The 57,671-nt window shown below is 50.4% G+C and carries 41 protein-coding genes (1 of these 41 running past the window's edge); 17 read left to right on the top strand and 24 right to left on the bottom strand.

Features of this window, described 5'->3' with window-relative positions:
* From AJE_RS04470 to AJE_RS04455, 5 genes are all read right to left on the bottom strand, one after another.
* Positions 1-2,537, bottom strand: partial view of an EAL domain-containing protein gene (locus AJE_RS04470; RefSeq protein WP_237709303.1) — the 5' portion only. 1,174 nt of this gene lie to the left of the window's left edge; 2,537 of the gene's 3,711 nt are visible here — the first part of the coding sequence; it begins with the start codon at positions 2,535-2,537; the stop codon falls past the left edge of the window.
* A gap of 45 nt (positions 2,538-2,582) precedes the next feature.
* Complete coding sequence (locus tag AJE_RS18735; RefSeq protein ID WP_237709302.1) at positions 2,583-3,347, bottom strand: two-component regulator propeller domain-containing protein; 765 nt, start codon at positions 3,345-3,347, stop codon at positions 2,583-2,585.
* 120 nt (positions 3,348-3,467) lie between these two features.
* Positions 3,468-4,412 (bottom strand): cobalamin biosynthesis protein, encoded by a 945-nt coding sequence (locus AJE_RS04465; RefSeq protein WP_008949857.1) that lies wholly within the window; start codon positions 4,410-4,412, stop codon positions 3,468-3,470.
* 6 nt (positions 4,413-4,418) lie between these two features.
* Positions 4,419-5,129 (bottom strand): 5'-methylthioadenosine/S-adenosylhomocysteine nucleosidase, encoded by a 711-nt coding sequence (gene mtnN, locus AJE_RS04460; RefSeq protein ID WP_008949856.1) that lies wholly within the window; start codon positions 5,127-5,129, stop codon positions 4,419-4,421.
* 117 nt (positions 5,130-5,246) lie between these two features.
* The gene (locus tag AJE_RS04455) at positions 5,247-6,119 is read right to left on the bottom strand and encodes a pirin family protein (RefSeq protein ID WP_008949855.1); all 873 of its coding nucleotides are present in this window, start codon (positions 6,117-6,119) and stop codon (positions 5,247-5,249) included.
* A gap of 197 nt (positions 6,120-6,316) precedes the next feature.
* Here AJE_RS04455 and AJE_RS04450 point away from each other — a divergent pair, with 197 nt between their 5' ends.
* The 3 genes from AJE_RS04450 to AJE_RS04440 all read left to right on the top strand — a co-directional run bounded on the left by AJE_RS04450 (position 6,317) and on the right by AJE_RS04440 (position 8,987).
* Complete coding sequence (locus AJE_RS04450) at positions 6,317-6,853, top strand: membrane protein (RefSeq protein WP_008949854.1); 537 nt, start codon at positions 6,317-6,319, stop codon at positions 6,851-6,853.
* A 147-nt stretch (positions 6,854-7,000) separates the two neighbouring features.
* Positions 7,001-7,345, top strand: a complete 345-nt coding sequence (locus tag AJE_RS04445; RefSeq protein ID WP_008949853.1) for a HopJ type III effector protein — start codon at positions 7,001-7,003, stop codon at positions 7,343-7,345.
* An 85-nt stretch (positions 7,346-7,430) separates the two neighbouring features.
* Positions 7,431-8,987 (top strand): methyl-accepting chemotaxis protein, encoded by a 1,557-nt coding sequence (locus AJE_RS04440; protein WP_008949852.1) that lies wholly within the window; start codon positions 7,431-7,433, stop codon positions 8,985-8,987.
* 51 nt (positions 8,988-9,038) lie between these two features.
* Here AJE_RS04440 and AJE_RS04435 read toward each other — a convergent pair whose 3' ends face one another.
* Together AJE_RS04435 and AJE_RS04430 are read right to left on the bottom strand one after the other, a co-directional pair.
* Entirely contained in the window at positions 9,039-9,233 is a 195-nt protein-coding gene (locus AJE_RS04435; protein ID WP_008949851.1) for a hypothetical protein, read from the bottom strand.
* 215 nt (positions 9,234-9,448) lie between these two features.
* A complete protein-coding gene (locus AJE_RS04430) occupies positions 9,449-10,099 on the bottom strand; it encodes a DUF2726 domain-containing protein (RefSeq protein WP_237709301.1) in 651 nt (216 codons plus the stop codon).
* Positions 10,100-10,301: 202 nt separating this feature from the next.
* On the opposite strand from AJE_RS04430, the gene aceB reads away from it, so the two are divergent.
* Complete coding sequence (aceB, locus tag AJE_RS04425; protein WP_008949849.1) at positions 10,302-11,906, top strand: malate synthase A; 1,605 nt, start codon at positions 10,302-10,304, stop codon at positions 11,904-11,906.
* A gap of 70 nt (positions 11,907-11,976) precedes the next feature.
* On the opposite strand, the gene AJE_RS04420 is transcribed toward aceB, so the two are convergent.
* Complete coding sequence (locus tag AJE_RS04420) at positions 11,977-12,915, bottom strand: LysR family transcriptional regulator (RefSeq protein ID WP_008608671.1); 939 nt, start codon at positions 12,913-12,915, stop codon at positions 11,977-11,979.
* 194 nt (positions 12,916-13,109) lie between these two features.
* On the opposite strand from AJE_RS04420, the gene AJE_RS04415 reads away from it, so the two are divergent.
* Positions 13,110-14,702 (top strand): isocitrate lyase, encoded by a 1,593-nt coding sequence (locus AJE_RS04415; RefSeq protein ID WP_008949848.1) that lies wholly within the window; start codon positions 13,110-13,112, stop codon positions 14,700-14,702.
* 95 nt (positions 14,703-14,797) lie between these two features.
* Here the strand turns inward: AJE_RS04415 and AJE_RS04410 are convergent, their stop codons facing one another.
* Complete coding sequence (locus AJE_RS04410; protein WP_008949847.1) at positions 14,798-15,040, bottom strand: hypothetical protein; 243 nt, start codon at positions 15,038-15,040, stop codon at positions 14,798-14,800.
* Positions 15,041-15,201: 161 nt separating this feature from the next.
* Between AJE_RS04410 and AJE_RS04405 the strand changes: the two genes are divergently transcribed.
* Positions 15,202-16,128, top strand: coding sequence for an ABC transporter substrate-binding protein (locus tag AJE_RS04405; protein ID WP_008949846.1), 927 nt, complete (start codon positions 15,202-15,204; stop codon positions 16,126-16,128).
* Positions 16,129-16,135: 7 nt separating this feature from the next.
* Positions 16,136-18,559 carry a putative bifunctional diguanylate cyclase/phosphodiesterase gene (locus tag AJE_RS04400; RefSeq protein WP_008949845.1) on the top strand — a complete coding sequence of 808 codons (2,424 nt, stop codon included), beginning with the start codon at positions 16,136-16,138 and terminating at the stop codon, positions 18,557-18,559.
* A 2-nt stretch (positions 18,560-18,561) separates the two neighbouring features.
* Here the strand turns inward: AJE_RS04400 and AJE_RS04395 are convergent, their stop codons facing one another.
* Entirely contained in the window at positions 18,562-19,248 is a 687-nt protein-coding gene (locus AJE_RS04395; protein WP_008949844.1) for a tRNA-uridine aminocarboxypropyltransferase, read from the bottom strand.
* Between AJE_RS04395 and AJE_RS04390 the strand changes: the two genes are divergently transcribed.
* Positions 19,243-20,238, top strand: a complete 996-nt coding sequence (locus AJE_RS04390; protein ID WP_008949843.1) for a pseudouridine synthase — start codon at positions 19,243-19,245, stop codon at positions 20,236-20,238. The two genes, AJE_RS04395 and AJE_RS04390, sit on opposite strands and share 6 nt — an antisense overlap.
* A gap of 7 nt (positions 20,239-20,245) precedes the next feature.
* On the opposite strand, the gene AJE_RS04385 is transcribed toward AJE_RS04390, so the two are convergent.
* The 3 genes from AJE_RS04385 to AJE_RS04375 all read right to left on the bottom strand — a co-directional run bounded on the left by AJE_RS04385 (position 20,246) and on the right by AJE_RS04375 (position 23,995).
* Positions 20,246-20,698: a YaiI/YqxD family protein gene (locus tag AJE_RS04385; RefSeq protein WP_008608666.1), complete on the bottom strand. Its 453-nt coding sequence runs from the start codon at positions 20,696-20,698 to the stop codon at positions 20,246-20,248.
* 4 nt (positions 20,699-20,702) lie between these two features.
* On the bottom strand, positions 20,703-22,433 hold the full coding sequence (aceK, locus tag AJE_RS04380) for a bifunctional isocitrate dehydrogenase kinase/phosphatase (RefSeq protein ID WP_008949842.1): 1,731 nt from the start codon (positions 22,431-22,433) through the stop codon (positions 20,703-20,705).
* A gap of 116 nt (positions 22,434-22,549) precedes the next feature.
* Complete coding sequence (locus tag AJE_RS04375) at positions 22,550-23,995, bottom strand: YfcC family protein (RefSeq protein WP_008949841.1); 1,446 nt, start codon at positions 23,993-23,995, stop codon at positions 22,550-22,552.
* 313 nt (positions 23,996-24,308) lie between these two features.
* Here AJE_RS04375 and AJE_RS04370 point away from each other — a divergent pair, with 313 nt between their 5' ends.
* On the top strand, positions 24,309-26,327 hold the full coding sequence (locus AJE_RS04370; protein ID WP_008949840.1) for a fused MFS/spermidine synthase: 2,019 nt from the start codon (positions 24,309-24,311) through the stop codon (positions 26,325-26,327).
* Between the two features lie 80 nt (positions 26,328-26,407).
* Here AJE_RS04370 and AJE_RS04365 read toward each other — a convergent pair whose 3' ends face one another.
* The 6 genes from AJE_RS04365 to gltB form a co-directional block, all read right to left on the bottom strand.
* Entirely contained in the window at positions 26,408-28,360 is a 1,953-nt protein-coding gene (locus tag AJE_RS04365) for a cyanophycinase (protein WP_008949839.1), read from the bottom strand.
* Positions 28,361-29,566, bottom strand: a complete 1,206-nt coding sequence (gene iadA / locus AJE_RS04360) for a beta-aspartyl-peptidase (protein WP_008949838.1) — start codon at positions 29,564-29,566, stop codon at positions 28,361-28,363.
* Between the two features lie 10 nt (positions 29,567-29,576).
* Positions 29,577-31,061, bottom strand: coding sequence for a putative basic amino acid antiporter YfcC (gene yfcC / locus AJE_RS04355; RefSeq protein WP_008949837.1), 1,485 nt, complete (start codon positions 31,059-31,061; stop codon positions 29,577-29,579).
* 50 nt (positions 31,062-31,111) lie between these two features.
* The gene (locus AJE_RS04350) at positions 31,112-34,081 is read right to left on the bottom strand and encodes a TonB-dependent receptor domain-containing protein (RefSeq protein ID WP_008949836.1); all 2,970 of its coding nucleotides are present in this window, start codon (positions 34,079-34,081) and stop codon (positions 31,112-31,114) included.
* 754 nt (positions 34,082-34,835) lie between these two features.
* On the bottom strand, positions 34,836-36,248 hold the full coding sequence (locus AJE_RS04345; RefSeq protein WP_008608660.1) for an FAD-dependent oxidoreductase: 1,413 nt from the start codon (positions 36,246-36,248) through the stop codon (positions 34,836-34,838).
* Positions 36,249-36,258: 10 nt separating this feature from the next.
* Positions 36,259-40,722: a glutamate synthase large subunit gene (gltB, locus tag AJE_RS04340; protein ID WP_008949835.1), complete on the bottom strand. Its 4,464-nt coding sequence runs from the start codon at positions 40,720-40,722 to the stop codon at positions 36,259-36,261.
* Positions 40,723-41,290: 568 nt separating this feature from the next.
* Between gltB and AJE_RS04335 the strand changes: the two genes are divergently transcribed.
* The gene (locus AJE_RS04335; protein ID WP_008949834.1) at positions 41,291-43,591 is read left to right on the top strand and encodes an ATP-binding protein; all 2,301 of its coding nucleotides are present in this window, start codon (positions 41,291-41,293) and stop codon (positions 43,589-43,591) included.
* Here AJE_RS04335 and arcA read toward each other — a convergent pair whose 3' ends face one another.
* The 4 genes from arcA to trmB all read right to left on the bottom strand — a co-directional run bounded on the left by arcA (position 43,592) and on the right by trmB (position 48,341).
* The gene (arcA, locus tag AJE_RS04330; protein WP_008949833.1) at positions 43,592-44,299 is read right to left on the bottom strand and encodes a two-component system response regulator ArcA; all 708 of its coding nucleotides are present in this window, start codon (positions 44,297-44,299) and stop codon (positions 43,592-43,594) included.
* Positions 44,300-44,472: 173 nt separating this feature from the next.
* Positions 44,473-46,101 carry a HAMP domain-containing histidine kinase gene (locus AJE_RS04325; RefSeq protein WP_008949832.1) on the bottom strand — a complete coding sequence of 543 codons (1,629 nt, stop codon included), beginning with the start codon at positions 46,099-46,101 and terminating at the stop codon, positions 44,473-44,475.
* A gap of 498 nt (positions 46,102-46,599) precedes the next feature.
* Complete coding sequence (locus AJE_RS04320) at positions 46,600-47,607, bottom strand: class I SAM-dependent methyltransferase (protein WP_008949831.1); 1,008 nt, start codon at positions 47,605-47,607, stop codon at positions 46,600-46,602.
* The gene (gene trmB / locus AJE_RS04315; RefSeq protein ID WP_008949830.1) at positions 47,607-48,341 is read right to left on the bottom strand and encodes a tRNA (guanosine(46)-N7)-methyltransferase TrmB; all 735 of its coding nucleotides are present in this window, start codon (positions 48,339-48,341) and stop codon (positions 47,607-47,609) included. Before trmB ends, AJE_RS04320 begins: the two co-directional genes overlap by 1 nt.
* A 161-nt stretch (positions 48,342-48,502) precedes the next feature.
* Here trmB and mutY point away from each other — a divergent pair, with 161 nt between their 5' ends.
* From mutY to rlmM, 6 genes are read left to right on the top strand one after another with little or no spacing between them, the layout of a single operon-like run.
* Positions 48,503-49,573: an A/G-specific adenine glycosylase gene (mutY, locus tag AJE_RS04310; RefSeq protein WP_008949829.1), complete on the top strand. Its 1,071-nt coding sequence runs from the start codon at positions 48,503-48,505 to the stop codon at positions 49,571-49,573.
* Entirely contained in the window at positions 49,570-49,842 is a 273-nt protein-coding gene (locus tag AJE_RS04305) for an oxidative damage protection protein (RefSeq protein WP_008949828.1), read from the top strand. Before mutY ends, AJE_RS04305 begins: the two co-directional genes overlap by 4 nt.
* 29 nt (positions 49,843-49,871) lie before the next feature.
* On the top strand, positions 49,872-50,810 hold the full coding sequence (locus tag AJE_RS04300; protein WP_008608642.1) for a transcriptional regulator GcvA: 939 nt from the start codon (positions 49,872-49,874) through the stop codon (positions 50,808-50,810).
* A gap of 50 nt (positions 50,811-50,860) precedes the next feature.
* On the top strand, positions 50,861-51,484 hold the full coding sequence (locus AJE_RS04295) for an alpha/beta family hydrolase (protein ID WP_008949827.1): 624 nt from the start codon (positions 50,861-50,863) through the stop codon (positions 51,482-51,484).
* Positions 51,456-51,842, top strand: a complete 387-nt coding sequence (locus AJE_RS04290; protein ID WP_008949826.1) for a DUF423 domain-containing protein — start codon at positions 51,456-51,458, stop codon at positions 51,840-51,842. Before AJE_RS04295 ends, AJE_RS04290 begins: the two co-directional genes overlap by 29 nt.
* Before the next feature lies 1 nt (position 51,843).
* Positions 51,844-52,920: a 23S rRNA (cytidine(2498)-2'-O)-methyltransferase RlmM gene (gene rlmM / locus AJE_RS04285; RefSeq protein ID WP_008949825.1), complete on the top strand. Its 1,077-nt coding sequence runs from the start codon at positions 51,844-51,846 to the stop codon at positions 52,918-52,920.
* 4 nt (positions 52,921-52,924) lie between these two features.
* On the opposite strand, the gene AJE_RS04280 is transcribed toward rlmM, so the two are convergent.
* The gene (locus AJE_RS04280; RefSeq protein ID WP_008949824.1) at positions 52,925-54,109 is read right to left on the bottom strand and encodes an endonuclease/exonuclease/phosphatase family protein; all 1,185 of its coding nucleotides are present in this window, start codon (positions 54,107-54,109) and stop codon (positions 52,925-52,927) included.
* Positions 54,110-54,483: 374 nt separating this feature from the next.
* Here AJE_RS04280 and AJE_RS04275 point away from each other — a divergent pair, with 374 nt between their 5' ends.
* On the top strand, positions 54,484-57,624 hold the full coding sequence (locus tag AJE_RS04275) for a TonB-dependent receptor (RefSeq protein WP_008949823.1): 3,141 nt from the start codon (positions 54,484-54,486) through the stop codon (positions 57,622-57,624).
* The last annotated feature ends 47 nt before the right edge of the window (positions 57,625-57,671 follow it).

Below are 57,671 nucleotides of genomic sequence, written 5' to 3'. Positions count from 1 at the left end.
GAATCATTGATGTGTTTGAACTTATCTAAATCAAGAAAACAAAGTGCCAAGGATCGTTTTTCACGTTTAGCTTTTTCTATCCCGTGCAGAATCCGATCCATCAGAAGGGCACGATTAGGTAAGCCTGTCAGCGCATCGTAGTTAGCCAAATAACGGAGTTCATCTTCTGCCTCCTTTTGAGCGGTGATGTCAGTAAAAACCAGCACATAAAAGCTCACATCCTGTTCACCAACCGCACTAATATTAATTAAGGTTGGACGCTCTCGGCCATCAGGTGTAATGACCTGCTCTTCACCTTGCCAATGGTCGCCTTTTTGCATCGTCTTTAGCAGCTGAGTATAAAAACGTCTTCTGACCAAGCTGATGCCCAGATGATGAACTCTGGGGCTATCCAGGTAGGGTTCAATACCACCAAAAGCCAGACAGAAAGATTGGTTAGCTGCTAATACACGTTGCCTGGTATCCAGAATAACTACCCAGTCCCGGGTTTGTTGGAAGGCTTCACCAAACAATCTGGCTTTTTCCTCATTCGCCTTAGTTTCCGTGATATTGCTATAGGTACCGAGTAAACGTAATGGTTTAGCATCGCTATCTAATTCAGTTACCCGCCCCCGATCACGGAACCAAAGCCACTGGCCATCCTGATGACGCATGCGGTAGGTGACGTCCAGCATCAATTCAGGTTGCTCGATAACTCTTTGCCAATGCTTTTCAAAAGTGGCCAAGTCATCCGGATGGATCAAGGAGCAATGTTGCTGCAAAGTGATGCGGTGCATGAGCTCTGAAGTACCGAGCATCCTTGGTAAGCGACTAGATTCAACCAGATTGGTGGCGGCTTGCCATTCGAAAGCGCCACTATTCACTGAGGATAACGCTTGGTTTAAGCGCTGTTCACTGGCAATCACCTGTTGGTGTGCTTTACTCAATATCTTTTTCTGCTGCCGACGTCTGCGCCAGAACATGACAATAATTACCAGTGTTAGTCCGGTGTAGATTATTAATGCTGGGGCGGATCGCCAGACCGGAGGAAGAATCGTAAGATAAAGCTGGGCTGGCTCACTTTGTTGACCTGTTAATGGCGAGATCGCCATAACATTAAATTGATAACGACCCGGCGCCAGGGATGGAAACAATACCTGGCTATCATACTGTTCAGGGTAACTATCTTGCCGTTGTCCGCTAAGCCAGTAACGATAGCGTAGCTTGTGATTATTGTGGAAATTCATGGCACTAAAGTTTATTCGCAAGCCTGTATCTTCAGCTGACAGCACGAAAGATCTATTGTTAAGGTAGCCATGCAAATTCTTTCTCGCTCCGGACAGAACCGCAAAATCGGTGATCACAACATTTAAATTCTGTGTTGTTTGTTGTAGCAGGCGGGGATCAACCAGAGCGATACCTTTTTTACCGCCGAATGCCAGGCGGCCGTCTGCAAGCTTTGTCGCTGCCCGTGCATTAAAGTGCTGCATAGCCAAGCCGTCGGCAGCACTAAAGTATTCAACTTGCAGTTGGGCCGAGGTTTTCACTCTGGCTAGGCCCTCGCGGGAGGAAAACCAAAGATCGCCAAATTCATCATGCGTTAACGCTAGTACCTCATCACTGCGTAACTTGTTTTCTACTGATAAATGATAAACATGCTCCAGTGTTTGTGAGTCAAAGGCATAAAGGCCTGCTCCTTTTATCCCTATCCATAATAAGCCGGCGCTATCCTGGTGCATGACTGTGGCATAGCGATTGAGTTGAGGTTGGTAAGAGGGATGTTGATAAATTAACTCCAGATTCTCGGTCGAGGGCGTGTATCGCCAAAGTTGATCGGAGGTACTTAAAAATAAACTATGTCCGGCATCTGTTGAGCCTAGAAAATCGCCAAAATAGTCCATCGGCAGAGTGTCACTGAGCTGACTAAGTTCTTGCAACTGATTGGAATCAGGCCAGTAACGGTAAATTTTTTTATGTTGCACAAACAACAAAGATTGTTGAAACTCAAACAGTGAATGAGCACCGCGTCCCAAGATGTCTTGTTGTTCCGCAGAAATAGGTAGCAGGGTATTATTAGCGGTAGAAAATCCCTGGATACCCTCGGCAGTCTCTAACCACAGTTGATCAGCTATTGCTACCAGATGCCCAATACGTCCCTGATGCTGACTTCGGGAAGGTTCTGGATTGACCAAAAACGCCTTGACCTCTCCTGATTCTGGCTTGATCCTGTTTAAGCCATTTTGAGTTCCAAGCCATAGATATTGCTGTTGTTGTAGTAAACTGGTGACATTGTCGTGACTTAACGGGTAGTCAGTTTGGCTCGACCAGCTACTAAAGGCTGCGGTTTGCGGATGCCAGTAGTAGGCACCGTCGTGCCGGGTTGCTAGCCAAAAGCCACCGTTAGTGTCCAGAGTAAGGTCAATAATAGTATTGTCAGCAACGATTTGATTACTTTGGCTAAAGCACAGCACTAGCTCGGGTTGTTGCTGCGCTTCTGATGAATAGAGGAACAGCCCTAAATCGGTTGCAATGTAAAGTTGCTGCTGATATTGCCGCAAATGCCAGATATTACGGTCTGCAAAAACGAGCTCAGGTGTATAGGGTTACCCTTGTTCTACAAATAAGTGTAGTGCTTTGGTAGCAATAGCATAGAGTCCGTTAACTGTACCGATATAGAGCTTATCAGCGGTGAGCAATAAATTCTTGGTGTGCAGTTGCTCCGTAGTGGGGGTAGTAATGTCGGCAGGCAAATGTGGCAAATACTGATATTTTCCGCTTAACAGATCAAGGTGAATTAAACCATTGAAGGCTGCAATATAGAGCTGTTGCTGATCCAATAATAAATGACGAATCCAACCTGCTGCGTAACCCAGCTGCTCCAGGTCAAAAATCTTTTCTAACTGTTTGTCACTGATTCGCAGTTGGTAAATGGCCTGATTAACCACAAAAAGCAAATGGTCTGTATCGCGTTCAATTAACGTTAGAATTGTAGATTCGACGGGATGCCCTGGCTCGCGCGGAGCTGAGATGAAAAGTTCGAAATGCCCTTGCTCAGCATTATAAAGATAGAGCCCGGTATGATCTGCACTCAGCCAGAGCCTGCCGTTCGAATCCTCCAATATATCGTTAAAAGCAATTTCCGATAATCGGTGGCTGTTGGCATGCAACTCAGTAACCTGATTGCCATCAAATCGGTTGATACCGCCCGATGTTGCAATCCATAAAAAGCCATGTTGATCTAGAAGTAGATCTCGCACTTCAGTGTGTGAGAGCCCTTGCTCTGGAGTTAGGGGCAATAACACCGTTTTAGCATGCAGTGTGAACTGGCTAAAAAACAGTAAGAGTAAGACGAGAAGCAACTTTAACAATGCACTATCCTATGACTGGTAGCTTAGCTTTTATCGTTAGTGCTACACCTTGTTATAAGGTATTGCAACATATACTGCCCAGGCGTGTTTTGTCCAGTCCGCTGTTGGGCTGATTTGTTATCAGGATGAGATGAAAGTGAGCAGTAAAACTAACCCGGCTAGCAGGAAAAGCTGGGTATAAAGCTGATAGTCGAGTAGTTGTAGCAAGCGGTGGATATCTGCTGCAGTTGGCTCGTAGTTCTGTTGCAAGCGGTCTCGGCGTACTGTCTTGTTGCCGTAATGTGCCGGACCACCCAAGCTGACTCTGAGGGTATGGCTTAGTTGTTGCAATAATTGGCGTTTGCTATAGCTAAAGGGTTTACCATCTGCTCTTAATGTTGCAGCAGACGCCTGACGTCGCCCCTGTAGCCAGAATAAAGCTGTGCCAAGCAAATAAGCCGGAGCGTTAAAAAACGCCGCCAAGCGCTCTGCCGCCTTACCAAAATGTTGGTTAGATTCGAGCTTGGTTGACCATTGTTGGCTCGCAACCTGGCTTAGCCGGCAAACTAATACCCCTGGTGCGCCCGCCAGCAGATACCAGATGATTATCGCGGTGAATTGCTGCTGAAAACGCAGAGCTAACGATTCCAACAAGGCTTTTGCCAGCCCCATGGCGGACAACGCCTGAGTATCGCGCAGCAACAATAGCTGCATCTGACTGCGAGCCAAACTAACTTGTTGCTTGTGCAGATTGCGACTGATTTTTTGTGCCAGGCTGCGACTGGCAGGCCAACTAAAACTACACAGTATAACAATCGCATCCAGTAGCAGCGGCCAGGAAGACATCAGATAGAGTCCGTACCAGCAGCATAATGGCAGTGCCAGTACCAGCAGTAACGCCAGTAAACCGGACAGCCTCTGTTGACTGGCTGGGCGACTGAAATCCGGATGAACCTTCAGCGCCAGCTTACGACAAAAAGCAGCAAAGAAACTCAGCGGATGGTACGCCAAAGGCCAGGGTAGTATTAAACCCGTTACTAATGAAGCCAGTAGCAAGGCTGCAGCATACACCAGGTAGTCTGCCATCGCGGCTTACAGGGTTAAATCGCCAAGGGTAGTCAATAACTGTTGTACCATTGCGGAGCTGTTGCGCGATGCCACTTCCAGATAGGCCTCAAAGGATTCTGGCGACTCTTTACCTGCAATGTCGCTGAGACTACGGATCACCACAAAGGGCGTTTGTAGCATATAGCAGCTTTGCGCAACGGCCGCGCCTTCCATCTCTACGGCCAGCATGGCCGGAAATAGACTGCGGGTGTTAGCAATTCGCTCCGGATCGCACATAAAGCTGTCGCCCGTGGCGATTAAGCCCTTCTTGGTTTTACAAAAGCCAAGAGCAGCGATACTTTGCTCGGCTGCTCTTACCAAAGCCGGATGAGCGAGAAAAGCGGGCGGCATTTGTGGTACCTGGCCCATTTCATAACCAAAGGCTGTGACGTCAACGTCGTGGTGTCTAACTTCAGTACTGATTACCACGTCACCTACATTCAGCTCTGGGTCGAAACCGCCGGCAGAGCCGGTATTGATGATGCAGTCTGGTTTAAATTGACAAATCATCAGGGTCGTTGCCACGGCTGCGGCCACTTTGCCGATACCTGATTGCACCAGCACAACCTGTTTCCCAGCCAGCTCGCCCAACAGGAAGGTATAACCGCCCAGCTTTTCAGTACGACCATTGCTGATTTGTTGTTTCAAAAGAGCAACTTCGGGTTCCATTGCTCCGATAATACCGATTAATTGCATCAGTAAATCCAGTTAGATTGAAAAGCAGCATTGTATACCCAAACCGGGCGCCGATGCGAGCTGAAGCGATATGGCAGTAATAAAAAACGGGGCCTTTCGACCCCGGCACTGAGTGTCTTATTGATGCAGCTGGATCTTTTCTGCGGCTTTGCCCGACGTTAAACGCCCGGCCTGATAATCGCGGATTGCCTGTTCGATTTCGTCAACCGAATTCATCACAAAGGGGCCATATTGCACTACCGGCTCGCCGATGGGTTTAGCAGCGAGCAAGAGCACCCGGCTGGCGGTAATAGCTGTTAACTCGACTGTACCACTGGTTTCCAATATAGCGGCGTGATGTTCTTTTACCTTGCTGCCCGCTACGCTAATCTCTCCTGCGAAGGGATAAAGTAGCGCATTATGTCCGTCGGGTACCGGAATGCTCAGGCTTTTACCTGCTGCTACAGTTAAGTCAAAATACAGTGGCGCAGTGCTTAATCCCTGAATCGGTCCGGCCCATTGTTGCGTTGCCTGTTGTAATACGCCGGCTATGACTTTAGCACTGATCCCAGGAGCAAGCTCTGCGACGGGGATCTGTTCTGGTGCGATATCCACATATGCGGCTTCCTTCATTTTCTCGGCGGCAGGCAGGTTGAGCCAGAGCTGAAAACCGCGCATTAGGCCCGATTCCTGCTGTGGCATTTCTGAGTGAATAATGCCACGGCCTGCGGTCATCCACTGGACGCCACCACTTTTCAGGTGGCCCTTATTACCCAGATGATCCTCGTGTAGCATGTGACCGTCCAGCATATAGGTCACCGTTTCAAATCCGCGATGTGGATGGGCTGGAAAACCGGCAATATAATCATTTGCTTGCTCAGAGCCGAAGCAATCCAGCATGAGAAATGGATCCAGACGTAATGGCTGGCTTTGACCCAGACTACGTTTAATTTTCACTCCGGCACCATCAGATACCGTCACCGCGGCAATAAGTTGTTTAATTTTACGCATGGCATACTCCGGTTTGGGTTAGTTGTACTATTAAAACCGATATTGATTCGAATGATAAGCGCAAAACTTGGCCGGATAAGTTCAATTTTATCGAATATTATGGCGTGCTGGAATGATTCAGAGTTGGTTCAGCCGTGAGTTCTAAACTTGTTCTGTTAGTTGCAGCAGTTAAGCTGTTTTGAGCAAGGAGTAGGACCATGAAAAAAATACTAAGCGCAGTCAGTGCTGTACTGCTTACAACAAGTTTATCGGTGACCGCGGATCCTCGCTGGAATTATCTTGGTGTCGGTTATACTGATGCGGCCGGAGATGGTCCTTATGTCGAAGGCTCCGTAAAAATTGCACCAGCTTTGGTACTAAAGGCAGATTACAGTCGGCAATCTGTTGGTCGTTTCGATTTTAATGTGATTGATGTCGGAGTCCGGTATTTAACAGGTTTTAAACTCGACTTTTCACCACAGAGTCAGACCTACCTGTTAGCAGGCCTCGACTCTTACTCTGGCGATGCTGATGAGACAGGCGTTTACTTCGGTGCGGGAGTAAAGCATGCACTTAGCCCGCAAGCTCAACTCTTTACGGAAGCAAGCTACCATACCATTGCTGATAATTATGGTAGTCTGGCAGGCGGTATTGCTTTCTATGTCAGCCCGGATTGGGCGTTGCGCAGCAGTCTGGCGTTAAATAGCGGTAATGCTAAGAATGAATTCCGCTTCGGTGTTTCTTACCAGTTTTAAACCTTGGTAACTTAAAACTGACGTCAACCAACCCCAGGCGTCAGTTTTTGTTACATTTTTATTCAGCAACAGTTGAGTCAGGGCATTGCAGTTACTTGTTCAGGCTTTTAAGATACACCTTCTGCTACCAAGGTTGGGAGTGTGTAAATGCTGGATGATTTTTTTATACAGTTAAGTACTGAACCGGATAGTCTGAGCTTTGCGCAAACTATCGCTGTGATTGATCAGCACTACGATTTTACGCCTGTGGCGTTTCAAAATGGTGAACTGCAGAACCAGGCTGGTGAAAACACCGGCTCATGTAAAATTCTGGCCTTTGCACAATTACATCAATTGTCGGAAGCGCAAACGCTGCAATTATTCGGTGAGTACTACCGGCAGGTAATGGATACGCCAACCGGCACAGATCATCAAAACATCCGTAACTTCCAGTGTAGTGGTTGGGATGGAGTGCGTTTCACCGCACCAGCTCTGTATCTGAAACAAACTTAAACTTTTTAGATATTTGACTTTAACTGGCTAAGATAAACCTGCTTGCTATGCTTAATATTAGGATGTTAAGCAAGCAGGAGCACTAATGCGTATCAATCAACCCGTCACCCAGCACGAACGTACCTTTAGCCCCGATGTTAAACTGATCTCGACCACCGATTTACGTGGCATGATACAGCACTGTAATGATGACTTTGTCAAAATCAGTGGTTTTACCCGCGAAGAACTGATTGGCCAACCGCATAATATAGTGCGGCATCCGGATATGCCGCCGCTGGCCTATAAAATTATGTGGGAGCATTTAAAAGCCGGCAGGCCCTGGATGGGGCTGGTGAAAAACCGCAGTAAAAATGGCGATTATTATTGGGTCGATGCCTATGTTACGCCGGTGACTGAGCAGGGTAAGGTGGTGGGGTATGAGTCGGTTCGCTCCTGTCCCAGCCGGCAAAATGTCGCAAGAGCTGACAAGCTTTACCGGGCGATTAATGCCGGAAAATATACGACCCGGCATTGGCATTTTAATGCCGAAAAAGCCTATCTGTTGCTAACGCTGGTCGCGGTCGGCCTGGGCTACTGGCTGATGCCGGGTGTCGGTCTCCCGGTATTGTTGCTGGCCTTGTTGGTAGGCCATTTCGTGGTAGCGTACTACAGTCGCAAAAGCGCGTTACATAGTCTGGAGACCCTGTTACACAACGCCTTTAAGCATGAATTAGCGGTGTTAACCTTTACTGATGATGAGCCGGATCTGGGTGCGCTGAAAGTTAGCATTATGAGTTCGGAAGCGCATTTGGGGGCGGTGTTAACCCGGATTGAAGACGCGGCTAAATCGGTTGCCGGGCAAGCGGAGCTGGGGCAACAACAAGCCGATGCCAGTCGGCAGAAAATCCGTTTACAACAGCAGGAAACGGATCAGACTGCTGCGGCGATGCATCAGATGACCACCACCATCAATGAAGTGTCCGGTCACGTGCAGGAAACGGCGGGCCGGGCTGAGCATGCTAATGAGTTGGCAGCACTGGGACGGGATGCCGCCCGCACCACACGCAAAGTGATTGAGGATTTACGGCAGACGGTGGCTGAGATTGCCAGCTCGGTGGCAGAGGTATCAGAGCAAACCCAAAAAATTGCCTCGGTGGCGCAAATGATTGAGCAAATTGCCGAGCAGACCAATTTGTTAGCACTTAATGCGGCTATCGAGGCGGCACGCGCCGGGGAGCAAGGACGGGGTTTTGCAGTTGTGGCCGATGAAGTGCGTAATCTGGCACAGCGAACCCAGCACTCAACCAAAGAAATTCATAGCATTATCAATGAGCTTGGTAGTAGAGCGACCAATGCGGTACGGGTGGCGGCTGCGGGTACGGAAGGCGCCGAAAGTGGCTTACAGCAAGTCAGGCAAACGGCCGAAATGCTAAATGGTATCTCAGAAGCGGTTAATGCGATTACCCAGATGGCGCTGCAGATGGCGACAGCGGTCGAGCAACAGGCACATGTTGCAGAAAGTGTTAATCAGCAGGTGGTAAATATTGCCGATCTTTCCACGCAAAGCCTGCAACAGGCTGATGCATCAGCCGCAACGACAGTGCAAATGCAGCATATTGCGCGCGAGTTACACGAATTAGTGGTGCGCTTTAAACGCCGGTAAAAAGGGCGGCGACAGTAAACTGAGCTTACTGTCGCCGTGACCTGTCGGTGACTATACCGAGATATTGATATTTTGACCCAGATTCCCCACCGGCTGTGCCGCTGAAGTTTGCTCTACAGTTTGCATTGCACTTTGTACCAACATATTGGCCATTTGTGCTTGCTGGTCCTGTTGTTTCTTGGCCATAACAGCACCCAATACTTCGAAAGCCTGGGCAGACGCCAGAGCGCCAACGGATTGACTCATATTTCCTCCTGTTAGCAACACGTCATCGGTTTATCGGCCGGACAGACGAGAACTTTAGAGAAAATAATCTTTTTTCAGGCATTCGGCAGCTCGACAAAGCTCAAAAACACTGGTGTGGATTATTACACTACTAACTGCTTTAAAAAGGGTGAATGCCGCCTGTTGCAGCAGGCGGCATTCGATCTTAGCGCGGAGTGACTCATTTCTCCTGTGCGTTAAGAAGCTTGGATCAGCGCAGTAGACTGCGCTTTAATTTGTGAGTGTGAAAGCGCCGGTACTGCCCTCAAGGCAGGCGCTGCCAAGGTTGCGGTAGTGGGCTTTAAGGAGCGGATTGGTCGGGTTGGCCCTTTTTTCACTAAACCTTTTAAGGTCGGTTCAACCTTAGGCGCCGGCTTGCCTAATTTTTGCGCCAGCGCAGCCTGTAATTCGGTCACAGTATAACCGGATTTAATGGCAATACGCAGATAAGGAATACCGGCCGCTTCCAGAGCGCCACTGACAAACCAGTCAGGTACTGCCTTGTGACCATCGCGGTGCTGCACATTAACCAGATCGACCACAGCGATAACTTTCATCGATTCTGGCTCACACAAGATAAAATCCAGATACTTGGCATTTAATTTTAACAGGGTACTGCGCCGTGTTTTGTCAGTAGCACTGTCCCGTACCTCCAGCACATCGGCCAGCTTCACCCGGTTCAGTATTTTGTAATCAGCGGCCGCAGCTTTTTCCAGCAAGCTCAGAAAGGAGCGCTCAACCGGACTGAACAAGCTTGACTTTGCCTGCACCTGAAATGGATTACTATTGTCAATAAAACGGCTGGCGACCAGGGCGACCATAACTACCAGCAAGACTAATAACAGCATGACAAATTCCATGCATCCTCCGACGAAAAATTGACAAGACCTCTAAGGTAGTGATGTTAAAGCATAAGCCGTGCCAAGATTATAGTTGCTGCCACGATTTTGATATTTTCTGTAAGAATGCTTGTCATAGTCGCCATTAATGGCTTTTATGAGGAAATCCGGCTTATAGTAACTTCAACTGAAACAGTACAGAGGCAGCAACATGACAACAGCGATTACCCGTGGCGGCTTAACCATTAAAGCGCCGATCAGCGATGCCTATCAGCAAATCCTGACTGAGCCGGCCTGTCAATTTGTCAGCGAGCTGGTACAGCTATTCCGGCCCCGGTTAAAAGCCCTGTTAGCGGCGCGGGCAGAGCGGCAGGCGCAATTTGATGCCGGCGCCTTACCTGATTTTCTGCCTGAAACCCAAGCCATCCGCGACGGCGACTGGCAGGTTGCGCCTCTACCAGCCGATTTGCTGGATCGCCGGGTGGAAATTACCGGTCCGGTCGATCGCAAGATGATTATCAACGCCCTGAATGCCGATGTAAAAGTCTTTATGGCGGATTTTGAGGACTCTCAAACGCCGAGCTGGGATGGTGTGATTGAAGGTCAGATCAACCTGCGCGATGCTAACCTTGGCACTATCAGCTATACCGATCCACAAAGCGGTAAACACTATGCGTTAAAAGACAAGCCGGCGTTATTAATTGCTAGGGTCCGCGGTTTGCACTTATGGGAAAAGCATATTGAGCTGGATGGTGAGCAAATTCCGGGCAGCATTTTGGATTTTGCGCTGTATTTTTACCATAACTATCAGACCCGCCTGGCGAAAGGTACTGGCGTGTACTATTACCTGCCGAAATTACAAAGCCATCTGGAAGCGAAATGGTGGGATGATATCTTCCATTTTACCGAGCGTAAGTTCGCTGTGGCGACTGGTACCATCCGCGCCACTATCCTAATCGAAACCTTGCCAGCCGTATTCGAGATGGACGAGATCCTGTATATGATGAAAGACCATATCGCCGCACTGAACTGTGGGCGCTGGGATTACATTTTTAGCTATATCAAGACCTTAAATAACCATCCGGATCGGGTATTACCAGATCGGCAGGTCGTGACCATGAATAAGCCGTTTTTAAGTGCTTACTCGCGACTGCTGATCAAAACCTGTCATAAGCGCGGTGCGCTGGCGATGGGCGGTATGGCGGCTTTCATTCCGGCTAAGGATCCGGCGGCTAATGCCGCGATTTTAGAGCGGGTGACAGCCGATAAAACGCTGGAAGCCAGTAATGGCCATGACGGTACCTGGGTTGCTCATCCGGGGCTGGCTGCTACCGCCAATGCGGTCTTTGACCAGGTGTTAACTGGCGGTAAAACCAATCAACTGCATGTGCTGCGCGAGCAGGATGCGCCGGTCACCGCCGCCGATCTGCTGGCGCCTTGTGATGGTGAACGCACTGAGCAGGGGATGCGCACCAATATCCGGGTGGCGCTGCAATATCTTGCCGCCTGGATCAGCGGCAAGGGTTGTGTGCCGATCTATGGTTTGATGGAAGACGCTGCCACGGCGGAGATTTCCAGAACCTCGATCTGGCAGTGGATCAAACATGGTAAGCAGCTGAGTAATGGTCAGCTGGTCACCAAAGCATTTTTTGCTACCTTACTGGAGCAAGAAGCCGAAGTAGTGTTCGCCGAGGTCGGCGCCGAGGTCTGGCATAGCCAGAATTTTGAGCGCGCCAAAGCCTTATTGCTGGACATTACCACAGCAGATGAACTGGTGGACTTCCTGACCCTGCCAGCTTATCAACTGCTGGATTGATATAACAAGACCTGAAAAAACCTGATGTGCAAGGCGCCCCTGTGGCGCCTTTTTCAATTTGATGTCAGCTTCAGTTCAGTTCATCTGCCGTCTCGGTGATCAGGCGGCGAAACCAGATATGGCTGGCATCCTGATGCAGCAGAGGACTCCAGATCATTTTCAGCTCAATTGACGGAATGGCAAAAGGTGGGTCCATAATCGCCATCGTCGGGTCCTTTTCGTATAAACGGGCGGCGCGGCTGGGCAGCGTCGCAATCAGGTCAATACCTACCGCCAGATGCATCGCCACATGGTAGTTACGGGTAAAGACGGTGATATTGCGTTGTTTGCCCAGTTTGGCCAGGGCTTCGTCTACCCAGCCGAGCTTTTGCACATCTTTCGGATCCATACCGACGCCGACACCAAAGCCGGTTTTACTGACCCAGATATGCTGCGCTTTCAGATAGCTATCCAGATTAAAGTGCGAGAGCACCGGGTTTTGCCGGTTTAGCAGGCAGGAAAAACTATCGCGCCAGACGGTTTTCTGATGAAACGACTGCGGTAATTGATCAAAGCGGTTAATCGCCATATCGACCTTGCCATTTTCCACATCATGAAAGGTCACATCGGACGGGGTCATAATATCCAGACTGGTATAGGGCGCCTGTACCCGCAATTTTTTTAACAGCGCTGGGATCAGCGTCGAGGCCGCATAATCGCTGGCCATGATCCGGAACACGCGCCGACTTTGTGACGGCTCAAAATCTTTGTTCGGTTGTAAGGTTTCTTCCAGGGTTAGCAAAACACCGCGTACCACAGGGGCTAATTCGCGCGCCCGCTCGGTGGGCACCATCCCCTCAGAGGTGCGCACCAGGATCGGATCGTTGAGTAAATCCCGCAGTCGTTTTAAGCCATTACTCATCGCCGGCTGGGTGATATTCAGCTGGTTGGCGGCACGGGTCACATTCTTCTCCCGTAGCAGCACATCCAGGTAAACCAGCAGGTTGAGGTCCATTTTGTTGATATTCATATCTGAAATGCTCAGCTGTCAGTACATTATTGCGCTGAATCATAGCATTGCTGCAAAGCGAACCCAATAGCCGTTTTTGCCATTCACTAAAAAAATGATGGGCATCATGAAAATCAGCTTTATGAATCTTTGTTTTGTTAACTATATTGAAAGCACACCACAGCGGTTACAGTTAAAACCAAGAGGAAACTACCATGACAGCTTATCAAGATCAGATCGCCGCATTAGAGCAAGTTGTTGGCAGCAACCAGGGCTGGAATGCTATCAGTCCTGAGTATGCGGCACGGATGCGTTTACAAAACCGTTTTAATACCGGTTTAGATATTGCGAAATATACCGCTAAGGTGATGCGCGCCGATATGGCCGCTTATGACGCCGACAGCAGCCAGTACACGCAGTCATTAGGTTGCTGGCATGGTTTTATCGGCCAGCAAAAGCTGATTGCGATTAAAAAGCACTTTGGTACCACCAAGCGAAAATACCTGTATCTGTCTGGCTGGATGATTGCCGCACTGCGCTCTGAGTTTGGCCCACTGCCGGACCAATCCATGCATGAGAAAACCTCAGTGCCGGCACTAATTGCTGAGTTATACACCTTTTTAAAACAAGCCGATGCTCGTGAGCTGGGCGGTCTGTTCCGCGAACTGGATGCAGCCCGTGCTGCCGGAGACAGCGCCAAAGCCGCAGCGGTACAGAGCAAGATTGATAACTTTGAAACCCACGTGGTGCCGATTATTGCCGATATTGATGCCGGCTTTGGTAATGAAGAAGCCACCTACTTACTGGCGAAGAAAATGATTGAAGCCGGTGCCTGTGCGATTCAGATTGAAAACCAGGTCTCGGATGAGAAGCAGTGTGGTCACCAGGATGGCAAGGTCACAGTACCGCATGCGGATTTCCTGGCGAAAATTAATGCCGTGCGTTACGCCTTCCTGGAGCTGGGCGTCGATGATGGCGTTATTGTTGCCCGTACTGACTCTCTAGGTGCGGGTTTAACCAAGCAAATCGCGGTAACCAAAGCGCCGGGCGATTTAGGCGATAAATATAACAGCTTCCTGGATGGCGATTATATTAGCAGTGCTGATGATATTGCCAATGGTGACGTGGTAGTAAAAGCCAATGGTAAGCTGTTAAAGCCGAAGCGTTTGGCCAGTGGTTTGTTTCAGTTCAAACCGGGCAGTGGTGTCGACCGGGTGGTATTGGATTGTATTACCTCATTACAAAACGGTGCTGACTTACTGTGGATTGAGACCGAGAAGCCACATATCGGTCAGATCAAAGAGATGGTTGACCGGATCCGTGAGGTGGTGCCAGGTGCCAAGTTGGTTTATAACAACAGCCCATCCTTTAACTGGACACTGAATTTCCGCCAGCAAGTATTTGATGCCTGGAAAGCGGCGGGTAAAGATGTGTCTGCGTACGATCGTGCCGCCTTAATGAGCGCCGAGTATGATACGACAGAGCTGGCGTTGGAAGCCGATAAGCGGATTCAGACCTTCCAGGCTGATGCGGCGCGTGAGGCGGGGATTTTCCACCACCTGATCACCCTGCCGACTTATCATACCGCTGCCCTGTCTACTGACAATCTGGCCAAGGAATACTTTGGCGCTGCCGGTATGCTGGGTTATGTGGCTGGCGTACAGCGCAAGGAAATCCGGCAGGGCATCGCCTGTGTTAAGCATCAGAACATGTCGGGTTCAGATATCGGCGATGATCACAAAGAGTATTTCTCTGGTGAGGCCGCATTGAAAGCTGGTGGTGCCCATAACACCATGAATCAGTTCTAAGTTTTCGCAACGTGGTCAGGTAACTGACATTGGGCAGCTTCGGCTGCCCTTTTTTACTGTTATGAATAATGTCTGTGAGTTTGTAGATTTTGGTTTTAGGGTTTGCTGGATTTTTTGACGTCGTCTTCCCATTTCATTAGCAACATGGTCAGATAAATTTTGGTCGGTAGCGACAGAATCAGACCAAAGGCACAGCAGCCGGCGACGATGATAATACCTTTAATACCCATTTTGGCCGGTAAATCGGCAAAAGCCCATAAATAATGGCCAAATATAAAAATGGCAAAGCCGCTAAACATGACAACTTTAAGTACGCGGATCAGTTGTTGATCAGTCATTTAGTGCTTCCCTAAATCAACTTTCTCGCGTAAGAATAGACTGCTTAAGTAACAGCTGAATTGATCGAGCGCAGTAAAGTCATTAATGTCGTTTGGCGCCCAATTAGTGCTGTGGTATAATGCGAGATATCCGGGCTCAGGCGTTTGAGTGGGAAAGAACCATGCGGTCTTTATTTTTAAGTGCAATCCTCTTATTAACAGGCTGTCAGCCAGTACAGCCTCCGGTAAACTTAGCAGGTAACACCTGGCTGGGTTATCAGCCGCTTTATTTGGCTCTGGCCGAGCGTGATTGTGCTGATTGTATTCTTGAGCTTGGTGATAACCAGCAGTTGCAGGTAACTATGCTGCCCTCTACAACCCAGGTACTGCGCTTGCTAAGCACTGGTCAGCTCGATGCTGCTATGCTAACCCTTGATGAAGCGCTAACCTTTCAAAGTGAGACTGACATTGATATCTGTATCGCCAGCATCCTTAGTTATTCTAATGGTGTTGACGCGGTATTGACGCTGCCGGATTTCAACCCCGGTAATCCCTTTCAAATTGGTTATGAAGAAACGGCATTAGGTGGCTATATGCTGAGGCGTTCTGTCGAGTTGGCTGGCTGGTCTGCCGGACAATTTTCTGCCAGATCACTGGTGCCACGTCGACATGTCCAGGCGCTGCTGGAGCGTGAAGTCGATGTGGTGATTACCTATGAACCTTACGTTAGCCAGCTGCTGAAGGCGGGAGCAGTAGTCCTGTTAGATAGCCGGCAGTTACCTGGCGAAGTTATCGATGTTCTGGTGGTGCGCCGCCAGATATGGCAGCAGCGGCAACAACTATTCGCCTTATTACGGGAAGATATCTGGCCTAAGGGGCTGGCCAGGTTACAGCAACCTGACACTGCTGCTCTGGCTTTACTAAGCCGAAACACCCAGTTATCGCCGGAAGAGTTGCAACAGGCTCTGGCTGGTATGGCCTTTCCGACTGGTGAGCAGGATCCGAAGCAGTTAGCTGAGCGGTTAACACCAGTGATCGACAGAATGAACCAGTACTTGTTACACACTGCACATATCCACAAAGCAGCCAATCTCGGTCTGTGCAGGTAGTTACAGCATGATCGCTCAGCTTCTTAAAACTAATCGCTACAGTATCCGGGTCCGGATCACTGTTATTCTGATGGCGTTTTTCCTGTTGCTGGTTTTGATTGCCGCCGTTGCGCTGGTTAAAGAGCAGCAACGCCAGGCGTTGCAGAGTAGCGAGCAGGAGCTGCGTAGTATCGGGAGCTTAAGCCAGGCCTCTTTTAATCGTGCTCTGCGAATGGAGCTACCTGAAGTACTGGAAGAGTTAAAAACGGAGCTGCAGGCACATCGTCGCGTTTTGCGGGTGCTAAGAGTAAGCGAACAAGGTCAGGTTCTGGATGCTTATAATCCAGACTATATCGGGCAAGCTGCTGCTACGGTGGTTACTGAGTTTTCGGCAAGTCTGTTTACTCAGACTGCAGCCAGCGGACTACTCGCTTATCAATACCTACCGCGCGCGCAGCGCTACGTACTCTACTTGCCACTTACTGCGCCAGGCTCGTCATACAGCCAGCCGCAGCGGCAGATGCTAGTGCTGGAGTATCAGCATCACAGTGGTTGGTTAGAAGCACTCTATCATCACTGGCGCGCGCTCCTTATTGAGTTAGCGTTACTAGCATTAACCAGTGTGTTGTTATGGCGTTATTTACAACAGACACTGGCCAGACCGGTTGAGCAGTTAGTCAGAGCATTAAATGAGGTCTCTGCGGATAAACCCTTAAAGCTACCACCCGGTGAGCGGCGTTCGGAAATTGGCCAGCTGACGTTAGCGTTGGAGAGCATGGCCAAGCAGCGCATGGCGGATGAAGCAGAACTACGAAAATTATCGGCTGCGGTAGAACAGAGTAAAGATGGGATCCTGATCACTAACCCGCAGGCAGAAATTGTCTATGTCAATTCGTCCTTACTTGAATTGACCGGCTATAGCCGCAGCGAATTGATTGGCCAAAATCCACGCCTGTTAAGCGCCGGCAAAACTGCGAACACTGTTTATCAGCAGATGTGGCAGCATTTGCAGTCAGGCCAGGCCTGGTCAGGGGAGTTTATTAACCGGCGTAAAGACGGAAGTGAGTATACTGAACTGCAAACCATCACGCCGCTTAAAGATCGCTACGAACGGCTAACGCATTATCTGAGTGTCAAGCGCGATATTTCCGAGCAAAAGGCCGCACAGCAACGGCTGCACTTTCTGGCCTTTTACGATGTGTTAACTCACCTGCCAAACCGGATGTCGTTGCTGGAGCATCTGCGCCAGCAAGTCGTAGGCAGCAGCTTACTTTCTTTGAATATTGACCGGATGAAGTTTATCAATGATGCCCGTGGTTTTGAGTACGGTAATAAGGTGTTACTTACCTTCGCCCGGCACTTACAGCAGCAAGCATCGCTGTTTCTAAGCCATTTAGGTGCGGATAACTTTTGCCTGGTGCTACCGGCAGCTGATTATCCCGGACTGACACAGGTTGAAGACCTTGCCCAAAGGCTGTTATTACAGCTACAACAGCCACTGCAGGTAGCCGAGGAGCAATTGGTCTTGTCGGTAAGTATTGGTATTAGTCAGGCAACGGAACTGTTGTTACCAGAGCAATTAATTCAGCAAGCTGATACCGCCTTGCATGTTGCAAAAAATCAGGGTGGTAATCGCTACGCCTGTTACCGGCCCACTGACAGCCAGAGTGCGTTACAGGCGTTTCAGATTGAGAAGGCCTTGCGTCAGGCACTGGATCAGAATGAATTACAGTTGTTTTTGCAAAGCCAGTGCGATCAGCATGGTGTGCTGGCCGGCGCTGAAGCTTTGGTTCGCTGGCAGCATCCGGAGCAAGGGCTGATCTCGCCGGCATTATTTATTCCGGTGGCTGAACGCTCCGATCTGATTATTGCATTGGACAACTGGGTACTGGCCAGAGCCGGTGAATTGTTAGCCAACTGGCGCAGCCGTGGCCTGAATTATACCCTGTCGGTCAATATCAGTCCGCGGCATGTGCGGCATGCCAGCTTTGTCGAGGATGTGAAAGCGGTGCTGGCGCGTTATCAGTTTGCACCAGCAGCACTGGTGCTGGAGGTTACCGAAGGTATTCTGGTCGATGATTTGCAAGCCAGTATTGATAAGATGCTGCAACTGACGGCCCTGGGGATTAGCTTTGCGATTGATGATTTTGGTACCGGCTATTCGTCGCTGTCCTATATTCGCAATTTACCGGTACAAGAGCTGAAAATTGATCAGAGCTTTATCAAAGGTATTCCGGATCAAGCCAATGATATCGCTATGGTGGAGACTATTATCGCTGTAGCACGGCAACTTAATCTCAGAGTGGTTGCCGAAGGGGTGGAGACTGCAGCACAGGCGCTGTTTTGTCAGCAGCAAGGGCTCTGGTCGCAGGGTTACCATATTGATAAACCCCTGCCTGTGTCAAAGTGGCAGGCCCGTTGGCTGGACCGGGTGACAGCGACTGACAGTTAGCCTTAATCGGGCAGCTGTAAATGCGGCTTACCCTTTAGATAGGCATTGCGAAATACCTGAAAGTATTCCGCTAACTGCTCTGCCGCCGGTTGATCGGCAGCCAGTCGTAGCACTTCAATCGCCACTTCAGCGGTACAAAGTTGATGCAAATGTGCTGCTTCCCGCAGCAGATAATCACTTTGTTGCGTCGGCTGGATCCCGAGCACCGGCAATTTAGCCAGATAAGGGCTTTTAAACATTTTCTTCGCTTCGCGCCAGGTGCCATCCAGCATCACAAACAGCGGCATGCGCCCGGCGCTGGCCTGCTGTAGCGCTGCCGCATCGGCCAGGCAACGTTCTGCTTCGGCATATTGGGTCGGAAAAACCACGATGGGCGCATAGCGTGGGTCGGTCAGCAGCGCCAGTAACGCCGGATCCGGCCTGGTGCGATCCCAGACAAAGGCATGGCTATCGGCGGCAATATCGCAGATCAGGCGCCCGGTATTACTCGGCTTATAGCATTCGCCGGTATACATAATAAAGCAAAACGCCGATTTTGCCTGTGGCGCTGGCGTGGCTGCACAGATACAGTCAGCTTGGGGTAGCAAGCAGTGCTCGCAGCGGCGCACCTTGCTACCGCGGGCATTAAAAACGCGGGTGGCTTTTTGCAATTCGCGCTGTCGTAGCGCCAGAATAGCATTGCGATGCATTGGCAGGTGTTCCGGGCGTTGGCTGTCTGGGCGCGTATTCTAGCGGCTTTTATGCTAAGCTGCCGCCACTTTTTGCTGCTTTGTTGGCTTAAACCAGACGTCGTGATGTTAATTACTGCCAAACAGCCTTCTGAAATTACCTTGCCGGCGCATAATCAGGGCTGGCCGACGGTACTGGCATTTTTGTGTGCTCATTTTCCGCGCATTCCGGCTGAGCTTTGGCAGCAGCGGATCCGCGACGGCAAGGTCTATTGGTATCAGGGTGAGGCGATTACCGAGCAAACGCCTTTTTTACCCAGTCGCCGGCTCTGTTATTTTCGCGAAGTCGCGGCAGAGCCGAAAATTCCGTTTTTGCATCAGATCCTGTATCAGGACGAGCACCTGCTGGTTGCGGATAAACCGCATTTTTTACCGGTTACACCGGGCGGAGACTTTGTTAACGAATGCCTGTTGCAGCGGCTGAAAGAGGATACCGGGATCAGCGATTTAGCGCCGCTGCACCGGCTGGATCGGGATACTGCCGGCTTAGTGTTGTTTAGCTGTAATAGCATAAGCCGGCCACACTATTACCAGCTATTTCAGCAGGGGCAACTGGTAAAGCGCTATCAGGCCCGGGCCCGCTTAAGCACAAACTTACAGCCGCCGTTAAGCTGGCAGTTGAGTAACCGGATTGAAAAAGCCCAGCCGCGGTTTATTAATCAGATTGTACCGGGTGAGGCCAATGCGCAGTCTATTGTCGAGCTGGTCGGCGTTGATGGGGATATCGGCCAGTTTCAGCTGCAGCCGCTGACGGGGAAAACCCATCAGCTCAGGCTGCATATGCTGAGTCTGGGCATGCCGATCTTAAATGATGCTTACTATCCTGAGCTATTACCGAAAAATACCAGTGATTTTAGCCGACCCCTGCAGCTATTAGCACAGCAGCTAAGTTATATCGATCCGCTTAGTCAACGCCGGCAGCATTTTGTCTCGCAGCAGGCACTATTTTAAGGTCAGTTTAGCCTAGTTGTTGTAATAGCCGGTCTAACTGATTAGCAAAGGCCTGACGATCGGCCTGGCTAAAGGCTGCCGGGCCGCCACTTTGCACCCCACTGGCGCGTAGCGTCTCCATAAAATCCCGCATTGTCAGTTTCTGCCGGATGGTATCGCGATCATAGCGCTCACCGCGCGGATTAATCGCTTCCGCACCCTTGGCCAGCACCTCAGCCGCCAGCGGGATATCACCGGTAATCACCAGATCGCCTTGGTGACAACGGCGCACAATCTCATTATCGGCTTCATCAAAACCCTTGCTGACCGTCAGGCTGCTGATAAAGGGCGAGGGTGGGGTACGTAGTGGCTGATTTGCCACCAGCACCAGCGGCAGTTGCTTACGCTCTGCGGCGCGGTACAGGATCTCTTTAATGACGGCCGGGCAGGCATCGGCATCGACCCAGATAGTAAAAGGCATAAGGTTATTCCGGATAAAGGTGACAAAAGCGCATGGCTTGCGGATAAGGGAAAATATCTTCCACCTGGCCCTGGCGGATCCGGTACTGCTTTTGTCGCCAGTAGCCGGCATCCAACAGCTCCGGATGTTTACTAAATAACATATCGCGGATCTCGGCGCCCGGTGTGACAAAGGTCGCCATTTGCTCCGGAAACACATCACCGGGTGCGGCCCAGCAATTTGCCTCTGCTTCCAGCGCCGCTTCAAAACTATCGACCTTGGGCAGGCTGCGGAAATTCACATCCAGCAGATATTGCACCTCGTCATAATCATAGAACACCACCCTTTTATGCCGGGTGACACCAAAGTTTTTCAGTAGCATATCGCCGGGGAAAATATTGGCGGCAATCATTTCTTTAATGGCGGTGCCGTAGTCATCCATAATGCTGGCTTTATCGGCAGTCGAGGCCTGCTCCAGATAGAGATTGAGTGGTGTCATCCGCCGTTCAATATACAGATGTTTAATCACCACCAGCTCGTCCTCAATTTGCAGTGAACCGGCGATACTGTCCTGTAGCTCCTGCAATAACTCAGGCGTAAAGCGTGCCTTGGGTAAGGCAACATCGGAATATTCCAGCGTATCGGCCATCCGGCCGACCCGATCGTGCTGTTTCACCAGTTGATAGCGGGCTTTTACCGTGGCACGGTCAAATTGTTTGGTTTCGCTAAAGGTATCGCGAATCACTTTAAACACATAAGGAAAAGAGGGCAGGGTAAACACCATCATCACCATGCCCCGGATCCCCGGTGCAGCAACAAAGCGATCCCGCGAGCGCTCAAGATGGGTCAGTAGTTCGCGATAAAACTCGGTTTTACCTTGTTTATGCAGACCTATTGCAGCATACAGTTCTGCCAGCGTTTTATGCGGTAGCAATTCGCGTAAAAAATGCACCAATGCCGAGGGCACCGGGCATTGCACCATAAAGTAGGCGCGTGAGAAGCCGAAGATAATACTCATTTGCTCCGGATCGGTAAGCAGCGTATCCAGATACAGACCTTTACCTTCGGCGTGCAGCAACGGAATAATAAAAGGTTGCTGGCCCTGCGGCGTCACCACCCGGCCAACCAGATAGGCGGCTTTATTGCGAAAAAACGGGGTGTGCAGAATATCTAACCGCAGCAGATGCACCGGGAAAGCGCCATGACTGGACTGACTGATAAAGCTGCGTAGCACACAGCGGATATCATGTTCCAGATCGATAAAGGGCGTACTAAAACCAAAGGCGGCAATAACATTGCGGATCGACTGCTTTAAGCCATCCTGTGCCGGGAAATAACTTTGGTACACCGAGGCAATAGGTGCCGGCAGATGTTGCTTATCCAAGGTTGATTCGACAAAGATATTCTGGTTATGAAAATATTTACGGGCAAATAACCGGCAAAATACCGAGTTATAAAAGGTTTCTGCCAGTTCTGCCTGCGGGTGGAATAGCAAATATTCCAGATAGTGTTGCTTAACCTGCTGCCACAGGGGTTCATTTAAACACTCGGCGGGTAATTGCTGGCGCAGCAGGCTGATGGTTTCATTGACCCGCAAATCATAAAACTGGATCCGCTCTGAGCTATCCTGCTGATAGGCCTGCCAGTCGGCTTGCTCAAAGCGCTGCCGGGCACGGGCCGTGACCTGCTGAAACAGACGAAAGTGTTTGCGAAAGCCCTTTAAAATAATCTCGGCAATTTGCCGTGCTTGATGCATAAGCCCTGCTGTGCTGCAAAAAAATCTAAGGCTACTTTACTGAGAAAGCTAAGTCACTGGCAAACGCTAAAAGCAAAAAGGGCTCGTATTGAGCCCTTTTTGTGCTGGTATCGCGGCTAGTTAACCTGTTCAGTGTGTTGCTGCACCTTGGATTGCAATGGCAGATCGGCGGGTTGTACATCAGCACCAAAGTTAAATACCACTGCCAATACCAGTACCACCGAGGAGGCCAGCATCAGTTTGACCATCAGCGGTAAACAGAAGCGGAACCAGTGACCGTAAGGGATACCGGCAATACCGATAATGCCCATTAGAATCGCATTGGTTGGGATAATCATATTAGAGAAACCATCGCCAAACTGATACGCCAATACGGCAACCTGGCGCGGAATTTCCAGCAGATCACTCAGTGGTACCATCAGTGGCATAGTGACGTAAGCCTGGCCACTGCCGGACGGGATAAAGAAGTTCAGCAAGGTCTGGATAAACAGCATACCCACTGCCGCCACTTCAGCGCCGACAAAAGACAACGGCATTGACATACCATGCACCAGCGAATGCAGGATCTGGCCATCTTCCAAAATCAGTGAAATCCCGCGCGCGACACCGATTAATACTGCGGTGGTGGTGAGCTCCATCGCGCCCTCGATAAATTTTTTCGCGGCAGTATCGGTACTGATATTGCCAACCACTACCACAAATAAGCCCCAGGCGATAAAGGCGGCACCCAGCTCATACAGATACCAGCCATTCATCCGGATATTGTAGGCTACCACACCGATAGTCAGCACAAAGCTGCCCAGGATCAGGCGATGCCGCCAGTTTAAGTTCGGATAATCGACCGCATGCTTATCACCCAGGGGGCAGGGCAAATCTTTTACCATCGATTGGCTCGGGTCTTGCGCGACCTTTTTGGCATAACTCCAGACATGGTGAAAACCAATTAACACAAAGGGCAGAAAAATTGCTGCCCGCAGCTCCCAACCGGATAAAATCGGAATATCGGCGATTTGTTGGGCAATCACCAGCGTAAATGGATTGACCGCAGAAATGCCGTAGCCAATACCATAACCGGCCACCGTCATACCGACTGCCGTCATCGCATCCAGCCGCATGGCTTTGCACAGCGCCACCAGAATTAATACGAAGGGAATATATTCACCGGCGGTACCAATAAAACTGGATGCCATCGCAAAGCAGAAGATCACCATAAAGATCAGCATCTGTGGCCGGGAGCCAAAACGCTCCAGTAAGCGGCCAATCAGCGCATCCACGGTACCGGTTGCGCGGGCCACTGCCAGCACGCCGCCTAAAATCATCACAAAGAAAATCACATCCTGGGCGGAGGCAAAAGCCCGTGGAATGGCCGTTAATAATTGCCAGGGTGTCAGATAGCTGCGCTCGTCAACCAGACTAAAGGTGCCCGGCACTACCACAGCCCGGCCGTTGGCCATGGTCTCGGTAGCAAAGAAACCCTGGGGAACAATCCAGGTGGCGATCATCGCAATCACCATCATGCTAAACAGTAGCGTGAGAGTGTGCGGAACTTTAAACTTTCCCATAAATAAACCTTAGCAGTGCGCCGGGGCGCGATAGAGGGTGTTGTTATAGTAATATTGGGCTGAAAGCCAGGTCGTCAGGGCTTAACAGGTTAGCGATACCGCCACTGCTACCGGCCAGCGCGCTGCAAGTCTAACCTATGACGCGCGGTTCGACAAATCAGACAAGGCTGCGGCTCCAGAGCAAAAAAATTCAATCCGCAAACCTCAACATGCCCAGGCGTAATTTACCGTAACTAGCATACAGCGCGGCGGATAACCCTTGCTGGCAGAGCGCGCTTTGGGTAGGCTGACGCCTTTTAAGCGGAGTAGGCCCTTGTTATTTGCTCTGACCGTGCTGCTCAGCGCCAGTCTGGTGTTTTTGGTTCAACCTATGCTGGCGCGGCTGCTACTACCGTATTTTGGTGGCGGCGCTCAAGTCTGGACCGCTGCATTATTGTTTTTCCAAACGGCTCTGCTTGGTGGTTATTTGTATGCACACCTGCTAAGCCGCTTTGCCAATCTGACGTGGCAGCGTTTCTGGCATAGCAGTTTACTGCTGCTGGCGGTAGCCAGTTTGTTATTGCTCGATGCGAAACCCGATCCGCAAGCTGCACCCTTGTCGGGAATTCTAAGCTATCTTGCACTGGCGATCGGCTTACCCTATCTGCTGTTAAGCGCCACCGCGCCTTTGGTACAGCACTGGTTTGCCGCCCGTTACCCACAGCAAAGCCCGTACCGGCTTTATGCGTTGTCAAACCTGGGCTCTTTTGCGGCCTTACTCAGTTATCCGTTTTTAGTCGAGCCCTATCTGGCGCTACCGCAGCAGCAAGCATACTGGACTGGCGGTTTTATCCTGTTTAGCGGCTGTATTCTGGTGCTGCTGTGGCACTCACTGGCGCAGAGCAAGCTGCTGCCCGCGGCGCCACTGACGTTGCGGCGCGGCCATAGCGGTCGTTATCTGGCGTTATCTGCCGCCGGGGTGGTGCTGTTGTTGGCAGTAACTCAGCAATTAACGCAAAATGTGCCGCCGGTGCCCTTTCTCTGGGTAGTGCCGCTGGCACTTTACTTACTCAGTTTTACCCTGGTATTCAACCGCGATAGCTGGTATCAGCGCGCCATCTGGTTGTATTTGTTCGCCATCTGCTTAGTTGTTGCGCTACTGCTGTTTTATCTGGGCCGGCAGTTTGACTGGCTGTCACAGCTGCTGCTGTATCTGATGTTGCTGTTTAGTGGTTGTATGCTCTGTCATGGTGAGCTGGCCCGCAGCAAGCCGTCCCGTGAGCAGTTAACGGCATTTTATCTGTTGTTGGCTGCCGGCGGGGTGCTGGGCGGCCTGTTGATTAATCTACTGGCGCCGTTGCTGTTTAGTCGTTACTGGGAGTTTCCGCTGGTGCTATTGGCGATCCTCTGGCTGGTGACGCTGCATAATTGGCGCCGACAGGCGGTGTGGCAGACGGCAACGGCGTTATTGGCAGGTGGGATCTTTATTGGCAGTTTTTTGCTGATTGAACAGCAGCTGGGGCGCCAGGATATCAGCAGCAGCCGGAATTTTTACGGTAGTCTGATTGTGCGCGATGTCGAGCTAAACGGGCACTGGCAGCGCCAACTAATAGATGGCACCACCAGCCACGGTGCGCAGTATCTGGACGAGAGTAAAGCCATGCAACCGCTGAGCTACTATCGGCCTGGTACTGGGGTAGCGTTGGCAATAACACACTTTTTACCGGCCGATCCGACACGTAGCAGCAGCCAGCTGAGCCGGCGTCATCTGGGGTTGGTGGGCTTGGGCGCTGGCGCTTTGGCGGCCTATGGTCGCAGCGGCGATCTGCTGCAGTTTTATGAAATTAATCCGGCGGTGATCGAGGCTGCCCGGCAGCATTTTAGTTATCTGGCGCAGAGCCCGGCGGAAATTCGCTTGCAGCTGGGCGATGCCAGACAGCTGCTGCAGCAGCAACTGGCAGACCAGGGCAGTCAGCAATTTGATCTGCTGGTGTTAGATGCTTTTAGCAGTGATGCCATTCCGCAGCATCTGTTAACGACAGAGGCGCTGGCATTGTATTGGCAGCATTTGTTGCCTGATGGCGTGCTGGCTGTGCATATTTCGAATAACTATCTGGATCTCAGTAGTGTGTTACGTAATCAGGCTGTGGCGCTGGGGCTGGATGCGGTCTTTATCCCGACGCCAGCCGATGCCGATAATCCGGCGGCGACCGAATGGGTACTGCTAAGCCGCAATCAGCGTTTTTTACAACAAGACAGCATCCGGCAAGCCAGTCGGCCCTGGCCAACACCACTAAGACCCGAGGTGCGCTGGACCGATCAACACAGTAATCTGTTTCAGGTGTTAAAGTAGCTGTTGCTGCAGGTGTGGGAATTGGCAAGCGGTGCAGTCGCCCTGCGCTAAAGGCAGCAGGGCGACCGGTTTAGTGGCGGTTATTCAGCCGGACTGATAATGCGTAGCTGCTGGCGATAACTGAGGTTACCTTCGGCATCGGCACTGCAAGCGCCGTCTTTACTCAGCCGGATCAGATAAGGTGGCTCACTGACGGTGGCACTGTGAAAGTTGCTGCGGCACAGTGAACGGCTCAGGCTACGGTAGTGATCGCGGCTAAATAGCGGGCTCTTGCTATGCAGCGGCTCGGCCTGCTCGGTGAGCGGCGTTTTAGCGGCGGCGGGCACCAGCGTTAGTGTTACCTGTTGGGGCACATTCTCAGCCTGGGGCGAGGACTTAGCCGGGGTTAAAGTCTCAGCCTGGGGCAAGGCTTCCGCTTGCCAGACTAACGTATCGCCCGCTGTCAGGGTATAGGTGTGCGCCAGTAACTGCGCTTTGCTCGACTCTGACTGTAACTCGCTGACATAGACCTCACCGGCGCCGCGGGCAGCCATTTGCACCAGCCCTGTGGCATAGTGGCCTAAATCCACCAGCATGGCACTGGCTTCATCAACACCAAAAGCCAGTCTGGTTTGCGTTGCCTGCTGTAGCACTAAGAGCCGGGCCTGACGGCCGCGCTCGGCAAAATGGGTATCCAGCACACCGAGCGGGAATAATCCCAGGCCACCGGCCGCGGTGTAGGTAAGCTGGCGCTCACTTAAATTATCCGGGCAGCGGTTTTCTTTGCGACAACCCGGCCAGGGCGCAGGGCCCGCTACCGCGCCATATTGTAAGGCATGATAGCTGTCGCCGTTGGAAATCATCGGTACCGCTGCCAGCTGAGGTGCCAGCCACTGATTGCCGCTCATCACTGCGGTACCAGCGCTGGTGCCACCAACCAGCAGCTGCTTCTTGGCAACGGCACTGAAGATTGCGGTCAGCTCCGGGCTGGCAGAGCCGTCCGTAAAGCGCAGCGCCTGATAGGTCAGACTTTGATCACCGCCATTAAAGAAAATGCCATCAGCCGCAGCAATTTTTGCAACCAGGGCTTTACTGCCTGCCTGACAGGCCTGCAGCTTAAGGGCGTAAAGATCCGCATAAACCTGTTCACGGCGGTAGCTACCATGGATGTCCGCCAAAAATTGCGGCAGCGCCTGACAATTTTGCGCCTGCATCGCCGCCTGCAAGGCAGCGGTTAGCGGTAGCCACTCTACCTCTGCGCCAGCCTGGCGAAAGGCATCCAGATAAAAATCCACCGCAGCAAAGGGATCCCGTGATGAGGCGGTCACCATGAGCAGTTTTGGCGCACTGCGCCCTTTGTTGCTGGCTTTCATTGCCGCCAGACGCACAAACTCACGGTACAGTTCAGCCGAGTGCTGATCCTGAGTCTTTGCTAAATCAACGTGTTCAGTTAACCGGTACTTGCCATCACTGCTCAGGGTCGGCACTTCCAGATAATCGAAGACGACATTTAACTCACGCTCAGACAGCTGTTGCCACAGGGTTTCACCATCCGGCGCTTGCTCTGTGGCCGGAGCCGCCCGCCACAGCTCGACCAACTGTTGTTCGGTTAGCAGCGCAGTATGCTCAGCAGCAAGTTGATTAAACAGCTGCACCAACTGTTGCTGCAGAGTTTTACGCTCAGCGCTGAAAACTTCCGCGGCAGCGAAATTTTGCAGCAGACTCTGTTGTAACCAATACAGATTACCGGTTTTTGCCAGGGCGCTGAACTGGGTTTGTTCCAGACAGCTGCGGTTTGACATTGAGCTACAGGTGGCAAGGCCTCCGCCCATTAACATCAGGTCGTATTCAGGCTGCGGTAGGACTTGAGCAGGCGTGCTGGCGATATCCAGAATGCTGGGTTCAGGCTCAACAGCCGGCGTCGCTGCATCGGCGGCTGCCAACGGCTGTTCTGTCTGAGCAGGTTCCGGCTGCGGCTCAACCGCCAGTGCGCCCGGTACTGCCAGGCCAACCAGGCTGCTAAAAAGCAGCAGCTTTATGCAGGAAAGACGCATCTAACCTCCTGTTGCGAATTGCTGCGGTTTTTCGAAGGTGCCATACACCTGTGGCCGGCCGTCCTTTACCAGGCAGCGGCCTTTGGCGATCACGGTGTCGATACTCAGATCATGGCTATTGAGCAGCAGCATATCAGCATCTTTGCCAACTGCAAGCTGGCCTTTTTGTTTTAGGCCCAAAACCTGCGCCGGTGCCTGGGTGACCGTGGTCAGGGCGGCACTGAGTGGCACCTGAAATTCCAGCACGGCGCTTTGCAGTGAATGATGCAGGCTACGCACTGCACCGACTTCCAGACCGAGTAAACGACCATCCGGGCTAAAAATCGGCAGACTGGCATTGCCATCCGAGCTCATGGTTAATTGCATTGGGCTGATACCGGCAGCCAGGGCCCGGGCAACGGCGGCGGCGGCGGCCACTTCGCCATGCTGCAAATCGTAGGCGGTGGTGCTGGTAGTAAAATCAATGACACCGCCGGCGCGCGCAAACTCCAGACCAGCGTTAAACAAGGCTTCGTTGCGGTTGATATGGGTCGGGTAAAATTGGCTTAAGCTTAGCTCGGTGCCGGCTACCGCATCAAACAGCGGTTGCAGTAAGCTGTTGCCGCTGCCGACATGCACACTGACCACGCCGCCTTTACCTGCCAGCATACCGCCAACCCGGGCGGCAGCGGCAACCTTGCGGATTTCGCTGATCGTAGGTTGTGACGAACGGTGGTCGCTAATGGCAATTTCACCGACACCGATAATTTTATCAATCAGGATCAGATCGTCGGTAATGTTGCCGGTCAGCGTCCGGCACGGGATCTCATAAGAGCCGGTGTGGCAATAGGTACTGATGCCCTCGATGTCTAACGCATGCGCCTTCGCCAGCAAGTTGCTTAGGGTACGGGTAGTGGCATCGGTACCCAACACGCCAATGGCGGTAGTCACGCCGGCTAAAGTGGCATCGGTCAGCTGCATTTCCGGGGTACGGGTAGCAAAGCCACCCTCACCACCGCCGCCGATATAATGCACCAGCGAGTCGACAAAGCCAGGCACCAGTAACTTGCCGCTGCCATCGATCACCGAGATCGGTAAGTTGGTATCATTAAGTATTAAATTATCGGCAATCGCCGCTATCGTATTACCGGCCAGCAGCAGATCCTTAGTGCCAAGCGCAGTAGGGGCATAGAGTTGTGCGCCCTTAATCAGAATAATCTGTTCCAAGATAACCTCATTATTGGTAATTAATCGCCACCGCCAGCAGCATAAAAGCCGACGCCAGCGCAAATAGCCACAGTTGTAATTTCCAGGCAAATTTCAGCCAGACACTCCAGTCCACTCTGACGACACCCAGGCAGCCAATCAAGGCGGCGGAGGTGGGGATAATGCAGTTGGTTAGGCCATCACCGAGCTGAAATGCCAGTACGGCGATTTGGCGTGATAAGCCAAGCATATCGGAGAGCGGGGCAATCAGTGGCATGGTTAGCGCGGCCTGGCCGGAGCCGGAAGCGACAAAGAAATTAAAAATAGATTGTAAAACCAGCATCAACCAGGCAGATAACCAGGCCGGAAAATCGCCCAGTGCCTGCCCGGAGTAAAACAGCAGCGTATTGAGTACTGAGGGTTGTTCGGCATTATCACCACCGAGGATCAGCACTATACCCTTAGCCATGCCAACAATCAGTGCTGCCGGCAACAATTCGGCCGCACCTTGTTTAAAGCCATCGGCTACTTCGTTAACGCGCATTCTGTTACCCAGTACCGCCACTATGCCAATGACCACCCCTATGGTGAAAAACTGACTGGCAATCTCCGGAATATAGTACTCGCGCTGAGTCACACCCCAGATAATCCAGCACAGTCCGGCAAAAAACAGCAGCAGGATCAGGCTGTCCAGACCGTTATAGCGGTGTTGCACGCTGCTACTTTGCTGCTGCCGTAACCGCTGATCAGTAGCAAAACTCAATGAGCTTTCCGGTGTGGCTTTAATGCGGGCGGCATAGCGCATGGTATAAATGATGCCGAACAGCGTAAATACCGCCCACATGCCATAGCGTAACTCAGCGCCTGATAACAGCGGGATCTCGGCAATACCCTGCGCGATGGCCACATTAAAGGGGTTCATCCAGGAGGTAGCAAAACCGATCTGGGTGGCGACATAGGTCACCAGCACGGTCGTGATCGCATCATAGCCCAGTGCCAGCATCAGCGGCAGCAGGATGATACAAAAGGCGATAGCTTCTTCCCCCATGCCAAAGACCGCGCCGCCAAGCGAGAACAGCGCGAACATCAGCGGGATAAACAAAAACTCGGTACGCCGGGTTTTTTCGATCAGCGCCACTATGCCATTATGGATAGCGCCGGTTTTCATAATGATGCCAAAGGCACCACCGGTTAACAGAATAAAGGCTACCACTCCGACGGCAGAGCCCCATTTATTGCCGGAAACCAGGCCTTCAAAGGCATAGTTAAAAAAGCCGATACCGCCGCCTTCAGCAAACAGCGGTACACCTTGTTGCTGCTCGGACGCAAACTGAAAACTTTGCGGATCGAGTTTGCCCTTAGCTTTTACCGCGCCCTCGGTTGCGGCTGGCAATTCCGTCAGGCTAAAGCTGCCAGCCGGGATCAGATAAGATGCCAGTGCTGCCAAAATCATCACGAAAAACAGGATGACAAAGGCATCCGGCATCTGTGCCGGTTGTTTGGTTGATGGTGTCATACAACTAACCTGTGTGCACAGGCTGCCGGCAGTGGCCGGCAGCCCTGGGTTTAGAAGAAGTAGCTAAAGGATAACCGATAGTTACGGCCCAGTGCATTGTGATTGATGGAATCGAAGCCCCGGCTTGAACCATAAACCCGTGGCGGGTCGCGGTCGAACAGGTTGTCGATATTAAAGCTGACAGTGGCGTTTTTAAAGTCGTAGCCAACATAGCCGCGTACTGTGGTCCAGGCGGCGACTTTGCGCTCACCGTTGTCATCCAGCACACCCAGATCTTCCATTTCAATAATATTACGGCTACGCAGGCGGCTGATATCATCGGCATAGGATGCGGTATAGCTCAGACCTAAGCCGGTGAAGAAATCCTCTGCCCGCCAGGACAGCCGCAGATTGGCGATATTGCGCGGATAGCGATAAGTGCCTACCAGCGACTCAATCTCATCTGAGCCGGCTTTGTTGCGTTCAAACGACAGATAATGGGTCCAGTCCAGATCTAGCCCCAGCCGTCCCTGTGTTAAGTCAAAGGTATGGCTGATACGGGTATCAATACCCTTAACTTGCTGCCGGCCAACGTTTTCCAGCAGGATCACATGGTCGCGGAATAACGGCAAGCTGGTAACCCGTGCTGGCGTGCTGTTGACCCAATTGGTCAGAATTTGCTGCATATTGGCATTCGGATTGGTCAGGTTACGGCCCTCGCTATCCAGTACCTGACAGATATTAAAGCGGTCACGGCCAACGGCCAGATCCGGATTCAGCGCGATACCAGTGGCCCCTTCAGGCACCAAACCGCAGTGACGCTGACTCACGTCAGTAATACTGCGTGCCAAAGCAGCGGTCATATCGGTATCGACCAGTTTCTTATGATCAAATTGCCAGTAGTCTACGGTCACCGTAGTATTGCGGCTTGGGCTCCAGCCAAAACCGACACTGACCGATTCTGAGGTTTCGGCTTTTAACTCAGGGTTACCCAGTTCCAGTACGTTCAGACTGCCGGTACCGCCCTGGCCGCCACAGTAAAACTGGTTTACCACGTCATTAGCCGAACAATCATAGCGAGCGGTAGTGGTACGAAGCTTTACCCCGGCCTGGGTTAAAGAGGGCGCGCGGAACGAGCTGGCCCAGGAAGCGCGCAGTACCAGCTCATCGGTAGGCCGGTAGGTAAAGCCGATCTTTGGATTAAAGGTGCCACCAAAGTCGTTGTAGTGGTCGTAACGGCCGGCTGCCAGCATTTCTAACTGGCTGGTCAGAGGCACATAGAACTCACCAAACACCGCTGCCTGATTGCGACTGGCGCTGGATAAGCTGGAGCCAAAACCAAAGACATCGACCAGATAGCCATTATCGAAGCGGGCCTGGGCGTTTTCGGATGGCTCGTCGGTGATTTTTTCGCGTCTTAGTTCAGCACCAAAGGCTGCCCTGACAAAACTGTCCCTGAATTCGAACAGATCGCCGCTAATCCGCGCATCCCAACCATAAAGGGTACTTAAACCATCACGGGTTGGCACTTCTTGTGCCAGCACCAGTCTGGCGTCATTCGTGGCATCATTTTGTAAAAATGGATTATAAAAACCGACCAGATTAGTGCCAGTGGCACAGCTAAGCGTATTGCCGCTGCGGCTGGCGATACTGCCATCTGAGCAGAGCTCACCGGCGATAGCAGCATGATATTTATAGCGATTATAAATACCGGCTACGGCTTCCTGAGTCGACTTAGAGCGCGACACCAGCACGGCGCTTTCCCAATCCCAGTCGCGGTAAGTACCGGATAGCGCCGATACCAGTCGCAGCGCTTCAGTGGTAACTTCCACGGTGCGCGGCTCGGTAAAGCGGGCGTCGAACTGGAAGCCCCAAAGCCGGCGGCCAGTGGGAGAGAAAAAGGGATCGATATAGATGCGCTCGTTGCCAAAATAGATAAAGTCATTATCGCGGGTGGTACCGGGAAAGATATCCAGCGCATTTTCCGGCACCCAGGCACCTTCGGCATCGTTTAGCTGGTTAATCGGCGCCGGGCTGGATACCGCGGTAGATTTGGTACGGGTATAGAACAGATCGGTTTGCCAGTTCAGGTTAGCGTTTAAGTCTTTATTAAACATTAAACCGGCTGACGCGCTCTTAATGGGGCTGCGCAGCACATCATCTTCATTCGGATAATAGGCGCAGATCTGCTCACCAAATTCAGTAGTCACCAGTGGTGTCGGACAGCCCGGTGTCGCAATTTCATCGCCGCTGCGGGTCGAGAAATAGTAAATATTCGGTGTGCCTTTTGGCAGATAAGAATAGTTGCTTTGTAAAATCGGCGTCCGGGTAAAGTCGCGGTCTGCGGCACGGAAGGCTTTACGATCAACCAGATCGGCAAACAGGGTAAGGTTGCCACCTGCCACCTGCTGGCCCCAGATCAGATTCAGGTTGGCTGTGCCTTCGTCACTGGATGCGGTGCTATTGGCATAGGACAGATTGACTTCGGCCTTGTCATAATCTTTTTTCAGAATGTAGTTTATTACACCAGCGACCGCATCGGCACCATAAATAGCCGAGGCGCCGGTGGCCAGAATTTCGATGCGCTCAATAGCAGCAATCGGAATACTGTTAATGTCGACAAAGTTTTGCGTACCGGCCGCAAAAGAGGAAGCGGCAACGCGACGACCATTAATCAGGGTCAGGGTTGAAGCCGGGCCTAAGCCACGTAATGATGCTGCAGCCTGACCGGCTGGCGTCGCGGTTGAGGTGGCACCACTTTCTGAGGTAGAGAAGGTGCCGTTACCGCCCCGGAGCTGACCAAGATCCTTCAGTAATTCATAGAGGGAGCCGGCGCCGGAATTTTTAATATCTTCGGCCGACAAAACTACCAGCGGCTGCGCCCCTTCTAGATCAACGCCTTTAATGCGCGAGCCGGTTACGGCGATCCGCTCCAGACTTTTTGCTTCGTCAGTTGGTTCGGTAGTTTGCTGGGCAGCAGCTGGTACTGCCATAGCTAAAGCGGTAGCAATAGCCAGTGAGAGAGGAGCATAGCGTTTCATGGTTACACCTTCTTTGGATAAGCAGGCAGCCGCACAGCTCTATGCATCAGAGAATGCATAGCAAGATGCTGTGAAGCCGCCTGGAGCTTCATTTTTGCTTTATGATTGTTATTTGGTTTTTGGGTCAAACAAATAGAAAAGCAGGTAGCGCAGCACCGAAAATAATCAGTGACGCATCAACCTGTTACGTTTCTACTCGTTAAACCACTCAGAGAGGTAGTATGACGAGTAGTGATATGAGCTAAGCTGGATTGCTTTTTTTAACATATCGCTACTTCTTGTATGTAAGTTTTATATCTAAGTTGTCTGTTCGAAAGTTATGATTCGAAACTCACGCAGATGTCTTTTTCGCCATCTGATACCAGTTATATGACGGCAGCTGCAGACTGTCAAGCAGCCGTTGCAGATTTTTTGTCGCCGCCACCGCGTGGGCAGGATATAAAAATGCCCGCGATAAGCGGGCATTAAGCGGGGTAGTTAGGGCGTGTTGACGTTTGCTGCTTAGATTTTGTTCACACTGGCGGCGCTTTGATCGCGAAACGAGGAGCGCAGTTTAGTTATTCTAAATAAGTGACGAGTGACAAAGAGCAAAGCGCCGCCAGCGTGAACCCTTCGGGCAGCGTTTGGCTGGCGTTTCTACTGCGTTATCGCTTGTTCATGTAGAATAACTACACATCACAAGCTCTGCCTTGTATAAACACCAGCCAAACAGCTGCAAAAACAAGCAGCAAACGTCAACACGCCCTAGTGTCAATTAAACCTGCAAGTAATCCAGGATCCCTTCAGCTGCCTTGCGACCCTGAGCAATAGCCGTGACCACCAGATCAGAGCCTAACACCATATCGCCACCGGCAAAGATTTTTTGCTGATTGGTTTGCAGCGCATAGGGGCTTTGCTCGCTGGCTAAGACCCGGCCTTTACTATCCAGCGCTACGCCTTGGTCGATTAACCATTTTGGCGGACTGGGCTGAAAACCAAAGGCGATAATCACCGCATCAGCCGGCAATACCTGTTCTGAGCCAGGCACTGGCTGTGGGCTGCGCCGCCCTTTGGCATCAGGCGCACCCAATTCGGTCGTGACCACCCGTACGCCGCAGACCTGGCCAGCATCGTTTAATTCAATCCCCAGTGGTTGCAGATTAAACAGAAACTCAACGCCTTCTTCGCGGGCATTTTGCACTTCTTTACGCGAGCCTGGCATATTGGCTTCATCGCGGCGGTAAGCGCAGCTGACTTTAGCTGCACCCTGACGAATAGAGGTGCGGACACAGTCCATAGCGGTATCGCCACCCCCTAACACCACCACGGTTTTACCGGCCATGCTGACAAAGGGATGCTCAGTTTGCCAGCCCATCAGGTTATTGACGTTGCCAATTAAAAACGGCAAGGCTTCGTAAACACCGGGCGCCTCTTCATTAACCAGGCCACCTTTCATCGGCGTATAGGTACCCAGCGCCAGAAACACGGCATCATACTCTTCCAGCAGACTGTCGAAGCTAACATCGACACCGACGGTGGTATTGAGCCGGAACTCAATGCCCATTTCGCTGAAAATCTGCCGGCGCAGTTTTAACACATCCTTTTCCAGTTTAAACGGTGGAATACCGAAAGTGAGCAGGCCGCCGATCTCCGGATAACGGTCAAATACCACAGGGGTAACGCCGTTACGCACCAGCACATCGGCGCAGGCTAAGCCCGCAGGACCGGCCCCTACCACCGCGACCTTACGGTCAGTTTTGACCACTGCAGATAAGTCAGGCCGCCAGCCCATTTCAAAGGCTTTGTCGGTGATATATTTTTCGATACTGCCGATGGTGACAGCGCCGAAGCCTTCGTTCAGGGTGCAGGCGCCTTCACAGAGCCGATCTTGTGGGCAAACCCTGCCACACACCTCTGGCAGGCTATTGGTTTTGTGGGACAGTTCTGCCGCTTCGACAATACGGCCCTCATTCGCCAGCTTGAGCCACTGGGGAATATAATTATGTACCGGGCATTTCCACTCACAGTAGGGGTTACCGCAATCCAGGCAGCGGTCAGCTTGCCCCTCGGCCTGGGTGGCGCTTAATGGCTGATAAATTTCAACAAACTCGATCGTTCTTTCGGTTAGTGAGCGTTTTGGCGGATCAATCCGTTTTACGTCAATAAACTGGTATACATTCTGTGCCATAACGCCTCCCTTACATCGCTTGCACGCGCAGCTCGGCAGACGAGCGGGCGCGGTGACCAAGCAAGGTATTTACATCGCTGGTTTTTGGTTTTACCAGCTTAAATTTGCTTAAATAGTTGTGGAAATCATTCAGGATCCGCTGCGCTTTTTCACTGCCGGTCTCTTCGACATGCTGGTGCAGCAGGCTGCGCAAATGTTCCTGCAAAATGGGCATTTCGACATCCAGTGCTTCCACCAGCTCGCCATTTAAGCGCAGTGCTAAATCATCCTGTTCATCCAGCAGGTAAGCAAAGCCACCGGTCATACCGGCACCAAAGTTCACCCCGGTACAGCCCAGCACCACGACCACACCGCCGGTCATATATTCACAGCAGTTATCACCGGTACCTTCTACCACGGCGACGGCGCCAGAGTTACGTACCGCAAAACGTTCACCGACCTGGCCTGCCGCAAACAAGCGGCCGCCGGTGGCGCCGTAAAGACAGGTATTACCGGCAATGGTAAAGCCATTTTTGGCAAAGCTGGCGCCTTTAGCCGGGTAAATTGCGATCTGACCACCGGTCATGCCTTTACCAACATAGTCGTTGGCATCACCCTGCAGCGACAGATATAGGCCACCGGCATTCCAGACGCCAAAGCTCTGGCCGGCAGTGCCGGTAAACTTAATGCGGATAGGATCGGTTGCCATACCCTGATTACCATGCTGGCGGGCAATAAAGCCGGACAACGCAGCGCCAACCGAGCGATCGGTATTGCGGATCGGCAGATTATGCTGGCCACCGGTTTTTTTCAGTACCGCCTGCTCGCATTTTTGCAGTAATAATTGGTTTAAGGCGCCCGGATCGAAAGGCGTATTATTTTGTACACAGTACAGCGGTTTATCAGAGCGCACGCCGGAGGCTTGCAAAATAGGCGTTAAATCCAGTTTGCCCTGTTTTTGCGTTTGCGCACTGCGATAATCCAACAGGTCAGTACGGCCAATCAGTTGGGTTAATTCGGTTACGCCCAGCTCTGCCATCAGCTCGCGTACTTCGCGCGCCAAGAAGCTGAAGTAATTCATTACCATTTCCGGCAGGCCATTAAAGTGATCGCGGCGTAAGGTAGCGTCCTGAGTAGCGACACCGGTCGCGCAGTTATTCAGATGGCAAATGCGCAGGAATTTACAACCCAGCGCGACCATAGGGCCGGTGCCAAAACCAAAGCTTTCGGCGCCCAGAATAGCGGCCTTTACCACATCGAGGCCGGTTTTCAGACCGCCGTCGACCTGCAGCCGTACCCGATCACGCAGACCGTTTTCTACCAAAGCCTGATGTACTTCAGCTAAGCCCAGCTCCCACGGACTACCGGCGTATTTTACCGACGTCAGCGGGCTGGCGCCGGTACCACCGTCATAGCCAGAGACGGTGATTAGATCAGCATAGGCTTTGGCGACACCGGTCGCGATAGTACCGATACCCGGCTCTGACACCAGTTTGACTGAGATCAGCGCTTCTGGATTAACCTGCTTTAAATCGAAAATCAGCTGCGCCAAATCTTCAATCGAGTAGATATCGTGGTGGGGTGGCGGTGAAATCAGCATCACGCCTGGCACTGAATAACGCAGCCTTGCAATTTCAGCGGTGACTTTCTCGCCGGGTAACTGACCGCCTTCGCCAGGCTTGGCACCCTGCGCCACTTTGATCTGAATCACTTCGGCGTTGACCAGATAATGCGGCGTAACTCCAAAACGGCCGGAGGCGACCTGTTTGATTTTCGAGTTTTTCTCGGTACCAAAGCGCCGCGGATCTTCGCCGCCCTCACCGGAGTTGGAGCGACCACCGAGGCGGTTCATCGCAATGGCCAGCGCCTCGTGTGCTTCTGGACTTAAGGCGCCGATAGACATCGCCGCGCTGTCAAAACGCGGATAGAGCTGCTCTGCCGGCTCGACCTGCTCCACTGCCACCGCTTGCGTGCCAGCTTTTAATTGGAACAGATCGCGGATATGCGCCACCGGCCGCTCGTTCACAAAGCGACTGTATTGCTGATAGTCTTCATAGCTGCCACTACGCACCGCTTTTTGCAGGCTTTGCACCACATCAGGGTTGTAGGCATGGTACTCGCCATCATGCACATATTTTAACAAGCCACCATGATTCATCGGTTTGCGCTTTAACCAGGCCACGTTAGCCAGTTGCTGCAGATCCTGCTGGAAATCGGCAAAGTTAGCGCCGCTTAACCGTGACGGTACATCGCTAAAACACTGCGCCATCACATCCGGATGAATACCGACCGCTTCAAACAGGTTGGAGCAACGGTAGCTGGCGACCGTGGAGATCCCCATCTTCGACATGATTTTATACAGGCCTTTATTGATGCCTTTGCGGTAATTCAGCACGGCCTGACGGGCGGTCAGGGCGATATTGCCTTTCTCGACCAGCTGTTCGACGGTCTCATAAACCAGGAACGGGTAAATCGCCGTGGCACCCAGGCCAATCAATACTGCGAAGTGATGCGGATCGCGGGCGGCAGCGGTTTCAATAATAATATTCGAATCACAGCGTAGCTGCGCATTAACCAGTGCTTGTTGCACGGCACCGACGGCCATAGCTGCAGGAATGGGCAATAACCCCTGCGCAATGCGCCGGTCGGTCAGGATCACCAGCACCACTTTGTCATCTCTTACCGCACTGACCACTTGCTGACAAAGGGTGCTGACAGCTTGCTGCAGATCCTGCTGTGCCGGGTCAAAATTCAACGAGAAGATCTGGTGCTTATAGTATTTCTCATCCGCCTGTTTCAGTTGTTTTAAATCTGAATACATCAGCACCGGGGATTCAAACTGGATCCGCCGCGCATAGCCGGCAGTCTCTTTAAAGACGTTGTGTTCGCGGCCAATACTGGTGCCCAGTGACATCACATGGGCTTCACGTAACGGATCTATAGGTGGGTTGGTGACCTGGGCAAATTGTTGGCGGAAATAATCAAACAGGGTACGCGGCTTACGCGACAGCACCGCCATCGGGGTGTCGTCACCCATAGAGCCCACCGCTTCCTGCGCATCTTTCGCCAGTACCGTGACAACCTGCTCAATTTCTTCATAGCTGTAGTTAAACAGCTTATGCAGTACCAGCATTTCGTCGTCGGTAAAGACACGTTTGCCAATCAGATCGGTTTCGTATTTTTCATAAGGTACCAGGCGCTGCACGTTTTCGGTAAGCCAGCTGCGATAAGGATGGCGCTGCATTAAATCCTGATCGATTTCATCCGAGCGCCAGATTTTGCCGCTGGTGGTATCAATCGCCAGCATCTCGCCGGGGCCAACCCGGCCCTTTTCGACCACTTCGTCCGGGGTGTAGTCCCAGATCCCGACCTCAGAGGCCAGGGTAATCAACTTGTCGCGGGTTATCACAAAGCGGGCAGGGCGCAAGCCATTGCGATCCAGATTACAGGCCACATGTTGACCGTTGGTTAGTACGATACCGGCCGGACCATCCCAGGGCTCCATATGCATGGAGTTAAACTCGTAAAAGGCTTTCAGGTTATCGTCCATCACCTTATTGCCCTGATAGGCAGGCGGTACCAATAACCGCATGGCGCGGAACAGATCCATACCGCCGGCCAGCAACAGTTCCAACTGGTTATCTAAAGAGCTGGAATCGGAGCCGGTTTGACCAACAAAGGGCGCGGCATCCTGTAAATCCGGTAATAACGGCGAGGCAAACTTGTACTGACGCGCGCGGGCCCACTGCCGGTTGCCGGTAATGGTATTGATTTCACCGTTATGGGCTAAAAAGCGGAACGGCTGTGCCAGTTTCCAGCGCGGCATGGTATTGGTTGAAAAACGCTGGTGGAATACGCAAATGGCGGTTTCCATCCGGATATCGGCCAGATCCAGATAATAACCCGGTAAATCCGCCGGCATCATTAAGCCTTTAAACACAGTAACCAGAGAGGAGAAGCTGGGAATATAGAAGTCGTTATCTTCGGTCAGCTGCTTTTCGACCCGGCGACGCACCATATAAAGGCGACGTTCCAGATCATGATCGCCCCAGCCATGGGGGGCATTAACAATCACCTGCTCAATTTGTGGCATTGAGCTCAGTGCCAGCGGCCCCAGCACACTGGCATCAATTGGTACTTTACGCCAGGCAACCAGGGTCAGGGTTTCGCGGGCAATTTCCTGATTAATAATGTCTTTTGCCAGAGCCGCTTTAATTGGATCCTGACTTAGAAAAATCATTCCGACGCCATATTTTTTCGCCAGGTTCCAGCCATGTTCCTCGGCCAGCGCGCGGAAAAAGCTATCCGGTTTTTGCATTAACAAACCACAGCCATCACCGGTTTTGCCGTCGGCAGAAATACCGCCGCGGTGCTGCATCCGGTCTAAACCATTTATTGCTGTTCTGACTATGCGGTGACTGGCGACCCCTTCCAGGTGCGCAATCAGCCCAAAGCCACAGTTCTCTCTTGCCTGACTATGCTGATACAACGCCATGACACGCCTCCAAACTTATCCTGAAATAAATAATTATTAATATTATTTGAATTATTATTCTTGTTGTTGTCTGTGCTACTGCTGAAAGCAAAAACCAGGTTGTCTCTCAGAGGTTAACGTGGTGCGGTCTTTAACTCGAAGGTTTTAGCCGTCTATACTTATAGAGGGTATCAGGTATACCGAGATTTAGACTAAATTGCAAGTGTCGTCTGTCCTGATAAAGCGCTATTTTAACCGGTATCAGTATTTTTTCTCCGTTGCGGTTAATAATTTTCAGTAATCTAAGGATGCAGATCAGATTTGGTGATGCACCTTGTCCTAGAGCAGTAATGAAACAAAAGCATAGGCAACTGATATTTAATAATTATGCTAAGTGTGCTTTTCTCTGATGCTAGAAGTTTGGAGCTTTTTTTCAGCATCATTGGCAAAGTTCGTCTTTACCGTTAATCTAGCACTGAAATATGGAAAATTTTTCTTTTTAGGTTGAATCAACCATCAGGCCGCATGCAGTCGTGAAAAGCAATTGGCTCGGGCAATTGCTTGTTAAATATAGCAGGAAAGACAGATTATGCAGAATCCGGTACACCCAAGGGTGAGTGCCTTTGCTGGTAGGATCCGGCAATGGGGAAGCTGGCAGTTGGGTGTGGTGCTGGTACTGTTGATGGCTGCGTTGGTATTACTAAGCTATCTGGGCTATACAGCGGTACTCGATCGTGAGGTGATTTTACACGAGTTACAGTTGCTGCTTATTTATACAGTGCCATCTTTTGCAGTTGCAGTACTAGTAGTTTTCTACCTTATCCTAAAATTAGACGCAGCTTTGACATTTTTACAGAATTCTGCTCAGTCTGAGCAGCATTTAAATCAGTCTATGCAAGAAAGTATCCGGCAGTTGAACTACGAGATTGAGGAGCGAAAACGCGCGTTCCAAGCGAAGCGACGAGCTATCGAAGAATTACGTAAAGAAATTTCAGAGCGTCGTAAAACCGAACAAGAATTAGCTGAGCAAAGTTTGCTAATCCGATCCATTGTAGACAGCTCGCCAGATCTATTTTATTACCGAGATGAGAAAGGCTTGCTCGCGAGTTGTAATAAAATGTTTGAAAGTATTATGGAACTGCCGATGTCTGCTTTGTTGGGTAAGGATCTCACCCGTCTTTACGATAAAAACAGCAGGCAAGCGGCCATATTGTCAGAGTATGGACAAGCGGCACCTGAAACTGAGTTAACACTTGATGTGAAATTCGAAAAGCTTGACGGTAGTATTCTGTGGTTTGAAATGCGTCATTTGCCCTTTTTCGACCGTCAAAATCGTTATATCGGGTTACTCGGATTTGGCCGGGATATCACATCCCGGAAACTGGCCGAACAAGCTTTGGAAAAAGCGTATCATGATAAAGGACAGTTTATCGCAACGCTCAGCCACGAACTACGGACACCGCTAAATGGTATTGTTGGCTTAAGCCGAAGATTGCTGAGTAGTAACTTAGGGTCTGAGCAAGCAAGTTGGGCTAATACTATTTTTAGCAGCGCTGAAACTTTGGGTAATATTTTTAATGATATTATAGATTTAGACAAAATTGATCGTCATGAACTCGATATTGTTTACCAAAGTGTCAACTTGCAAAATTTCCTTGATGATATAGCTAATTTTGCGCAGCTAATTTGTGAGCAAAAAGGCCTGACATTCGAAATAGAAAAAAAAGGTATGATAGACAGTTACTTACTGCTAGATACCACTAGGCTAAGGCAAGTGCTCTGGAACTTACTAAGTAATGCGGTGAAGTTTACCAAGCAGGGTCAGGTGCAACTACGCTGCGTGCTGCAGCCCGAACAATTATTACTTGAGGTGATTGATAGCGGCATTGGTATCGCTGAACATGATCTGCCGCGAATCTTCGATCTGTATTACAAATCAAAAGATGGTCAACGCATGAGTATCGTCGGTTCTGGAATTGGCTTATCGGTGTCTCGCTCATTGGTTGAGGCTATGTCAGGTCACATTCAGGTAAGCAGCTTGCCAGGAGCAGGTAGCACATTCAGTATTCGATTACCCGTCGTGTTCGCTCAGGCTCCCGAGCAAATTTCGCCTATTAGTTGTCCACCGCTGACCATTCTACTCGTTGAAGATGTACCACTTAATGCGGATATCGCGATTGCATTACTGGAACAACGCGGGCATACAGTAATCCATGCAGAAACGGGTGAGGACGCATTGGCGTTACTTGAAACAGAGGATGATCTTGACTTGGTGCTGCTGGACATGCAACTACCAGATCTTAACGGTGAACAAATAGCGGGTTATATCCGGTCTGACCCGCGTCTTGCGGCACTACCGATAGTGATGCTGAGTGCGAATGTCCGTAAAGCTCAACAGACATTGGGTGACATAAGACTAGATGGTGTCTTAAGTAAACCGTTAAACACAGAAAAACTTGATCAATTGCTAGCTGAAATTTTCTCCCCAAGTGCGGTAAAAATGCAGCGCGGTGTCGTAGCTGGAAACACGGATATCACCGCTGTAAACCGCTTTGCTGTGTTAGATGAAGAGGTGTTAAAGATGTATTTACAGAGCCTCGGCAAGACAGGATTGGAGAGAAGTAGTCGCTTATTCGCGAAGCTTTTACCAGATTATATCGAGCAAATGTTAGAAGCCGCGGCATTACACCAAGCAGAAGAATTACAGAGCATCGCACATAAGCTAAAGGGGGCGGCTGCTTCGATTGGTTTGAATTGGGTAATGCAAAATACTAAACAGATCGAGGAACAAGATCCAGATTGGCAAACCATAAAGCAGCAGCTTTTAGATTTGAAAGATACTGCAGAGCAGCATTTGGCTACTCTGCAGCAGTATCTAGAGCGGAATTAGTTACTTCTCTAGTTTTCCAACAAAGCGATAACCTTCACCATGAATAGTGCTGATTAATTCCGGACTATCGACATCTGATTCAAAGTGTTTACGAATACGTCGGATAGTTACATCAACAGTCCTGTCGTTTGGTCTTAAATCGCGTCCTGTCATATGACGGATTAACTGCTCACGGGTAAAAATTTTACCTGGAGTATCCAGCATTAAACGCAATGCACGGTATTCACCCTTTGGTAAACGACGAGCCATGCCTGATGGAGAAGTGAGGTTGCGGCTATTCTCATCCAGTGTCCAACCATTGAAACGAACAACACTCTTGTGTTCTTCAACTGCAGGTTGTGCGACAGTGCGATTTAACAGATTGCGAGCACGGATCGTTAATTCCCGTGGATTCACAGGTTTAGTAAGGTAATCATCTGCGCCTATTTCCAAACCTAAAATGCGGTCAACTTCATTATCTCGTCCAGTCAGAAAAATCAGGCCAATATTCTGCTTTTGACGTAATTCACGCGCCAGAATTAAGCCATTCTTCCCTGGCAAGTTGATGTCCATAACAACTAAATGGACCGGATTGTTCTCCAGTTGTTGATACATTTCATCGCCATTTACGGCTTCAATTACATGATATCCTTCTCCCTGGAACAAATTGACCAGATTTAACCTGGTAACTTCCTCATCTTCTACGACCAGAATCACGGGTGTTTGCATTGGAGTAAAACCTTTTTTGGGAGTTGTAAGAAGTTCGTTCGGTCTCTGTAGCTCAACAAGAGGTACAGGTAGCAAAGTAGCTGTAATTATAAGCTATCGCAGCAATTGTTAACAAGATTTTTGTTAACAATTTAGGTGACTCTAATTAAAGGCTGGGTTTTGCAGTCTGATAGCTAGAGATTAACTTTATCGTTGACGTTGCTGTTGACCGGGAAATCAATATCAATTTGTATCCCAGCTCCCAAGCTGCTCTCCAGTTTAATTTTGCCATTCAATGCCTGAGAAACTAAATTATACACTAGGTGCATACCCAAGCCGCTGCCGCCCTCGCCACGCCTGGTTGTTACGAATGGGTCGAAGATTTTTTTGCGGATCTGCTCTGGTACACCTTTACCATTATCGGAGTAGTGCAGTAAACATCGGTTTTGTTTCATCTCCACTTTGATGACAATAGTGCCTTGTTGCCCTTCATCAAAGGCATGTAAGAGACTATTCATAATTAGATTAATGAGGATCTGGTTGATAGGGCCGGGCTTGCTATTTAGCGTTAAGTCCGCAGGACAATCGATTTGCAAATGATGTTGCGTTTTTTTCAGGTTAGGACGCAGTGACAGCAATACCTCGTTAATCAGTTGCAGCATATTAAATTGCCTCTGATTTTCATTGGATTGATCAACTGCTACTTGTTTGAAGCTACTAATGAGACCGGCTGCACGCTCTAGATTTCGATAAATGATACCCAGATTTTCTTTGCTGTCATTTAGAAACCGGGCTAATTGGCTGGAAGTGAGGGTTTTTTGTTCGAAGGCACTCTCTATTTCACTTACTTTATCCTGGAGTAAAGTGGATGCCGTTACGCCAAGACCAATTGGGGTGTTAACCTCATGAGCTATGCCTGCAACCATTTGTCCCAGGCTTGCCATTTTTTCCGTTTCAACAATTTGGTTTTGGTACTGATGTAAGGTTGCCAGAGTATTTAGCAGTTCCTGATTAGATTCGCGTAATGCTTCGGTCCTTTCAATAATTTTCTGCTCGAGGCTTTGATTTAGCTGTTTTATTTCTTGTTCAGCGATTTCTCGTTTACGTAGCTGACTCTCAATTCGGTCCATCATGGTATTGAAAGCCCTGCTTAATAGATTCAGTTCATGTAGCGGTGCTGCTGGTGCTCGGACACAATAATCTTTCTCCCGCGCTACTCTGTGAACAAGTTCCAATAACACATTTATCGGGCCAGTGAAACGTCGTTGCAGTTGTAAAACCAGTAAATAACTGACTGCAAGTGCCAGTATGGCAATAAGCAGATTTAACAGTGCCTGCGTTCGCTGTGACTGTTGTAATTCTGCCAGGCTTGCACGCAGGTATATATAACCGAGTAGTTCTCCATCAACCCTTACCGCTCTGCTAAACTCCAGGGTATCTTGGCCTGACTGGTGTTTAAAAGGCTCTGTGTTCTGGCTCAGTGTAACGATACGTTCAATCTGTTGTGGCCAAGGCCCAGTGTCCTTGCTGTTGTAACTGACGAAGAAAACTAATTCATTAGTCTGCTCAATATATTGATAAAGATGAACATTCTTTATTATCGGGATGGCGCTTAGAGCACTAAGTCGTTGTTCTTCACGAAAACGGTTATTTGTTTTTAACGTTGATTCCGCATTTATAGCAATAATATCCATTATCGCAGAGAGTTGCTGCTGTACTTGTTTGTACTGGCGGGAAAAGTCAAAGAAATTAGCAAGTATCAAGGCTAAAGCCAAGGTTAGGCTACAGATAAGCATGACTAGCCAGATCAAGGCGCTTTTCATGGATGTAGTGCGGTATTGGCCTACCATGGTGTGTTGGCAAATCCTAATTTGTCGTCGTCACACTATCGATGCTAAACAACTTAATGGCATTTGCAAAGTAATATAAAGGAATAGCAAGCGATTAAATCGAGTTTCAGCTTGTTTGGCTCTCGCTGGTGTCGATTTTTAAACTATCTGATGCTCTAGTTACTTCGCCTTAAAATTTGCAGTATTGGCTCGATATCCTGTTGTAAATGCTCTTCGAGTTTTTGCCGCAATCGCAGTTGTGCCAATCTTTGCTCTGGTGACTCAGGGGGCGCAAGTAGGGGCGCGAAGTCTGCCACACATATACAATGCAAGCTCGATTGCTCTGCGCCCGGTAGCTGGATAGAACGGTAGAGTTTGTGGGGGCAGGCCCGCGTTCGCTCGGGAGCCTGTAAGCATTCTAAGGCAACAGCTTCGAAAGAGAAAAAGCTGCTGCTTAACAATAAGAGAGTGAGAAGCGGTCGTTGCAACATGTTATTTTTTAATTGCCTGATAAATCACAAAACCATTGGCTTTGGCCAGAATATTTACCTTACCAAAGGCCTGCTCCAGCAATTGTTGGTAGGCGAGATGATTATTGGCGACCAGGGTTAAGGTACCACCAGATTGCAGCCGCGCCGCGCTTTGGGCAATAAAGGCTTCACTGATACTGTAGTCGGTTTTAATGCCGGTGTGAAAGGGTGGATTGCTGACAATATGCTTAAACAGCTGCGGCTGTGCTGGCAAACCATCAGCGGCAATAACCTGACCACTCAGTTGGTTAGCCTGTAAGGTGGCGTTAGTAGCAGCGATAGCCAAAGCGCTGATATCCGAGCAATACAGCTCAATGCCTGGCGCCTGCTGTTTTAGTGCGGCGCCGATAATGCCGGCGCCGCAGGCGAAGTCCAGCACCTTGCCATCCTGGATATGATCCAGGTACTGCAATAACAGCGCCGTGCCGGTATCCAGCTTGCCATGATTAAATACCCCGGGCAGCGAACAGATTGTCAGGTTATGCCCCTTATGCTGAATGTTAAACTGACTGATGGCGCCGGGTTTGAGTTGACTGAGATCGCCTGTGAGTGAAAACCACAGGCAGTGCTTGGCGTTATCCAGTTTATGCGCATGTAACCCCAGCTTCTCGGCGTGATTAACCAGGCTTTTAATACCGCCTTTATTATCACCTACCACATAGAGCTGGGCATCAGGCTGCAGCGCACTGGCGATACGGGCCAGATTATCGGCCAGTAATTCTTTACTCTTGGGATAAAACAGCACTGCGGTGGCAAACTGCTGGCTAAAGGCTGGCGTAGCGCTAAAGTAAACCTCGGCTCCGGCTTGCTGCCACTGCTGTTTAACGGCGGCATCAGTGGTAAAGCAGCTGATTTGCCCCAGTGCCGGTAACTGGCGGGCCAGTTGGTCGGCTTCTGGCTCGACAAATAATACCGGGCCCTGTAAATCGTCCAGGTTACGTAAAATCAGCTGACTGCTGTTAGCAAGCATTAACTTATCCTTTTAAACATCAGATCCCAGACACCGTGGCCCAAGCGCTGGCCGCGTTGTTCGAATTTGGTCAAAGGCCGGTGCTCCGGACGTTCGACATAGGTGTTGTCGGCGGATAAGTTCTGAAAACCTTCGGCAGCTTGCATTACTTCCAGCATATGCTCGGCATAGTTTTCCCAATCGGTCGCCATATGAAAGACACCACCGATCTTTAATTTACTGCGCAGTGCCTGCACAAAGTCTGGCTGCACGATACGTCTTTTATGATGGCGCTTTTTGTGCCAGGGATCCGGGAAAAACAGTTGCACTGTATCCAGGCTTTGCTCTGGGATCATCTCGGCTAACACTTCAACCGCATCATGTTCAAACACTTTCAGATTGCTTACGCCCTGCGCAACGGCTTCGGATAAGCAGGCGCCAACGCCCGGTTTATGCACCTCAATACCGATAAAATCCTGTTCCGGTGCCGCTTTTGCCATCGCTACCAGCGATTTGCCCATACCAAAGCCAATTTCCAGTACCCGCGGGGCGCTACGGCCAAACAGCTGGTCCAGATCCAGTAATGCTGGCTGATAATCTACGCCATAGCTTGACCAGTGATTTTCCAGCGCCAGTTGTTGGCCCTTGGTTAAGCGGCCTTCACGCAAGACGAAAGAGCGGATCCGCCGTAAATAAGGTTGCGTACTGGCATCATCCGGCTGATGGTCGTTTGGCGGTGTGGCCTGGTTGGTCATGCAAAGCTCCAATCTGAAAAATAAGTTGGCTATTATCCTTGGAAACGGTAGCAAGCTCAACCTCGGGCTCTGGTACAATTAGGGCGTGTTGACGTTTTCTGCAAAAACAAGCAGCAAACGTCAACACGCCCTAGTACTTTTCAATGGCAGGAGTCGTATTTTTGCAAACTGATACCTGGTTTAGTGAGCAGTTGGTAGCATGGTACCAGCAACATGGCCGCAAAGATTTACCCTGGCAGCAACAGCCCAGCCCCTATAAAACCTGGCTCTCGGAGGTAATGTTACAGCAGACTCAGGTGGTGACAGTAATACCCTATTTTCAGCGTTTTTTCGCCCGTTTCCCGGACGTTAAAACCCTGGCTGCTGCGCAAATCGACGAGGTGCTGCACTACTGGACTGGTCTTGGCTATTATGCGCGGGCGCGTAATTTACATCAGGCGGCACGGCAGATCGTCGAACTGCATCAGGGCGAATTTCCAACCGAATTTTCACAAGTATTGGCGCTGCCCGGTGTCGGGCGTTCTACCGCCGGCGCTATTCTGTCGTTGTCGCTGGGACAGCACTACCCGATTTTAGATGGTAACTGCAAGCGGGTGCTGAGTCGTTTTGCCGCAGTAAGCGGCTGGCCGGGCGAGAAAAAGGTCGAGCAGCAGCTATGGCAACTCGCAGAGCGCTATACGCCTAAGGATACAGTTCAGCAGTTTAATCAGGCGATGATGGATTTGGGCGCCTCGCTTTGCAGCCGCAGTAAACCGCGCTGTGCCGAGTGTCCGCTGGCCCGGCATTGTCAGGCGGCGTTAAAGGGCGAGCAGCAAGGTTATCCGGGTAAAAAACCAAAGAAAGCCTTACCTGAGCAGCAAAGTTTTTGGCTACTGTTAACCGCAGCCGATCAGGTGTTGCTAAAGCCGCGTCCGGCTAGTGGCTTATGGGGCGGCTTATATGGTTTTCTGGAATTTGCCAGTGCCGCAGAGCGCGAGCAATTTATCGCGCTGCAGGGCCTGGCGGTGCGACAACAAACGGAACTGGCGACCTTTCGGCATACCTTCAGCCATTTTCATTTATGGATCAATCCACTTTGGCTGCAACTTTCCAGCTTGCCGACGCGGGTAGAGGAGCAATCTGCCGCGCTCTGGTATACAATAAGCGCCATACCTGAGCTGGGGTTGTCAGCCCCGGCAAAAAACCTGCTGCAGCAGCTGGCTGCATTAAGTCTAAGCAAGGAAAAATTATGAGCCGTACCGTATTTTGCCAATTTCTGCAAAAAGAGGCGCCGGGATTGGATTTCCAGTTCTACCCGGGCGATCTGGGTAAGAAAATTTTCGACAACATCAGCAAAGAAGCCTGGGCACAGTGGCAAGCAAAACAGGTGATGCTGATTAACGAGAAAAAGCTGAATATGATGAATGTTGAGCATCGCAAGTTGTTAGAGCAGCAGATGGAAGCCTTTTTGTTCCAGGGGCAGGATGTGCAGCTTGATGGCTATACGCCACCTGCTAACTAAGCGCTGTATTACGCCCGTTTCGGAGACTTATGGCCCGCCGTTTACCGCCGCTTAATGCATTAAAAGCTTTTGAAACTGCTGCCCGGCATCTAAGTTTTACCAAGGCGGCCGAAGAGCTGTATGTGACTCAGGCGGCGATTAGTCACCAGATCAAAGCACTGGAAGATCATCTGGGGCTGAAACTCTTTATGCGGAAAAACCGCTCTTTGCTGCTAACCGAAGAAGGGCAGAGCTATTTTCTCGATATTAAAGAGATCTTTTTGCAGCTACACGAAGCCACCGAAAAATTGCTGGCGCGTGGTGCTAAGGGATCCTTGACCGTTAGCCTGCAGCCAAGCTTTGCCATTCAGTGGCTGGTGCCGCGGTTAAACCAGTTTAGTGAGCAGCATCCGGATATCGACGTGCGGATCAAGGCCGTGGATCAGGATGAAGGCTCGCTGACCGATGATGTTGATGTCGCCATTTATTATGGTCGCGGTAACTGGCGAAACCTGCATGCCGATAAATTACATACCGAATATTTACTACCGGTTTGTTCACCGCTGTTATTAAATGGCAGCAAACCGCTGAAAGAGCCAACCGATCTGCGTTTTCATAACCTGCTGCATGATGGCTCACGCCGTGCCTGGAAAGCCTGGTTTACTACCCAGGGTTTTAAAAACTTTAATGTTAATCAGGGGCCGATTTTTAGTCATTCCTCGATGGTGCTGCAGGCGGCGATTCATGGTCAGGGCGTAGCCTTGGCGCATAATGTACTAGCGCGGCCAGATATTAGCTCTGGCCGGCTGATCGTACCGTTTAATCATGTGCTGATCAGTAAAGACTCTTACTATCTGGTGTGTCGCGAGAGTCAAACCGAGCTTGGCAAGATCACAGCGTTCCGACAATGGATGCTGGATATGGTCAGCGCTGAGCAGGCCGAATTTGCCGAGCAGCAATTTACCAATGCAGTGGCAATGGATGATTAAATGCGAGCTAATCCTCTGGTATCGCTGACATTTGCTGTGCGAGTGCTACCATGACAGCGGTGGCCAGGTTATTACTTTGCCATGGCGCCGGCGCCGGCTGTGATAGTGCTTTTATGCAGCAGCTAGCCGCAGCGCTGCAGCAACAGCAGATAGAGGTGGTGCTGTTCGAGTTTGCTTATATGCAGCGTAAACGCGAGCTCGGTAAGCCGGTGCCGCCGCCTAAAGTTGCCAGTTTGCTGCCGGAGTTAGCGGCCGCGATAAAGGCGCTGGGTGACGATTTGCCGCTGTTTATTGGCGGTAAATCAATGGGCGGGCGGGTCGGGTCGCTGCTGGCTGCTATGCCTGAGCCCGCAGTCGAATCAGTGCGGGCGGTATTTGCCTATGGTTATCCGTTTCATCCACCGCGCAAAGCACAGTGGCGTACCGGGCATTTTTCTGAGCTTAGCCGGCCGCTGGTTATAATGCAGGGCGAACGGGACCCCTTTGGCAACTATGCTGAACTGAGCGCGCTGATGTCAGCTTGGCCTGAGGTGACTGTGCACTGGTTAAAAACAGCGGATCACGATTTTCAGCCACTTAAAAGTAGTGGCCTGAGCCAGCTCCAATTAATAGTGCAGGCCGCTGAGTTTACCCGAGGGAGTGTTGATGCAATTCTGGCTAAAGTTAAGTACTAGTCTGGCAGCTTTATACGGCGGCGCAGTAGTGGCGCTTGCGGCAGCACTGATGCATTTATGGCAAAGCAGCTTAACGGAGCTGGCGACCGGGCGGGTATTGGCTGCTTTAGCCATGTTGGCATTACATGCTTTAGGTTTGCTGCTGTTAAATATCTGGCAGCCGACGAAGCTGTTATTGGCCGTCAGACTGTGTTGGCATCTGGGTGTCTGGCTGTTTTGTTGGACACTGCTAAGCGGCGTTTTTGCCTTGCCGCTACATTTTTCGGCTTTGGCCCCGCTGGGTGGCCAGAGCTTTATTTTAGGTTGGCTGCTTCTGGCCATCGCAAGCTGGCGCCAGACAAGCTGGCATAGAGAGTAAGATGAAACAATTATTAGTATATTGCCGGGCTGGTTTTGAAAAAGAAGCGGCGGCTGAGCTGCAAGATCAGGCCGCAGCCTTTGCGGTGTTTGGTTTTTGCAAACTGAAAGCCAATAGCGCCTTTGTGATCTTTGAGGCCTATGACAGTGAAGCGTTACAGCGCTTTTACCGCGATTTCGATTTTCAGCACTTTATCTTTATCCGGCAGTGGTTATTGCTACTAAGCGGCGAACTGGAACTGCCAGCTCAGGATCGGATCGCACCCGTACTGCAGGCCGCACTGGCGGAAGAACTTAGCGGCTGTGGTAGCTTGCGGGTGGAATTCCCCGATACGAACGATGGCAAGACGTTATCGACACTTGCACGCAAGCTGACCGTGCCACTGCGCCAGTCCTTGCGTCAGGCTGGGGTGATGCTGCAAAAAGAACACAAACGTGCGCCGGTGTTGCACTTGTTTTTGTTAAGCGGCACTAGCGGCTACCTCGGATTGTCTTACCCGGAGAATAACTCTGCGCTGGAAAACGGTATTATGCGGCTGAAGTTTCCTGCAGAAGCGCCCAGTCGCAGTACTTTGAAGCTGGAAGAAGCCTTTATCACCTTTATCCCGAAAGATGAATGGGAAACCCGGCTCGCGCCAGGAATGCAAGCGGTGGATTTAGGTGCTTGTCCTGGTGGCTGGACCTATCAGTTGGTAAAACGCAGTATGATGGTTACCGCTATCGACAATGGTCCGATGGCTGAGTCGCTAATGGGAACGGGGCAGGTGAAGCATCTGATGGTGGACGGTTTCAAATTTGTCCCCGCCAAGAAAAATGTGTACTGGTTGGTTTGCGATATGATTGAGCAGCCGCAGCGCGTTGCCGCGCGCATTGCGGAGTGGTTAATTCAGGGCTGGTGTCAGGAATCCATCTTTAACCTGAAACTACCGATGAAAAGACGCTACGAGACGGTAAAAGAAGTGCTGGCTGCGTTTGAGCAACAGTTGCAGGATGCGGGATTCCGATACCAACTGCAGGCGCGGCATCTGTACCATGACCGGGAAGAGGTCACGGTACATGTGCAACCGATTAAGCGCTAAAGCGCTAATCGGTGAGCTGCAGGGTTAGCCAAACTAGCCGGTGATCTGAGCTGGCATCACGGGCGCCGACTAACGGATAGTCGGCATCGGCTTTTGCCGGCCAGAAGACTCCACCTTCTTTAATCTTCAAGCCTTGCTTCGATGGCAGCACATAGTCTGCCCGCATCCGCCAACTGGCGGTATGACTGGCCGCGTGTGGACGATCCGGGCTATGTTCGGCGCCGCCGATACTGGTCGGGACAAAGCTACCGTTTACCAGCGGATGCTGCACCAAACTCAAGATGCCGCTATGAATGGCATCGCCTTCTCCTTCCGCTGAGGCGTTCAGATCACCGACAATCACAAAGCGGCTACCGGCGGCCAGACCACCTGTTGTGCCCCGGTCATCATAGATATAACCTGCTTGCGCTGGTTGCAGATAATCTACCCAGAATCGGATCTCATCATGATTGCGTTTGCCGTTGCGGTTTTCCGGGCCGTCAAACACCGGCGGTGTCGGATGGCTGGTCAGCAGGTGTACACTGATACCGTTGATCAGTACCGGGATATCCCAATGGGCTTTTGAAGACAGCGGCAGTTGTTGCCAGGCTTCGGCACTATACCAGGGGGAGCCGTCAGCTTTTAACGTGACTTTATGTCCTGGCATGTCACGCCATTTAAAATGCTGGAAAGTGCGGATCTGCTCGCTCTGGATCGGATATTTTGACAGCAACACCATGCCGTACTGACCCGGATAAAAGCCATAGCCCCAGGCATCGGCACCTACACCTGTCGCCGTGCCATCATTATCCAGGTCAAACGGGCTGGGTTGGCCAGTATTGACCGTATTGTAATAGTAGTAGGGGTAATCAATCGGCTGGCTGCCGGCTTGTGGTTGATTAAGATAGTTTTTGATAAAGGCTTCGATACCTTGTTTCGGATCGGCAATATAGTCAAATTCATTTAATAGCAGGATGTCTGGCCGCACCCGCTGAATAATGGCAGCAATATTTTTCACCTGAGGGTGGTCGCCGTTGGCCAGAATATCAACCAAGATCTGGCTGCTGCCTCTTTCGCCTCGCGGTAGGTAGTTCTCGGCTTCCATACTGACATTAAAGGTAGCGACAGTGATTTGCTGCGTAGCCATAAGCACCTGACTATTAAGTAAAAAAAAGCCAACCCAAAGTTTGGCTATTAAGCGTTGAAGCATTGCTGTTCCCGTTATAACGAAAAGGTCAAACAGCATAGCCAGTCGAGGGCAGAAGATCCAGCTTTGGTCAGGCAGGCTAGCTGATTATGTCTGCAAAGTGGCGGAAAGGGGAGGGGGATGTGAGAAAATATAAAATTAAATGGAACTTTTTTCGTTGATTTTCTGCGCTATTGTTCGCATCAGAAATTAGACATGTTACACTAATATGACGGGAACGCCCTTTGACAGTATAACTATAGATAAGTTCCTATAATTTGGTATCTGTAACGAAAGTGAAATAATCTTCGTTTAGGCTTGGATACCCGATTGAACACTATCTGTGCAAAAAACTAAATCGGATTTAGCATAACCCACAACTACCAGGTGAAAACGATATGAAAATTAGACACTTAGCGATGGCTGTTACGCTCGCACTCGGCGTAAGCAACATGGCATTTGCTGATACCTCTTCTGCAATTCGTGGTAACGTTGTTACTGCAACAGGTGAAGTTGCTGCCAACGCCAGAGTTGAAATTTTACACGTGCCGTCAGGCACTCGTTCAGTCGCCACGACTAACCAGAGCGGTGCTTTTGCCAGCTCAGGTTTGCGTGTTGGTGGCCCTTACACCATTACCATTACCAGCCCGCAGGGTACTAAGGTTTATAACAATATCTTTATTTCGCTTGGCGAATCTTTCCGGATTAATGCCGAGTTAGAAGCACAACAGGTTGAGCGTATCGCCGTTACCGGTACTGCTATTTTGGCCGGTAATACTGGTAGCAGCAGCTACTTCAGTGCTAATGATGTCGCCAATACGCCAAGCTTCGATCGTGATATCAAGGATGTCGTGCGGAATAACCCTCTGGCCGTTCTAACAGCCAAAGATGGCGAGTTAGTGGTTGCCGGTACTAACCCGCGTTTTAACAGTATCAGTATCGATGGTATTGCCCAGAACGACGATTTTGGTTTGAATGCTAACGGTTATCCAACTACCCGTTCACCTATTTCATTAGATGCTATCGACCAAATTACTATCGATGTATCGCCATTTAACGCCAAAGATAGTGGTTTCCAGGGCGCTAAAATTAATGCTGTTACCCGTTCAGGTACTAACAAGTTCACTGGCTCGGTAATGTATGAAAAGCAAAGCGACAAGTGGGCAGGCACTCCTAAAGAAGGCCGTGTTGAGCGGCCGTTGCAATTTGATGAGTTTACCTATGGCGCCACTGCTGGTGGTGCAGTAGTGCAGGATAAATTGTTCTATTTCGTTTCCTACGAGTTTTATGAAGCTGATACCCCAATCGAATGGGGTCCAGCTGGTAGCGGTGCAGCTAACACCTCAGTTGCCAACCTGGTTCATTATAATGAAGTTCGTCGTATTGCCCGTGATGTCTATGGCGTCGATGCAGGTACCTGGGATTTAACACCTGTGACTGATGACAAAAAGTTATTGGTAAAGTTGGATTGGAACATTAGCCAGGATCACCGTGCCGCTTTCACTTACCAGTATAATAAAGGTAACAGAACCGCTAATACGACAGCGAATGCTAACCGCCTGCGTTTATCTTCACACTGGTACAATCGTATTGAAGAACTAAATAACTACGCGTTTAAGCTTTACTCTGACTGGACGCCTGACTTCTCGACTCAGTTTAGTGTAACCTATATTGATAACCCGACTACTCAAGCTTCATTCAGTGACTTTGGCGATATCACTGTTAATATCGGTGTGGGCTCAAGTAACATTGGTCTAGGTTCTGACTTCTCCCGTCACTCCAATGAGTTGAACAAAAAATCGACTATTGTTGCGATCGATGCTGACTACCTGTTGGGTGACCATAACCTGAGTTTCGGGTATCAGTTCAAGCGTCTGGATATCTTTAATATGTTCTTACAGAACACTAAAGGTTCATATACTTTTGACAGCTTGGCTGATTTTGAGGCGCGTCGTGCTTCACGCCTGATCTATCAGAATGCAACCAGCCTGAATCCAGCTGATGCTGCAGCTGAGTTTGTGCGGGATGAGCACGCCTTATATGTACACGATCAGTGGTTTGTAACTGATAGCCTGCAAATTGATATCGGTCTGCGCTATGAAATGCTGGCCTCAAACGATCGCCCGGTATTTAACCAACAAGCAAAGACTCGCACGGGCTTTGATAACACTGAGAACCTGGATGGGCTGGATATTTTCCTGCCACGTTTTGGCTTTAAGTGGGATGCCGCTGACGATTTAACAGTTCGTGGTGGTATTGGTCGTTTCTCAGGCGGTCAGCCGACTGTTTGGATTTCAAACGCTTACTCAAATCCTGGTGTTGGCCGTGCACAATTTGATGTACGTAACCCGTCAAGCAGCCCATTGGCTTCTGCTCTAAACAATGTAGATATCAAAGATGTCCCGCAGGCGTTTAAAGATGCAGTTGCTAATTCAGCCGTATTCGCCGATACCAACTTCACTGATCCTAACTTTAAGATGCCATCTGATTGGCGCTTCCAGTTAGCAGCTGACTATATGATTAATATTCCGTACATTGCTGATGATGTAATGTGGACCACGGAATTTATGTATAAGAAGCCTGAAAATACTGCATTCTGGGTTGACGCAAGTTTAACTGGACGTGAGTCAAGATTTACGGCTGATGGTCAGCGTATTATATATAACGCTGCGGCGCCAAGAGATTTGATGTTAACTAATGCAGATAAAGAGGGGCGTTCTAAAATTTTCAGCACTATGCTGAGCAAGGCATGGGATAACGGTATTCGGGTAACTACCTCTTATACCAATCAGGACATCACTGATTCCCATACCAGCACCAGTTCAACTGCAACCAGTAACTATGGCTTTAATACCACTATCAACCGTAACGAAGCCGTGGTTGGTCGTTCAGCTTTCGAAACCGAGCATCGCTTTGTGGTTAATTTTGGCTACGAGCATGAGTTCTTTGCTGGCTATAAGACCAATGTGAACATGTTCTATGAGCGTCGCTCAGGTAAGCCAATTACCTACTTCCTGAATGGTAATAACAATACTTTCAATACCAGCACAGGTTTTGGTAACCCATATAACCTGCTAAGTCCGGGTACTACTTCGAATGCGTTACTGGTATATATTCCAACAGCTAACGATCCGAACGTTGTGTTCCTAAGTGATGCTGCACGCACCAGCTTCTTCAATACCATCAATGCGCTGGGTTTGGATAAGTATGCTGGTGGTTATGCACCTCGGGGTTCTCATACTACGCCGTGGGTCACTACTCTGGACTTAAACTTCCGTCAGGAGATCCCAGGGTTGTTAGAGGGTCATAAAGGTACTTTCTACTTTACTATCGCTAACTTCCTGAACCTGTTAGACAGTTCAAAAGGTCGTGTCTATGGTAGTGATTTTGGTACTATCCAGTTGGTTGACTTCGCTATCAACCCAACAACTGGCCAGTACGTTTATGGTAACGTGACCAGCAATACCAATAATTATGATAAGTTCTACAACCAGTTCTCTACCTGGAGACTGAAAATGGGTGTGAGCTACCGCTTCTAATTATTAGTTGCTATCAAAAATGCCAGTCAATTGACTGGCATTTTTCA

Source organism: Alishewanella jeotgali KCTC 22429 (assembly GCF_000245735.1).
Classification (GTDB): Bacteria; Pseudomonadota; Gammaproteobacteria; order Enterobacterales; family Alteromonadaceae; genus Alishewanella; species Alishewanella jeotgali.
This window is presented reverse-complemented; position numbering and strand designations above follow the sequence as displayed.

What these genes read in the sequence shown, in the direction of transcription:
- AJE_RS04345 (WP_008608660.1), bottom strand. Translation starts at nt 36,248, where the DNA reads ATGGCACAGAATGTATACCAGTTTATTGACGTAAAACGGATTGATCCG.
- AJE_RS04335 (WP_008949834.1), top strand. Translation starts at nt 41,291, where the DNA reads ATGCAGAATCCGGTACACCCAAGGGTGAGTGCCTTTGCTGGTAGGATC.
- gltB (WP_008949835.1), bottom strand. Translation starts at nt 40,722, where the DNA reads ATGGCGTTGTATCAGCATAGTCAGGCAAGAGAGAACTGTGGCTTTGGG.
- AJE_RS04365 (WP_008949839.1), bottom strand. Translation starts at nt 28,360, where the DNA reads ATGCGTCTTTCCTGCATAAAGCTGCTGCTTTTTAGCAGCCTGGTTGGC.
- AJE_RS04375 (WP_008949841.1), bottom strand. Translation starts at nt 23,995, where the DNA reads ATGGGAAAGTTTAAAGTTCCGCACACTCTCACGCTACTGTTTAGCATG.
- aceB (WP_008949849.1), top strand. Translation starts at nt 10,302, where the DNA reads ATGACAACAGCGATTACCCGTGGCGGCTTAACCATTAAAGCGCCGATC.
- AJE_RS04280 (WP_008949824.1), bottom strand. Translation starts at nt 54,109, where the DNA reads ATGCTTCAACGCTTAATAGCCAAACTTTGGGTTGGCTTTTTTTTACTT.
- AJE_RS04420 (WP_008608671.1), bottom strand. Translation starts at nt 12,915, where the DNA reads ATGAATATCAACAAAATGGACCTCAACCTGCTGGTTTACCTGGATGTG.
- AJE_RS04440 (WP_008949852.1), top strand. Translation starts at nt 7,431, where the DNA reads ATGCGTATCAATCAACCCGTCACCCAGCACGAACGTACCTTTAGCCCC.
- arcA (WP_008949833.1), bottom strand. Translation starts at nt 44,299, where the DNA reads ATGCAAACACCCGTGATTCTGGTCGTAGAAGATGAGGAAGTTACCAGG.
- AJE_RS04435 (WP_008949851.1), bottom strand. Translation starts at nt 9,233, where the DNA reads ATGAGTCAATCCGTTGGCGCTCTGGCGTCTGCCCAGGCTTTCGAAGTA.
- AJE_RS04290 (WP_008949826.1), top strand. Translation starts at nt 51,456, where the DNA reads ATGCAATTCTGGCTAAAGTTAAGTACTAGTCTGGCAGCTTTATACGGC.
- AJE_RS04275 (WP_008949823.1), top strand. Translation starts at nt 54,484, where the DNA reads ATGAAAATTAGACACTTAGCGATGGCTGTTACGCTCGCACTCGGCGTA.
- AJE_RS04415 (WP_008949848.1), top strand. Translation starts at nt 13,110, where the DNA reads ATGACAGCTTATCAAGATCAGATCGCCGCATTAGAGCAAGTTGTTGGC.
- AJE_RS04410 (WP_008949847.1), bottom strand. Translation starts at nt 15,040, where the DNA reads ATGACTGATCAACAACTGATCCGCGTACTTAAAGTTGTCATGTTTAGC.
- AJE_RS04305 (WP_008949828.1), top strand. Translation starts at nt 49,570, where the DNA reads ATGAGCCGTACCGTATTTTGCCAATTTCTGCAAAAAGAGGCGCCGGGA.
- AJE_RS04445 (WP_008949853.1), top strand. Translation starts at nt 7,001, where the DNA reads ATGCTGGATGATTTTTTTATACAGTTAAGTACTGAACCGGATAGTCTG.
- AJE_RS04390 (WP_008949843.1), top strand. Translation starts at nt 19,243, where the DNA reads ATGCATTGGCAGGTGTTCCGGGCGTTGGCTGTCTGGGCGCGTATTCTA.
- aceK (WP_008949842.1), bottom strand. Translation starts at nt 22,433, where the DNA reads ATGCATCAAGCACGGCAAATTGCCGAGATTATTTTAAAGGGCTTTCGC.
- trmB (WP_008949830.1), bottom strand. Translation starts at nt 48,341, where the DNA reads ATGACCAACCAGGCCACACCGCCAAACGACCATCAGCCGGATGATGCC.
- AJE_RS04430 (WP_237709301.1), bottom strand. Translation starts at nt 10,099, where the DNA reads ATGCTGTTATTAGTCTTGCTGGTAGTTATGGTCGCCCTGGTCGCCAGC.
- AJE_RS04400 (WP_008949845.1), top strand. Translation starts at nt 16,136, where the DNA reads ATGATCGCTCAGCTTCTTAAAACTAATCGCTACAGTATCCGGGTCCGG.
- AJE_RS04300 (WP_008608642.1), top strand. Translation starts at nt 49,872, where the DNA reads ATGGCCCGCCGTTTACCGCCGCTTAATGCATTAAAAGCTTTTGAAACT.
- AJE_RS04295 (WP_008949827.1), top strand. Translation starts at nt 50,861, where the DNA reads ATGACAGCGGTGGCCAGGTTATTACTTTGCCATGGCGCCGGCGCCGGC.
- AJE_RS04455 (WP_008949855.1), bottom strand. Translation starts at nt 6,119, where the DNA reads ATGCGTAAAATTAAACAACTTATTGCCGCGGTGACGGTATCTGATGGT.
- AJE_RS04350 (WP_008949836.1), bottom strand. Translation starts at nt 34,081, where the DNA reads ATGAAACGCTATGCTCCTCTCTCACTGGCTATTGCTACCGCTTTAGCT.
- AJE_RS04395 (WP_008949844.1), bottom strand. Translation starts at nt 19,248, where the DNA reads ATGCATCGCAATGCTATTCTGGCGCTACGACAGCGCGAATTGCAAAAA.
- AJE_RS04450 (WP_008949854.1), top strand. Translation starts at nt 6,317, where the DNA reads ATGAAAAAAATACTAAGCGCAGTCAGTGCTGTACTGCTTACAACAAGT.
- AJE_RS04465 (WP_008949857.1), bottom strand. Translation starts at nt 4,412, where the DNA reads ATGGCAGACTACCTGGTGTATGCTGCAGCCTTGCTACTGGCTTCATTA.
- AJE_RS04325 (WP_008949832.1), bottom strand. Translation starts at nt 46,101, where the DNA reads ATGAAAAGCGCCTTGATCTGGCTAGTCATGCTTATCTGTAGCCTAACC.
- AJE_RS04385 (WP_008608666.1), bottom strand. Translation starts at nt 20,698, where the DNA reads ATGCCTTTTACTATCTGGGTCGATGCCGATGCCTGCCCGGCCGTCATT.
- yfcC (WP_008949837.1), bottom strand. Translation starts at nt 31,061, where the DNA reads ATGACACCATCAACCAAACAACCGGCACAGATGCCGGATGCCTTTGTC.
- mtnN (WP_008949856.1), bottom strand. Translation starts at nt 5,129, where the DNA reads ATGCAATTAATCGGTATTATCGGAGCAATGGAACCCGAAGTTGCTCTT.
- AJE_RS04405 (WP_008949846.1), top strand. Translation starts at nt 15,202, where the DNA reads ATGCGGTCTTTATTTTTAAGTGCAATCCTCTTATTAACAGGCTGTCAG.
- rlmM (WP_008949825.1), top strand. Translation starts at nt 51,844, where the DNA reads ATGAAACAATTATTAGTATATTGCCGGGCTGGTTTTGAAAAAGAAGCG.
- AJE_RS04320 (WP_008949831.1), bottom strand. Translation starts at nt 47,607, where the DNA reads ATGCTTGCTAACAGCAGTCAGCTGATTTTACGTAACCTGGACGATTTA.